64 protein-coding genes and 2 pseudogenes (1 of these 66 cut by a window edge) are annotated in these 53,536 nt (G+C 62.1%); 34 read left to right on the top strand and 32 right to left on the bottom strand.

The window, feature by feature from the left end; genetic code table 11:
* Positions 1–745: 745 nt before the first annotated feature.
* Together NKH99_RS20830 and NKH99_RS20835 are read left to right on the top strand one after the other, a co-directional pair.
* On the top strand, positions 746–1,492 hold the full coding sequence (locus NKH99_RS20830) for an AbiU2 domain-containing protein (protein ID WP_352474039.1): 747 nt from the start codon (positions 746–748) through the stop codon (positions 1,490–1,492).
* A 69-nt stretch (positions 1,493–1,561) separates the two neighbouring features.
* A pseudogene (locus NKH99_RS20835) lies at positions 1,562–1,767 on the top strand (type II toxin-antitoxin system HicB family antitoxin).
* 170 nt (positions 1,768–1,937) lie between these two features.
* On the opposite strand, the gene NKH99_RS20840 reads toward NKH99_RS20835, so the two are convergent.
* Both NKH99_RS20840 and NKH99_RS20845 read right to left on the bottom strand, forming a co-directional pair.
* Positions 1,938–2,309, bottom strand: coding sequence for an endonuclease domain-containing protein (locus tag NKH99_RS20840; RefSeq protein ID WP_352474038.1), 372 nt, complete (start codon positions 2,307–2,309; stop codon positions 1,938–1,940).
* Positions 2,310–2,540: 231 nt separating this feature from the next.
* Positions 2,541–3,560, bottom strand: a complete 1,020-nt coding sequence (locus NKH99_RS20845) for a glycoside hydrolase family 25 protein (protein WP_352836841.1) — start codon at positions 3,558–3,560, stop codon at positions 2,541–2,543.
* Positions 3,561–3,819: 259 nt separating this feature from the next.
* On the opposite strand from NKH99_RS20845, the gene NKH99_RS20850 reads away from it, so the two are divergent.
* Positions 3,820–4,734: a hypothetical protein gene (locus NKH99_RS20850; protein WP_353015282.1), complete on the top strand. Its 915-nt coding sequence runs from the start codon at positions 3,820–3,822 to the stop codon at positions 4,732–4,734.
* 13 nt (positions 4,735–4,747) lie between these two features.
* Here NKH99_RS20850 and NKH99_RS20855 read toward each other — a convergent pair whose 3' ends face one another.
* From NKH99_RS20855 to NKH99_RS20875, 5 genes are all read right to left on the bottom strand, one after another.
* Positions 4,748–4,960, bottom strand: coding sequence for a hypothetical protein (locus NKH99_RS20855; RefSeq protein ID WP_023717422.1), 213 nt, complete (start codon positions 4,958–4,960; stop codon positions 4,748–4,750).
* Between the two features lie 118 nt (positions 4,961–5,078).
* Positions 5,079–5,477, bottom strand: a complete 399-nt coding sequence (locus NKH99_RS20860; protein ID WP_352872454.1) for a GFA family protein — start codon at positions 5,475–5,477, stop codon at positions 5,079–5,081.
* Positions 5,478–5,673: 196 nt separating this feature from the next.
* Positions 5,674–6,630 carry an alpha/beta fold hydrolase gene (locus NKH99_RS20865; RefSeq protein WP_353015285.1) on the bottom strand — a complete coding sequence of 319 codons (957 nt, stop codon included), beginning with the start codon at positions 6,628–6,630 and terminating at the stop codon, positions 5,674–5,676.
* Positions 6,631–6,654: 24 nt separating this feature from the next.
* Entirely contained in the window at positions 6,655–7,140 is a 486-nt protein-coding gene (locus tag NKH99_RS20870; protein WP_352821337.1) for an SRPBCC family protein, read from the bottom strand.
* A gap of 121 nt (positions 7,141–7,261) precedes the next feature.
* On the bottom strand, positions 7,262–7,510 hold the full coding sequence (locus NKH99_RS20875) for a ParB N-terminal domain-containing protein (RefSeq protein ID WP_352481155.1): 249 nt from the start codon (positions 7,508–7,510) through the stop codon (positions 7,262–7,264).
* 156 nt (positions 7,511–7,666) lie between these two features.
* On the opposite strand from NKH99_RS20875, the gene NKH99_RS20880 reads away from it, so the two are divergent.
* From NKH99_RS20880 to NKH99_RS20900, 5 genes are read left to right on the top strand one after another with little or no spacing between them, the layout of a single operon-like run.
* Positions 7,667–9,307 (top strand): N,N-dimethylformamidase beta subunit family domain-containing protein, encoded by a 1,641-nt coding sequence (locus tag NKH99_RS20880; protein ID WP_353015288.1) that lies wholly within the window; start codon positions 7,667–7,669, stop codon positions 9,305–9,307.
* A gap of 1 nt (position 9,308) precedes the next feature.
* Positions 9,309–10,676, top strand: coding sequence for an aminotransferase family protein (locus NKH99_RS20885; protein ID WP_353015290.1), 1,368 nt, complete (start codon positions 9,309–9,311; stop codon positions 10,674–10,676).
* Positions 10,677–10,683: 7 nt separating this feature from the next.
* Positions 10,684–11,613: a 3,5-dioxohexanoate:acetyl-CoA acetone transferase gene (kce, locus tag NKH99_RS20890; RefSeq protein ID WP_353015292.1), complete on the top strand. Its 930-nt coding sequence runs from the start codon at positions 10,684–10,686 to the stop codon at positions 11,611–11,613.
* A gap of 9 nt (positions 11,614–11,622) precedes the next feature.
* On the top strand, positions 11,623–12,135 hold the full coding sequence (locus tag NKH99_RS20895; protein ID WP_023674747.1) for a GNAT family N-acetyltransferase: 513 nt from the start codon (positions 11,623–11,625) through the stop codon (positions 12,133–12,135).
* Positions 12,132–13,163, top strand: a complete 1,032-nt coding sequence (locus tag NKH99_RS20900) for a histone deacetylase family protein (protein ID WP_023674746.1) — start codon at positions 12,132–12,134, stop codon at positions 13,161–13,163. The genes NKH99_RS20895 and NKH99_RS20900 overlap by 4 nt, the downstream gene beginning before the upstream one ends.
* Before the next feature lie 24 nt (positions 13,164–13,187).
* On the opposite strand, the gene NKH99_RS20905 is transcribed toward NKH99_RS20900, so the two are convergent.
* Entirely contained in the window at positions 13,188–14,447 is a 1,260-nt protein-coding gene (locus NKH99_RS20905) for a cysteine desulfurase-like protein (RefSeq protein ID WP_353015295.1), read from the bottom strand.
* 47 nt (positions 14,448–14,494) lie between these two features.
* On the bottom strand, positions 14,495–15,562 hold the full coding sequence (locus tag NKH99_RS20910) for an aldo/keto reductase (protein ID WP_353015298.1): 1,068 nt from the start codon (positions 15,560–15,562) through the stop codon (positions 14,495–14,497).
* Between the two features lie 387 nt (positions 15,563–15,949).
* Between NKH99_RS20910 and NKH99_RS20915 the strand changes: the two genes are divergently transcribed.
* Entirely contained in the window at positions 15,950–16,114 is a 165-nt protein-coding gene (locus NKH99_RS20915; protein ID WP_023674744.1) for a hypothetical protein, read from the top strand.
* Between the two features lie 45 nt (positions 16,115–16,159).
* Here the strand turns inward: NKH99_RS20915 and NKH99_RS20920 are convergent, their stop codons facing one another.
* Positions 16,160–16,666 (bottom strand): DUF1993 domain-containing protein, encoded by a 507-nt coding sequence (locus NKH99_RS20920; protein ID WP_352766959.1) that lies wholly within the window; start codon positions 16,664–16,666, stop codon positions 16,160–16,162.
* A gap of 123 nt (positions 16,667–16,789) precedes the next feature.
* Here NKH99_RS20920 and NKH99_RS20925 point away from each other — a divergent pair, with 123 nt between their 5' ends.
* On the top strand, positions 16,790–17,827 hold the full coding sequence (locus NKH99_RS20925) for a DUF1176 domain-containing protein (protein ID WP_353015301.1): 1,038 nt from the start codon (positions 16,790–16,792) through the stop codon (positions 17,825–17,827).
* Here the strand turns inward: NKH99_RS20925 and NKH99_RS20930 are convergent.
* From NKH99_RS20930 to NKH99_RS20950, 6 genes and pseudogenes are all read right to left on the bottom strand, one after another.
* Positions 17,824–18,681 carry an alpha/beta hydrolase gene (locus NKH99_RS20930; protein ID WP_352501599.1) on the bottom strand — a complete coding sequence of 286 codons (858 nt, stop codon included), beginning with the start codon at positions 18,679–18,681 and terminating at the stop codon, positions 17,824–17,826. The two genes, NKH99_RS20925 and NKH99_RS20930, sit on opposite strands and share 4 nt — an antisense overlap.
* A gap of 92 nt (positions 18,682–18,773) precedes the next feature.
* A complete protein-coding gene (locus NKH99_RS20935; protein WP_353015304.1) occupies positions 18,774–20,384 on the bottom strand; it encodes an NTP transferase domain-containing protein in 1,611 nt (536 codons plus the stop codon).
* Positions 20,381–21,085 (bottom strand): XdhC family protein, encoded by a 705-nt coding sequence (locus tag NKH99_RS20940; RefSeq protein WP_352614091.1) that lies wholly within the window; start codon positions 21,083–21,085, stop codon positions 20,381–20,383. The genes NKH99_RS20935 and NKH99_RS20940 overlap by 4 nt, the downstream gene beginning before the upstream one ends.
* 6 nt (positions 21,086–21,091) lie before the next feature.
* A complete protein-coding gene (locus NKH99_RS20945) occupies positions 21,092–21,430 on the bottom strand; it encodes an XdhC family protein (RefSeq protein WP_352474017.1) in 339 nt (112 codons plus the stop codon).
* Between the two features lie 85 nt (positions 21,431–21,515).
* Positions 21,516–21,612: pseudogene (locus NKH99_RS32760) on the bottom strand (AAA family ATPase); the annotation flags it as partial.
* Between the two features lie 33 nt (positions 21,613–21,645).
* A complete protein-coding gene (locus NKH99_RS20950) occupies positions 21,646–22,140 on the bottom strand; it encodes a flavin reductase (RefSeq protein ID WP_353015311.1) in 495 nt (164 codons plus the stop codon).
* Positions 22,141–22,320: 180 nt separating this feature from the next.
* On the opposite strand from NKH99_RS20950, the gene NKH99_RS20955 reads away from it, so the two are divergent.
* Positions 22,321–23,394: a branched-chain amino acid ABC transporter substrate-binding protein gene (locus NKH99_RS20955; protein ID WP_353015314.1), complete on the top strand. Its 1,074-nt coding sequence runs from the start codon at positions 22,321–22,323 to the stop codon at positions 23,392–23,394.
* A gap of 14 nt (positions 23,395–23,408) precedes the next feature.
* On the top strand, positions 23,409–24,428 hold the full coding sequence (locus NKH99_RS20960) for a P1 family peptidase (RefSeq protein WP_353015407.1): 1,020 nt from the start codon (positions 23,409–23,411) through the stop codon (positions 24,426–24,428).
* Positions 24,429–24,474: 46 nt separating this feature from the next.
* On the opposite strand, the gene NKH99_RS20965 is transcribed toward NKH99_RS20960, so the two are convergent.
* Positions 24,475–24,729, bottom strand: coding sequence for a DUF2171 domain-containing protein (locus tag NKH99_RS20965; protein ID WP_023674734.1), 255 nt, complete (start codon positions 24,727–24,729; stop codon positions 24,475–24,477).
* A 249-nt stretch (positions 24,730–24,978) separates the two neighbouring features.
* On the opposite strand from NKH99_RS20965, the gene NKH99_RS20970 reads away from it, so the two are divergent.
* The 4 genes from NKH99_RS20970 to NKH99_RS20985 are packed head-to-tail and all read left to right on the top strand — an operon-like array spanning position 24,979 to position 28,155.
* Positions 24,979–25,704, top strand: a complete 726-nt coding sequence (locus tag NKH99_RS20970; protein ID WP_352501595.1) for a DUF2259 domain-containing protein — start codon at positions 24,979–24,981, stop codon at positions 25,702–25,704.
* A gap of 11 nt (positions 25,705–25,715) precedes the next feature.
* Entirely contained in the window at positions 25,716–26,216 is a 501-nt protein-coding gene (locus NKH99_RS20975; protein ID WP_352818127.1) for a hypothetical protein, read from the top strand.
* Between the two features lie 59 nt (positions 26,217–26,275).
* On the top strand, positions 26,276–27,583 hold the full coding sequence (gene purB / locus NKH99_RS20980) for an adenylosuccinate lyase (RefSeq protein WP_353015317.1): 1,308 nt from the start codon (positions 26,276–26,278) through the stop codon (positions 27,581–27,583).
* Positions 27,583–28,155, top strand: a complete 573-nt coding sequence (locus tag NKH99_RS20985; RefSeq protein ID WP_353015320.1) for an RBBP9/YdeN family alpha/beta hydrolase — start codon at positions 27,583–27,585, stop codon at positions 28,153–28,155. Before purB ends, NKH99_RS20985 begins: the two co-directional genes overlap by 1 nt.
* Position 28,156: 1 nt before the next feature.
* Here the strand turns inward: NKH99_RS20985 and NKH99_RS20990 are convergent, their stop codons facing one another.
* Positions 28,157–28,969, bottom strand: coding sequence for a VOC family protein (locus NKH99_RS20990; protein ID WP_352541428.1), 813 nt, complete (start codon positions 28,967–28,969; stop codon positions 28,157–28,159).
* Between the two features lie 271 nt (positions 28,970–29,240).
* Here NKH99_RS20990 and NKH99_RS20995 point away from each other — a divergent pair, with 271 nt between their 5' ends.
* Positions 29,241–29,789: an RBBP9/YdeN family alpha/beta hydrolase gene (locus tag NKH99_RS20995; protein WP_352474656.1), complete on the top strand. Its 549-nt coding sequence runs from the start codon at positions 29,241–29,243 to the stop codon at positions 29,787–29,789.
* 98 nt (positions 29,790–29,887) lie between these two features.
* On the opposite strand, the gene NKH99_RS21000 is transcribed toward NKH99_RS20995, so the two are convergent.
* Entirely contained in the window at positions 29,888–30,661 is a 774-nt protein-coding gene (locus tag NKH99_RS21000) for an HpcH/HpaI aldolase family protein (protein WP_352681914.1), read from the bottom strand.
* A gap of 120 nt (positions 30,662–30,781) precedes the next feature.
* Positions 30,782–31,102, bottom strand: a complete 321-nt coding sequence (locus NKH99_RS21005) for a DUF1476 domain-containing protein (protein WP_023674726.1) — start codon at positions 31,100–31,102, stop codon at positions 30,782–30,784.
* Between the two features lie 270 nt (positions 31,103–31,372).
* On the opposite strand from NKH99_RS21005, the gene purC reads away from it, so the two are divergent.
* From purC to NKH99_RS21020, 3 genes are read left to right on the top strand one after another with little or no spacing between them, the layout of a single operon-like run.
* Entirely contained in the window at positions 31,373–32,167 is a 795-nt protein-coding gene (gene purC / locus NKH99_RS21010) for a phosphoribosylaminoimidazolesuccinocarboxamide synthase (protein ID WP_023674725.1), read from the top strand.
* A 40-nt stretch (positions 32,168–32,207) separates the two neighbouring features.
* The gene (purS, locus tag NKH99_RS21015) at positions 32,208–32,450 is read left to right on the top strand and encodes a phosphoribosylformylglycinamidine synthase subunit PurS (RefSeq protein ID WP_352766801.1); all 243 of its coding nucleotides are present in this window, start codon (positions 32,208–32,210) and stop codon (positions 32,448–32,450) included.
* 18 nt (positions 32,451–32,468) lie between these two features.
* The gene (locus tag NKH99_RS21020; RefSeq protein ID WP_352766803.1) at positions 32,469–32,687 is read left to right on the top strand and encodes a hypothetical protein; all 219 of its coding nucleotides are present in this window, start codon (positions 32,469–32,471) and stop codon (positions 32,685–32,687) included.
* Here the strand turns inward: NKH99_RS21020 and NKH99_RS21025 are convergent.
* The gene (locus tag NKH99_RS21025; RefSeq protein WP_352766805.1) at positions 32,673–33,419 is read right to left on the bottom strand and encodes a hypothetical protein; all 747 of its coding nucleotides are present in this window, start codon (positions 33,417–33,419) and stop codon (positions 32,673–32,675) included. The two genes, NKH99_RS21020 and NKH99_RS21025, sit on opposite strands and share 15 nt — an antisense overlap.
* A gap of 119 nt (positions 33,420–33,538) precedes the next feature.
* Here NKH99_RS21025 and purQ point away from each other — a divergent pair, with 119 nt between their 5' ends.
* Genes purQ through NKH99_RS21045 form a run of 4 tightly spaced genes read left to right on the top strand, consistent with a single transcriptional unit; the run spans position 33,539 to position 35,963 of the window.
* On the top strand, positions 33,539–34,207 hold the full coding sequence (purQ, locus tag NKH99_RS21030; RefSeq protein ID WP_352836305.1) for a phosphoribosylformylglycinamidine synthase subunit PurQ: 669 nt from the start codon (positions 33,539–33,541) through the stop codon (positions 34,205–34,207).
* A gap of 31 nt (positions 34,208–34,238) precedes the next feature.
* Positions 34,239–34,904 (top strand): glutathione S-transferase family protein, encoded by a 666-nt coding sequence (locus NKH99_RS21035; RefSeq protein WP_352918653.1) that lies wholly within the window; start codon positions 34,239–34,241, stop codon positions 34,902–34,904.
* A gap of 2 nt (positions 34,905–34,906) precedes the next feature.
* Positions 34,907–35,317 carry a hypothetical protein gene (locus NKH99_RS21040; RefSeq protein ID WP_352745672.1) on the top strand — a complete coding sequence of 137 codons (411 nt, stop codon included), beginning with the start codon at positions 34,907–34,909 and terminating at the stop codon, positions 35,315–35,317.
* Between the two features lie 4 nt (positions 35,318–35,321).
* Positions 35,322–35,963 carry a Pr6Pr family membrane protein gene (locus NKH99_RS21045; protein ID WP_352745675.1) on the top strand — a complete coding sequence of 214 codons (642 nt, stop codon included), beginning with the start codon at positions 35,322–35,324 and terminating at the stop codon, positions 35,961–35,963.
* A gap of 14 nt (positions 35,964–35,977) precedes the next feature.
* On the opposite strand, the gene NKH99_RS21050 is transcribed toward NKH99_RS21045, so the two are convergent.
* Positions 35,978–36,229 carry a DUF1127 domain-containing protein gene (locus tag NKH99_RS21050; RefSeq protein WP_353015326.1) on the bottom strand — a complete coding sequence of 84 codons (252 nt, stop codon included), beginning with the start codon at positions 36,227–36,229 and terminating at the stop codon, positions 35,978–35,980.
* A gap of 93 nt (positions 36,230–36,322) precedes the next feature.
* Between NKH99_RS21050 and NKH99_RS21055 the strand changes: the two genes are divergently transcribed.
* From NKH99_RS21055 to NKH99_RS21070, 4 genes are all read left to right on the top strand, one after another.
* Complete coding sequence (locus NKH99_RS21055; RefSeq protein ID WP_353015329.1) at positions 36,323–37,735, top strand: aminotransferase-like domain-containing protein; 1,413 nt, start codon at positions 36,323–36,325, stop codon at positions 37,733–37,735.
* A gap of 148 nt (positions 37,736–37,883) precedes the next feature.
* Complete coding sequence (purL, locus tag NKH99_RS21060) at positions 37,884–40,121, top strand: phosphoribosylformylglycinamidine synthase subunit PurL (RefSeq protein ID WP_353015332.1); 2,238 nt, start codon at positions 37,884–37,886, stop codon at positions 40,119–40,121.
* Between the two features lie 86 nt (positions 40,122–40,207).
* A complete protein-coding gene (locus NKH99_RS21065; protein WP_023674714.1) occupies positions 40,208–40,441 on the top strand; it encodes a BolA/IbaG family iron-sulfur metabolism protein in 234 nt (77 codons plus the stop codon).
* Positions 40,442–40,461: 20 nt separating this feature from the next.
* Positions 40,462–41,196, top strand: a complete 735-nt coding sequence (locus NKH99_RS21070) for a class I SAM-dependent methyltransferase (protein ID WP_352541435.1) — start codon at positions 40,462–40,464, stop codon at positions 41,194–41,196.
* 2 nt (positions 41,197–41,198) lie between these two features.
* Here the strand turns inward: NKH99_RS21070 and NKH99_RS21075 are convergent, their stop codons facing one another.
* Positions 41,199–41,993 (bottom strand): phosphodiester glycosidase family protein, encoded by a 795-nt coding sequence (locus NKH99_RS21075; protein WP_353015335.1) that lies wholly within the window; start codon positions 41,991–41,993, stop codon positions 41,199–41,201.
* Between the two features lie 163 nt (positions 41,994–42,156).
* Here NKH99_RS21075 and grxD point away from each other — a divergent pair, with 163 nt between their 5' ends.
* Positions 42,157–42,492: a Grx4 family monothiol glutaredoxin gene (gene grxD, locus NKH99_RS21080; protein WP_023674712.1), complete on the top strand. Its 336-nt coding sequence runs from the start codon at positions 42,157–42,159 to the stop codon at positions 42,490–42,492.
* 207 nt (positions 42,493–42,699) lie between these two features.
* Positions 42,700–43,899, top strand: coding sequence for a multidrug effflux MFS transporter (locus NKH99_RS21085; RefSeq protein ID WP_502893744.1), 1,200 nt, complete (start codon positions 42,700–42,702; stop codon positions 43,897–43,899).
* An 18-nt stretch (positions 43,900–43,917) separates the two neighbouring features.
* On the opposite strand, the gene NKH99_RS21090 is transcribed toward NKH99_RS21085, so the two are convergent.
* From NKH99_RS21090 to rpsD, 4 genes are all read right to left on the bottom strand, one after another.
* Complete coding sequence (locus NKH99_RS21090; protein WP_352501584.1) at positions 43,918–44,325, bottom strand: UCP034077 family protein; 408 nt, start codon at positions 44,323–44,325, stop codon at positions 43,918–43,920.
* Positions 44,326–44,374: 49 nt separating this feature from the next.
* The gene (locus NKH99_RS21095; RefSeq protein ID WP_353015338.1) at positions 44,375–45,190 is read right to left on the bottom strand and encodes an inositol monophosphatase family protein; all 816 of its coding nucleotides are present in this window, start codon (positions 45,188–45,190) and stop codon (positions 44,375–44,377) included.
* Positions 45,180–46,067: a tRNA 2-thiocytidine(32) synthetase TtcA gene (gene ttcA, locus NKH99_RS21100; RefSeq protein WP_352738028.1), complete on the bottom strand. Its 888-nt coding sequence runs from the start codon at positions 46,065–46,067 to the stop codon at positions 45,180–45,182. The genes NKH99_RS21095 and ttcA overlap by 11 nt, the downstream gene beginning before the upstream one ends.
* Positions 46,068–46,219: 152 nt before the next feature.
* Entirely contained in the window at positions 46,220–46,837 is a 618-nt protein-coding gene (gene rpsD, locus NKH99_RS21105; protein ID WP_023717376.1) for a 30S ribosomal protein S4, read from the bottom strand.
* A gap of 379 nt (positions 46,838–47,216) precedes the next feature.
* Between rpsD and NKH99_RS21110 the strand changes: the two genes are divergently transcribed.
* Positions 47,217–47,429 carry a hypothetical protein gene (locus NKH99_RS21110; protein WP_353015341.1) on the top strand — a complete coding sequence of 71 codons (213 nt, stop codon included), beginning with the start codon at positions 47,217–47,219 and terminating at the stop codon, positions 47,427–47,429.
* Between the two features lie 90 nt (positions 47,430–47,519).
* On the opposite strand, the gene NKH99_RS21115 is transcribed toward NKH99_RS21110, so the two are convergent.
* From NKH99_RS21115 to NKH99_RS21130, 4 genes are all read right to left on the bottom strand, one after another.
* Positions 47,520–47,708 (bottom strand): DUF3008 family protein, encoded by a 189-nt coding sequence (locus NKH99_RS21115; RefSeq protein WP_023674705.1) that lies wholly within the window; start codon positions 47,706–47,708, stop codon positions 47,520–47,522.
* Between the two features lie 76 nt (positions 47,709–47,784).
* Positions 47,785–48,597, bottom strand: a complete 813-nt coding sequence (gene murI, locus NKH99_RS21120) for a glutamate racemase (RefSeq protein ID WP_352474637.1) — start codon at positions 48,595–48,597, stop codon at positions 47,785–47,787.
* Positions 48,598–48,754: 157 nt separating this feature from the next.
* Positions 48,755–49,399, bottom strand: coding sequence for a DUF805 domain-containing protein (locus tag NKH99_RS21125; RefSeq protein WP_353015344.1), 645 nt, complete (start codon positions 49,397–49,399; stop codon positions 48,755–48,757).
* Positions 49,400–49,479: 80 nt separating this feature from the next.
* Positions 49,480–50,346, bottom strand: a complete 867-nt coding sequence (locus tag NKH99_RS21130; RefSeq protein WP_353015347.1) for an RNA methyltransferase — start codon at positions 50,344–50,346, stop codon at positions 49,480–49,482.
* A 206-nt stretch (positions 50,347–50,552) separates the two neighbouring features.
* On the opposite strand from NKH99_RS21130, the gene NKH99_RS21135 reads away from it, so the two are divergent.
* The 3 genes from NKH99_RS21135 to NKH99_RS21145 are packed head-to-tail and all read left to right on the top strand — an operon-like array spanning position 50,553 to position 52,993.
* Positions 50,553–51,764: an NADP-dependent isocitrate dehydrogenase gene (locus NKH99_RS21135; protein ID WP_292659842.1), complete on the top strand. Its 1,212-nt coding sequence runs from the start codon at positions 50,553–50,555 to the stop codon at positions 51,762–51,764.
* Between the two features lie 11 nt (positions 51,765–51,775).
* Positions 51,776–52,396, top strand: coding sequence for a glutathione S-transferase family protein (locus NKH99_RS21140; RefSeq protein WP_352614106.1), 621 nt, complete (start codon positions 51,776–51,778; stop codon positions 52,394–52,396).
* 15 nt (positions 52,397–52,411) lie between these two features.
* Complete coding sequence (locus NKH99_RS21145; RefSeq protein ID WP_353015350.1) at positions 52,412–52,993, top strand: demethoxyubiquinone hydroxylase family protein; 582 nt, start codon at positions 52,412–52,414, stop codon at positions 52,991–52,993.
* A 134-nt stretch (positions 52,994–53,127) separates the two neighbouring features.
* On the opposite strand, the gene NKH99_RS21150 is transcribed toward NKH99_RS21145, so the two are convergent.
* A protein-coding gene (locus NKH99_RS21150) for a PhzF family phenazine biosynthesis protein (protein WP_353015353.1) crosses the window boundary here: on the bottom strand, positions 53,128–53,536 show its 3' portion. It continues 386 nt past the right edge of the window; the window shows 409 of its 795 coding nt (coding positions 387–795); the start codon falls outside the window, past its right edge; it ends in the stop codon at positions 53,128–53,130.

Raw genomic sequence — 53,536 nt, forward strand, 5'->3', positions numbered from 1 at the left:
AGAGAAGCGGCTACGTTTCATGTCCTGGTCCTCTCGATGGGCCAGAACGAACTTCAAACCGGATTAGATCAGAGGGGCAAGGTCAACAGCGCGGAGGGGTTATCAATCGCGTGTGTTGGCCGAGGAGCTTGCGATCGAAATCGATATCGCTGCCGCATTAGTTAACGCTGTGCCGCCGACAGGTCGTTTCTGGGTTGCGCCGTTGGAGTCTGATGTTGGCGGGGGTAAGGATGATTTCCAGCAAGCAGTTCCCCGCTATTGGTGAACGCAGAAGAGAATTCCTGATCCAGGCTTGCGACTTCCGGTTAATCAGGGACAGCGGCCCCATCCGTCAAACACGCGACGAGAACACTGATCATGCTCAAGGGGCTTCTACTCGTGGCCGAGAGCCACGAGTTCGCAAGGATTGGTCGCCTAGCATCGCCGGACGGGCGCGCCTGCGCTATGTTCGTCGCCTTCTGCTCCCGAGTGGTTCAGACGCGAATCCGAATCAACTTTCCTACGATGGAACGAGCTGGCTCCGGGCATTTTTCCGTCGGTTACCCTACGCGAGGTCTCATTTGTTCCGGCATACGCATTCCCGGTATGCCGACCTCCAAGATATTGTTCTCGCTAGATAAATATGCCGACCCCTGATTCCTTATGCGGGGCTACGAGCGGGTGTAGCTGAGTTCAGACCAGCAACCGATGATTCGCATTCTAACTTAGAGCTCCGACAAAATGTCGGAGCTCTTTGGATTTTCCGATGACACACCGCACTGCTGCCGAGGCTCTTGCTAACGAAATAACTGTGCTGGGCAACGATTATGGGCTTGCCTTCCACCATTGCTGCCAAGAGCTTTGGCGGGTTTCATCCTCATGGGACCGCTATGAGGCGCTATTTGGTAGCCAGGAGCGAGTTAACCTTCTGAATGACAGTAGCGGGAGCTTCTGGCATGCGATGCAGAGCGTATTGCTCGAACATGTCTTGTTGGGCATTTGCCGATTGAGCGACACGGCCGGAACCGGGCAGCGACGGAACCTCAGCATTTGGACCTTGGTTCACCTTGATCCATCAAGATATAAGGGCAGATTGAAACAACGCGCTGAAACAGCGGCCAAAAAAACGTCGTTTGCTAGAACTTGGAGAGACAAGCGAATTGCCCACAACGACTTAGAGCAATCGACGGGTGTTGCTAATAAGCTGGCCCCTGCAACCGGAAAGAGGATAACGAGGGCAATCCTTTCGATTCATGAGGTGCTTCGATGGATCAACGCCAAGCATTTTGATAGCGACATGGGTCTTTTGGAAATGGGAGACTACGACGCTATTGAGTTGATGACGTACATTGACGACGGCAGGAAATATCGAGCTTTGAGGGAGTCAGAATATAATTCTGGAACCCGGGTTAGGTATGAAAATAGCTATGATTGGATTCGCACAGGTACGGAGCCCAGCAAACGCTATACAGTCGATTTTGACCTAAAGCTACCAAAGGCAACTAGCCGATAGACTGCCATCGTCGTCCGACTCCAATATCACTTCCCCTTTGCAGTGCTAAATCAAGCTCAGGTGAGACCGATGCGTTACGCGGTGGTGATTGAAAAAGCTGGAAACAATTTTTCTGCTTACGTGCCGGATCTGCCAGGCTGCATCGCCACTTGTGCAGCGGTGCCTGAGGTTGAAGCCGAAATTCGTGACGCGATACGCTTTCATATTGAAGCCTGCGGGCCGATGGGCTGGATGTGCCCAAAGGGGTCAGCCTGGCGGAATATGTAGAGGCGTAGAAGGTGCGATCTCCCCTTCTCCCCTTGTGGGAGAAGGTGGCCTCGCGAAGCGAGGTCGGATGAGGGGTGCTCCAGCTTGGCACCGGCGGCGCTCCGTCCAACACCCCTCAACCGTCTCGGCGCTCCGCGCCGAGCCACCTTCTCCCACAGGGGGAGAAGGGACGAGCGCGCTACCGCCAAGGCTGCAAACTCTCGTCCCGTACGTAGGCGATGATGGTATCGCAGACGGCGTTCAGATCCCGCAGCACGTCATCGTTCCAGAAGCGCAGCACGCGAAAGCCCCTCGCCTTCAATTCGGCACCCCGCTCCCGATCATAGCCCGAATCCGCGTGCTGGCTGCCGTCGATCTCGACAATCAGCCTGCCCTCGGCGCAAACAAAATCGGCGATGAACCGGCCGACCGGGACCTGACGCCGGAATTTGATGCTGTCGAGCTTGCGTCCGCGCAGCTCATGCCACAGGCGGTCTTCCGCCTCGGTCGGCTCGCGTCGCATAGAGCGGGCGAAACGACGCTTGGTCGGCGCGACGGGCTGGTGCGGCATGGGACGAGGGTATCCAATCTGGGCATGACGTCCAAGGAATTTGAGACCAAGTGTGGAAAACCGAGCGCTATCCCTTCTCCCCTTGTGGGAGAAGGTGGCCTCGCGAAGCGAGGTCGGATGAGGGGTGCTCCAGCTTGGCACCGACGCACTCCGTCCAACACCCCTCAACCGTCTTGGCGCTGCGCGCCAATCCACCTTCTCCCACATGGGGAGAAGGAAGAAGCTGCCGCGCTACTCCGCCTCGGCCACCATCTGCCTTCCACCAACCCAGTCGCGCCACGCCCTCTCATCACCATGGAACACGTTGAGGTCGATGCGGCCTCTTACGCCGTGCGACAGGCCGGACCCGGAATATTGCCAGAACAGCCATTTGCGGCCGGGATAAACCTTTGATGGGTGCGCCGCCACGGCGCGCAGCCAGAATGGATAATCTGGGAAGGCGCCCCTGAGATTGTCACGGTAGAAGTCAGGCGCGGTGTAGATGATTGGGCGCTGGCCGTAGTAGCGCTCGAGCTTGTCCATGAACACCTGCATCTTCTCCAGCACCTTTTGCCGCGACGGGCGGCGCTTGCAGCTGGATTCGCCGTTCCACTCGACGTCGATCACCGGCGGCAGCGCGCCCTCGACCCTCGGCACATTGCGGATGAACCAGTCGGCCTGCTCGCCGGCGGTGCGGCACCAATAGAAGAAGTGGTACGCGCCGCGCTTGAGGCCGGCGGCTTCGGCACTACGCCAGTTCCTGGTAAACATCGGGTCGAGATGATCGCCGCCGTCGGTCGCCTTGATGTAGGCGAAGTTTGCGCCCTGGGCGCGCAGCTTTTGCCAGTTCACATTGCCCTGCCAGCGCGAAACGTCGACGCCGTGGACGGCAAGGCGCCTCGGCGAGGAGGATTTACCGAAATTGATCGGCTTGGCGTCGCGAAAACCATAGCGCGTGACCGGCTCGGCAAGCATCGCCGGTGCTGCGCGTGTCAGCCGCTTCGGCGGCGCCATCAGCGCGATCACCTCGGCCGGCGGATCGATGCTTTGGTCGGGTACGTCCATCGCGACCTGTTGTTCGTCCTGCTCCTGTTCCGCGAAGGCTGGCGCAGCATCAGTTTTCGCCACGGATGCCACCGGCGCGGGTGGCCGCACAACCGAGCTGGTGGTCTCACTGGACGGCACTTGCAGCGCATCGACGCCGGAGGTCGACGTGCAGCCGGCAAGGCACAGCGCTGCGATCGAGAAGATGACGACGCCTGATAACCGCATCTGGACCTGTACGCAAAACACAACAGACCGAAGGCAGGACAACGCCGCCGGACAAACCAAGCTGGATTCCTAACAAGAAACTACCAACAAAGTTTGAATCGAATTGTTAGGGCTTTGCATCGGGACGTTCGCCCGGACGGAGGTGCGCTATGCCCCAACGTTCGGCCACGTGGCTGCCTCGCAATCCCGCTTGACAACTCACTGCATGAGATTAGTCTCCACTAATCTTACGGTGTAAGGCCATACTTGGGAGGAAGTCATGCAGCCCGCCGCCTTGTCAGAATTGCAGCCGGTAGTCCCGCCGGAGCCATGCTCGCCCGCCATCGGGATCGACGAGATATCTGGCGATCTCAGCCGCGTCATCGAACGCGCCGAGGTCGATGCCTGGCTCGACCTCTATCGCGCCGCCCCGGCAGACTTTGCCGCAAGGCAAGGCCTTGCCATCGCCGAAGATGGCGATCTCGTCTGGACCACCTGCACGACGATCCCGTTCATCCATTTCAACTGCGTCAAGAATTTCGGTGTCGATAGCGCTGCCACCGAGAGCCGGCTCGACGCGCTTCTGGCGCATTATCGCGACGCCGGTATTCTGCGGCCCTGGTTCTACACCAATCCACATACCGAGCCCGCGACGCTCAGCTGCTGGCTCGAGGCGCGCGGCTTGCAACGTCAGGGCGGCTGGGAACGCATCTTTCGCGACGCCACGCCATTGCCACCGGAGCCGCTTTTCCCGACTGAGAACGTCTCGGTCGAGCGGGTGACACCGGCAACGGCAAGGGAATGGGCTGGGTTCATCGACAGCCGATATCGGTTACCGACCTCACCGTGGTTGCTGGCGCTGGCCGGCCGACGCGGCTGGCAGCATTACATGCTGCGGCGGGACGGCGCGGTGGCGGCGGTGCGCTCGATGTTCATCGGTGCCGACGGCATGGCCTGGAGCGGCATCGACGCGCCGGTTCCCGGCATCATGGCGCCGAGCTTCGACCTCGATGCAATGCTCGGCGAAGCGATGGTGCGCGACGGACTTGCGGCCGGTGCAAAACTGTTCGTGGCCGACATCGAGGCGCCGCGCGCCGAACGCGACGGGCCGGCCTATCGCAACTATGCGCGCCTCGGCTTCAGGCTCGCTTATTTCCGCAGCCATTACAGCTATTTGCCGGCAAATTCCGGCTGACCGCTTCAAGACCCTAGCCGCACAGCCACAGCTTGTGGCAGGTCGTGGCCATCAGGTGGGCCGGCGGTACAAAACGATCGTTGACCGCCACATCATCGTCCGCCCGGCGGACTTTTTCCTCGAGCAGCGTACGAAGTTCTGCCGGCTGCACGCGGTCGCGCTCCATCACCAGCTTGATCATCGGATCACTCAAGAGCTCGTCCAGGGTGTTGATGCTGTCGTTCATTCCGTCGCCTCCTCGACTGCCGCCCGCACGCAATAGATAGGCAGCAATGATGGCCCGCCAATGACGCTTTGCCGGCTATCTCGTGTCGCTTCGGATTAAATTTTGTCCAGATTTCACCTCAAGCCGGAGGTGGCGCGCCTTGATATTGCGGCAGGCCGTCGTCGATCTGCACCCAGGGCTGCTTCGAGGCGGTCCAGATATGCATCTCAGGCCTGAACAACGAGGGATCATCGAGCGAGCCGGTGGTGATGCCGATGATACCGGCGGAATCGCGCCGGGAAAACATCGTCGTGCCGCAGCGCGGGCAAAAGCCGCGCTTGAGATCGGGCGAGGAATTCACCGTCGCCAGCGGTCCGTCGACCGTCACATCATCGATGCGGAACAGCACGCGCGCATTGAAGGCGGCACCCAGCGCCTTCTGGCACAACCGGCAATGGCAGACGCGCTCATTGATCGGTGCCGCCTCGGCGCGGTAGCGCACCGCGCCGCACAAACACCCGCCCTGATATCTTGCCATCACCCGCGTCCCTGCCCTGTGAGGATAGGCGGCATACCTATCGATAGGCGTGGCAGCGTCAATTGAAAAGCTTTGATGGCGCCATCTATAGCTGTGATGCGGCCAATACACGATTGGCCGATGCGCCGGGCCAAGGCCCCATGGGCGAAATGCCGGCCATCTCGCGGAAGACGGCCGGCAGACAATTGACTGGGCGTCAGTTCGTTTCGTTGACGACCTCGTCCCAGGTCTTGACCTTGGTCTGGCCATTGAGGAACGGCAGCGTGGCAGCTGTCAGTTCCGGCGCGAAGAACACGTCGTAGTGGGTGCGGTTCGGCAGGATCGCCAGGCGGTTTTGCGACAGGTTCTCGCGCATCCAGCCGGCGTCCTTCAACCCGCCGCCAAGCATCTGGTAGAACTTGATCTCGTGCTCGGGCCGGTACATGTCGCTGTCGCCGAACACCAGCATGACCGGCATTTTCAGCTTCGGCACGTCGGCTGAATAATCGTAGTCCTTGCGCATATAGGCGCCCAGCTGGTCGAGCAGTTTCGGAAAATCCTCCGGATGCGGCGCGACCGCGACATAGGATTTGTACATCGGCGTGTCCTTCATCATGTCGGCCATCGCCGCGCCGACTTGTGCCTGCTGGCCACGCATTTCGGCGTAGAAGCCGTCCGCGGCGTAGCCGGTCGAGACCAGCACCAGGTGGCGCACCGTTTCGGGATGCTGCACGGCCATGCGGAAGGCGACGCCGCCACCCAGCGAATAACCCATGACGTCGACCTTGTCGTAGCCGAGTGCCTTGACGATCGCCGCCATGTCGTCGCCCATCGCCTCCAGGCTGAGCGGCCGGTCGCCGAGCGCGGTGCGGCCATGGCCCTGCAGGTCGACCCCGATCACGGTGCGGTTCTCGGTAAGCTTCGGCAGGATCGGCGCGAACATGTCGGTCGTGCCGAGACCGCCATGCAGCAGAAGCAGCGGCTCGCCCTTGCCGTAGACGGCGTAATAATAGTTCAGGCCGTTGATCGGCAGCAGGCCGGATTTTTCCGGCGTCGGCAGTGTTGCGGTTGCGGTCGTCATGGCGGGCTTGGCCTCCTCTGCGTTGATGGTGCCCGGTGCGGCAAATAGCGCGGCGGCCGAGGCGAGTATGGCGAAAAATACCGATCTGGACACGTCAGTCTCCCTCTCCCGTTTGCATCAAAGTCGCTTTGCGACCTCCTCAAGCTGTTCGGCGCACTGGCCCCAGCCCTCGTGAAAACCCATTTTCTCGTGCTGTTCACGGTCGGCGACCGACCAATGCGCGACGCGGGCAATGTAGCGGGTCTTGCCCTCGCCCTCGTCCTCGAAGGTCAGCACGACCGTCATGAACGGCTTTTCGGACGGCTCCCACGCCTTCGTATAGGCATCGGTGAAGACGAGCTTTTTGCCCGGTACGACTTCGAGGAAGACGCCTGGATTCGGGAACTCCTTGCCGTCGGGATCGGCCATGACGACAAGGGTGGAGCCCCCGGTCCGCACATCCATTTCGGCGCGCGGCGTCATCCACGGCTTCGGCGAGAACCATTGCGTCAACAGCTTTGGCTCGGTCCAGCAGCGATAGACGTTCTCGTGCGGCGCATCGATGATGCGGGCGAGAACCAGCTCGCGATCGGAGTTGGGGGCGATGTCGAGCTTGGTGGTCATGAAGTTTCCTCACACGTCGGTTTTGGCTTCCGTGTCTAGGACGAACCGACAAGACGCAAGCCGACACGGTCCGCGAAAAAATCCGCGGGACAGGAGATTCGAACGACGGAAATAAGTGGCTTCAGTGGCGCTTGGCTTGCACCAGATAGGCGTCGATCTCGGTCTCGCCGAGCCACTTGGCCGCTTCCAGCCGATGCAACCCTTCGACCAGGATATGGCGCTTGCCGTCATGGCGCACCTGGATCGGCGTCTTCATGCCGTTTTCCAGAATGTCCTCGGCCAGATGGCGGACGGTCTCGGGATGCAGCGTCTTCTTGCGCGCGGTCGGCACGTAAATGTCGTTGACCCTGACCTTTTGCACTCTCAGCATGTCGGCTCCCGTGGCGGACAAGGCCGCGTTTTGTGAGATAGTCTGTTTGTCCGGCAAGGCCAAGGGGAGCGCCGGGCAATGGCTGGCCCGATCGTTTCCAATTGACGCTTGGCCGGCGGATGGCCGAAATGGCGGCCTTCGACCTTAGCGGTGTGCATGAACCATCTGCCGACCGAGTTTCCCGATTTCGGACTGACGCCGGAGCAGCGACGCCAGGCGGTGCGCAGCCATTACTGGGAATGGCCGGGGATGGATGGCGGGCGCGGCGAAATCTGGTGCTACAGCGACCGTTTTTCCTATCGCCCCGGCGAGATGGTGGCGCTGCATGTCAGTTCGACGGCCGCCGGTTTCGGCATCGCAATCATCCGCGACGGCGGCGCGGAAACGACAATGTTCGAAAGGACCGGGATTGCGGCGCGCTGGCAAGATACTCCGGATCAATGTTCGGTCGAAGGCTGCGGCTGGCAAGCGTCGTTTGAGTTTCGCATCGGCGACGACTGGCCATCCGGCGCCTATCGCGTCACGCTTGAAGCGAACGGTCGCGACGGCAAGCCGATCCGCTGTCATCACCTTTTCATCGTCTCGCCGCAGCCCGGCAAGAAACCCGGCCGCGTACTGCAGGTCGCGGCCACCGGCACCTGGCTCGCCTACAACACATGGGGCGGTTCCAACCATTACGAAGGCATCACCGGGCCGGCCCGCGACCAGTATGCACGAATGGTGTCGACGCAGCGGCCTTGGTGCCGCGGCTTCGTCGTGCTGCCCAGGGATGCGCCGCGCGTGCCGCTCGAAGTCGCGGTGCCGCCGAAAACCGTGCCGCGCTATCCGCACATGGAATGGGCCTTTGCCACCGGCCATTCGAAGAAATACGCCTCAGCCGGCTGGGCAAGCTACGACAGCCATTTCTTCCGCTTCGCCGAGCGTGCCGGCTACGCCGTCGATCTCGCCAGCCAGCACGATCTGCATTTTTCGCCCGACATTCTCGACGGCTATGACTGCGTCGTCCTGGTCGGCCACGACGAATATTGGACCTGGGAAATGCGCGATGCGGTCGACACCTATGTCGAGCGCGGCGGTCATGCGGCGCGCTTTGCCGGCAATTTCATGTGGCAGACCAGGCTGGAGAACGAAGGCCGCCGGCAGGTCTGCTACAAATACCGCGCTCGCGCCGAGGACCCGGCCTATCGCGGCGGCGATATAAGGCGCGCCACCAATTCCTGGGAAGCGCCGGAAATCGGCCGGCCGGGTGCGGCGACCTTCGGCCTCAACGCGACAAGAGGCGTCTATGCCGGCTGGGGCGGCTGCGCGCCGCGCGGCGTGCGCGGCTTTCCGGTCTACCGCCCGGAGCATTGGGCCTTCGCCGGTACCGGCATCTACTATGGCGATCTGCTCGGCGCCGACAGCCACGTCTATGGCTACGAGGTCGACGGGCTCGATTTCGAGATCCGCGGCGGCCTGCCCTACCCCAAGCCCGACAGCGGTGCACCGGACGGGCTGCAAATGCTGGCCGTCGGCATGGCGAGCCAGGTCGAAGAAAGCGCCGACATTGCGTTCGAGGACCAGTTTCTCGGCAACGAGGACGGACGCTTCACCGCCGAAACGCTGTTCGGCGAGGCAAGCGATGCCAACCTTGACAAGGTCAAACGCGGCAACGGCATGATCGTCAATTTCCCGCGCGGCAAAGGCGAGGTGTTTCACGCCGGAAGCTGCGAATGGGTTGCCGGCCTGCTAAGGCAGGATGCGATGGTCGAGCGCGTCACCAGAAATGTCCTCGACCGCTATCTTGGAAAGCCATGACATGTTGAAGTCTCCTGGCCCGGAAACTCGCGAAGCCTCGCATCTGTTTTATCTGTCCAGCCTGCGCCGGCCGCTGATCGACCGCGCCGAAGGCATCTACATGTGGACGCAGGATGGCCGCCGCTTCATCGACGGATCGAGCGGCCCGATGGTCGCCAATATCGGCCACTCCAATCGCAACGTGCTCGACGCGATGAAACGGCAGATGGACCGCGCCACCTTCGCCTACCGCCTGCATTTCGAGAACGAACCGGCAGAGGAGCTCGCGCGGCAGCTGGCGGCCAAACTCCCCGAGGGCCTGGACCGCATCTTTTTCGTCTCCGGCGGCTCGGAAGCAACGGAATCCTGCGTCAAGCTGGCCCGGCAGTGGGCGGTCGCCACCGGCCAGCCCAGCCGTTGGAAGGTGATCTCGCGCTTTCCCTCCTATCATGGCGGCACGCTCGGCGCGCTCGCCGTTACCGGCGACGATGCGCTGTCCGAAACATTTGTGCCGATGATGCAGATGATGCCGACCGTGCCGGCGCCCATCGCCTGGCGCGACCGCGACAATCTTTCGATGGAACAGCGCGGCATCCGCTACGCCGACATGCTGGAGGAAAAGATCCTCGCCGAGGGACCGCAGAGCGTGCTCGCCTTCATCATGGAGCCAGTCGGCGGCGCTGCCACGGCAGCACTGGTGGCGCCGGACAGCTACTATCCGCGCATCCGCGAGATCTGCGATCGCTACGGCATCCTGCTCATCCATGACGAAGTGATGAGCGGTGCCGGCCGCACCGGAAAATTCCTCGGCGGCGACCACTGGAACTGCAAGCCCGACATCGTCGCGCTGTCGAAGGGGCTGGGCTCTGGCTACGCGCCGCTCGGCGCGCTGGCGGCACCGATGCGGCTGGTGCAGCCATTGCTCGCGTCGGGCGGCTTCCAGCACGGCCATACCTATGCCGGCAATCCGCTCGCCTGCGCCGCCGGGCTCGCCGTGCTCGGCGAGATGGACCGTCTCGGCCTGATCGCCAACGCGGCTGTCATGGGCGAGCTATTGATGGACGAGCTGAAGGGATTGGCGAAGCGGTTTCCGTTCATCGCCGACGTCCGCGGCAAGGGCCTGCTCACCGGTGCCGAGATGCTTGCGGATCCCGACACTCTGAGGCCGATCGAGCCGGCAAATAAGGCCACCCAGCGGCTGCTCGACCTCGCCTACGAGCGCGGCCTGATCATCTACGGACGCAAGGTCAAGGGCGGTGTCGACGGCGACAATTTCATGGTCGCGCCGCCGATGATCGTCACCGCCGCGCAGATCGGCGAGATCATATCCATCATCGGCGACTCGCTCGAGGTGCTGGCCAGCGAGCTCGACCTGCCGGTCGAAGGTTGAGGCGACCATGGCACCGCGCAAAGTCATTATCACCTGTGCCGTCACCGGGTCGGTGCACACGCCATCGATGTCGCCACATCTGCCAGTGACGCCGGACCAGATCGCCGCAGACGCGATCGCCGCCGCCGAAGCCGGCGCCGCGATCCTGCATCTTCACGCCCGCGACCCCAGCGACGGGCGGCCGACCGCCGACCCCGAGGTGTTCATGCAGTTCCTGCCGCGCATCAAGCAGGCGACCGATGCGGTGATCAACATCACCACTGGTGGCTCCTCGCTGATGACGCTCGACCAGCGGTTGGCCGCCCCGCTCAGGGCCGAGCCCGAAATGTGCTCGCTCAATATGGGCTCGATGAATTTCGCGCTGTTCCCGATGCTCGACCGGCCGCGCGAATGGCAGCACAAATGGGAGCCGAAGCTGCTCGAGGCTACCCGTGACACGATCTTCAAGAACACCTTTGCCGATATGGAGACGGTGCTGGAAAAGCTTGGGCGCGGCTGTGGCACGCGTTTCGAATTCGAGTGCTACGATGTCGGCCATCTCTATTCGCTTGCGCATTTCCGCGACCGCGGGCTGGTGTCGGGACCATTGTTCATCCAATTCGTGCTCGGCATATTGGGTGGTATCGGCGCCGATCCAGAAAACCTGATCCACATGAAGCGCATCGCCGACAAACTGTTCGGCGACAGCTACCAGTTTTCCGTGCTGGCGGCCGGACGCCACCAGATGCCGATGATCTCGATTGCGGCGGCGATGGGCGGCAATGTCCGCGTCGGGCTGGAGGACAGCCTCTACGACGGGCGCCAGCTCGCCAAGTCCAGTGCCGACCAGGTCCGCCGGATCCGCGGCGTGCTCGAAGGGCTGTCGCTGGACGTCGCAACGCCGGCCGAGGCACGGCAGATGCTGGCGCTCAAGGGCGGCGACCGCGTGGCGTTCTGAGATGCGGCCGTGACCAACCCACCGTCAAGAGACATTGTCATCCGCCCCGGCCGGGTCGAGGACGTCGAAACCATCCACGCCGCGCTCCTACGGCTCGGCGCGCATGTCGGCGCACATCAGGAGATCACCTCGACAGCTCAGGATCTCCGCACCTATGGCTTTGGCGAAAAGCCTGCCTTCTCGACCTTGATCGCCGAAGTCGGTGGCGAATTTGCCGGGCTTTGCCTGTATTTTCCGATCTTCTCGACATGGATGGGACGGCCCGGCGTCTATGTGCAGGACCTCTATGTCGAGGACCGTTTTCGTGGCCGCAGGATCGGCGAGCGCCTGCTGCGCCGGGTGGCGGCGCAGTGCCGGAAGGCAGGCGGCGTCTATCTCAGGCTGTCCGTCGACACCGACAACAAGACCGCCAAGGCTTTTTACGAACGGTTAGGCATTGGCTGGTCGAGCTACGAGCAGGTGCAGAAGATCGTCGGCGACGCCTTTTTCGCCTTTGCCGATGCACCGGAGGAGCCAACATGAAAGCCTTCTATGCCGAAGAACAGAAGCGCCACGACCCGAAGGCGTTCCTCTCAAGCGGCGCGCCGCAGCCCAATCCGGAAAAGCCGGAACGGGTCGAGCGATTGTTAGCCGGCACCAAGGCTGCCGGCTGCACGATCGAACGGCCGCGGGATCACGGGCTCGGCCCGATTGCGGCGGTGCATACGCCGGAATATCTCGATTTTCTCCAGCATATCTTCGCCCGCTGGCAGCGCATCGAGGGCGCCTCGGCCGAGGTCATCCCCAATATCCATCCGATCGCGCGGAACGGCTCCTATCCGGCCTCGGCGGTCGGCCAGGCCGGCTACCACATGGCCGACACCGCCTGCCCGATCTCCGGCGAGACGTGGCAGAGCGCGCTTTGGAGCGCCTGGAGCGCGGTTGAAACCGCCGAGGCGGTGATGTCGGGAGCGCCGGCCGCCTATGCGCTGTGCCGGCCGCCCGGCCATCACGCCTTTGCCGATGTCGCCGGCGGCTTCTGCTTCATCAACAATTCGGCCGTCGCTGCACAGGTTCTGCGCAAGCAGGCGGCGCGGGTGGCGATCCTCGATGTCGACCTGCACCACGGCAACGGCACGCAAGGCATCTTCTATGCCCGGCCGGACGTGCTCACCGTGTCGCTGCATGCCGACCCGGTGCGCTTCTACCCGTTTTTCTGGGGCTATGGCGACGAGCGCGGCGAAGGCGCCGGCCTCGGCTACAATCTCAACCTGCCGCTGCCGCGCAAATCCGGCGATGCAGCGTTCCTCGAAGCGCTGGAGGCATCGTTCCAGCGCATCAACACCTTCTCGCCCGATGCGCTTGTGGTGGCGCTGGGGCTAGATGCCTTCGAAGGCGATCCGTTCGGCGGGCTGTCGGTGAGCACGCCTGGTTTTTCGCGCATTGGCGAGGTGATCGCCGGGCTCGGCCTGCCAACGGTCATCGTCCAGGAAGGCGGCTATCTCTGCGACGAGCTCGGCGACAATCTCACCGCCTTCCTCACCGGTTTTGGCGGCGCCCACAAGCGATGATCCGCCCGCGAGGGCCGCTCAGGATCATTCCTGCCTCAGCATGGCGACAACGCGGTGCACGCTCTCCAGCGTCGCGTCGATTTCGGCTGAAGTGTTGTAATGAGCGATGCCGATGCGCACCACCCCCTGCTCGGCCGGAATGCCGAGCTGGTGGACGATCTCCCAGGCGTAGTTGTGGCCGGACCACAGGAAGATGTTTTCGGCATTCATCTGCCGCACGATCGTCTCCGGCACGATGCCTTCGACAGTGAACGACACCGTCGGCACACGCTCATTGATCCGCTTCGGATCGGTGATGCCGTGGATGGTCAGGCCGGCAATATCCGACAGACCGTCGATCAGCTGTTGCGCCAGCGGGTTCTCGTAAGCGATTGAAACTTCGAAGGCCTTGGCGATTTTCAGCCGACGCGATCCTTGCGCGCCGGCTGCCGCGCCCAACTCGGCAAAATAATCGACAGCCGCCGACAGGCCGGCCATCAATTCAATTTGCGGCGTGCCGAGCTCGAAGCGCTCCGGCAAGGCATTGGACGAGCAACGGCATTTATACGGCTTAAGCGCATCGATAACGTCCAGCCTGCCCCACAAAATTCCCATATGCGGGCCGAAGAACTTGTAAGCCGAGCAGATCAGGAAATCGCAGCCGAGGTTTTGGACGTCGATCAGGCCATGCGGCGCGAACTGGACGGCATCGACGTAGACCAACGCACCAGCCCGCCTGGCGATGCCGGTCAACGCCTTCACCCGGTTGATCGACCCGGTGAGATTGCTGGCGTAGTTGAGCGCGACGAGCCGCGTCCTCTCGGAAAGCAGCGCGGCGAGCGCCGCCTCTTCGATCTCCCAGCTCTGCTGGTCGAAGGGCAGCCAGCGCACGACAAGGCCAAGGTCTTCTGCCAGTTGCAGCCAAGGCGAGACGTTGCCCTCATGGTCCGTGCGGGTGAGGATGATCTCGTCCCCGAGCTTCATCGTGCGGCCGAGCGTTCGCGACATGTGGTAGGTCAATGTCGTCATGTTGGCACCGATGATAATTTCCTGCGGGCTCGCAGCGCCGAGAAAATCCGCCATCGCCAGATGGGCCTCGTCCACGATGTTTTGTGCGGCAACGGTGGTCTCGAAGAAGCCGCCGACGTTAGCATTGGTGGTCAGCAAGCAACGCGATACTGCGTCCGCCACCGCCTGCGGGACCTGCGTGCCGGCAGGATTGTCGAAATAGATGCGCCGGCGGCTCTTGTCGGTCAGCGACAAAGCCGGAAATTTCGCGCGCACCGCGTCGATCCGGAAGTCCATGGCTGTTCCCCCTCCTTATGACGATCGGACAACCACGTCCCGACGCATCAAGGGCACGGATTGCCAACGCGCTGGTGGATCGCATCAACGGCTTTCTGCATGTCCTCGGTCCAGACCACGTCGGCGGAAGAGAGCGCCATTTCGAGTTGCGAAATGGTGGTGGCGCCGATGATGTTCGAGGTGACCAAGGGCCGGTTCGAGACATAGGCATTGGCAAACAGCGCCGGCTCCATGCCGAATGTGCGCGCCAATCGGTTGTATTCGAGCTGCACCTCGGCAGCATTCGGAGTCTCGTAGCGCTGGCCGCGGTTGAACAACTGCGAGCGCGAGCTCTGCGGCCGCGCGCCATGATCGTATTTGCCGGTTAAATAGCCTTGCGCCAGCGGCGAATAGGCAAGCAGCGACACCTGCTCGCGCTCGCAGACTTCGGCTAGGTTCACCTCGAAGGTGCGGTTGACGAAATTATAGGCGTTCTGCACGGAGGCGACGCGCGGACCGAGGCCCTTGTCGGCTTCGCCAATGAAACGCATGACGCCCCAGGAATTCTCGTTCGACAGGCCGAAATGGCGGATCTTGCCGGCCTTCACCAGTTCATCGAACACGGCAAGCGTCTCGGCGATCGGCGTCTCGCCCTCCGGCACGCCGGCGGCATCGGAGCGTCGCGGCACGGCGCCGATCCGGTTCGGATTGGCGCCCCACGGCACGTCGCGTTCCGGCCAATGGATCTGATAGAGGTCGATGTAATCGGTGTTGAGCCTGGCCAGCGATTTCTCGACTGCGTCGAAGATATCGGCGCGCACCAGCTTCGACGGGCGGTCGCCGCGAAACCAGGTGTTGGCGGTGCGGCCGACCACTTTCGAGGCGATGATCACCTGGCCGCGATTGCGCTTCGCCTTCATCCAGTTGCCGATGATTGTCTCGGTACGGCCTTGTGTCTCCGCCTTGGGCGGGATCGGATAGAGCTCGGCGGTGTCGATGAAATTGACGCCGCGCGCAATCGCCAGATCCATCTGGGCGTAACCGTCCGCCTCGGTGTTCTGCTGGCCCCAGGTCATCGATCCGAGGCAGATTTGCGACACGAAAAGATCGGTCTGGCCGAGACGGCGTTTGTGCATGGAGTTTCTCCGGCGGGAATTTTTTTGCGCGGCTGCGCGAGGAGGACGCAATAGCATACAGGAAAGCGCCGCCCGCTTCCAAGCCCACGGATGGAAGGTCAGGCGACTTTCCCGGGACGCCGGCGGACAGGGTTTATCCCTGCGGCTAATAAAAAGCCGGACTGCATTTTCATGCAGTCCGGAAGTTCGCCAGGAATGGCGAGGAAAAAACCGGCCAAGTGCCGGCATAGACGCCTACGGTCAAAGCGCCGCAGAAGTTTCGCCGGACCAGCCGAATTATGTCAAAAAAGATCAGGGCAGCATGGCTGCCATGCGAATGCTGCACTGCACAATCGTCATGATCTGCTTATATTGACCGCCTTGGAGGTTCAATAAGGGGCTTGAATCATGGGATTCTTCACTGAAATGTTCGCTCGTCCGCGTCCGCGGGAACAGCTGCGCTATCGAGCGGCGCTGGCGCTGCTCCATTCGATGAGCAATGCCGATCGCGCCGATATCGGCGTCAAGCCGGCCGATTTCCCGCGCATCGCCCGGGAAATGTCCCTGCGCTAAACAACCGTGAGATATCCGCCGTGGCGGATATCTCCCGAGCGGATCTCAACGCGATCCGAGGAAGATCGACTTGCCCAATGGCACGCCGTTGTGGCGCAGGATGTCGTAGGCGGTGGTCAGGTGGAAATAGAAATTGGGCATGGCGGCATGCAGTAGATACTGCATCCCCGGCATCGAAACCTCGCGTCCTGCAAGCCGCAGTTCGACTATCCTGTCATCTGAACCATCGAATTCGGCCGCCGAAAATGTCGCGAGATAGTCGAGCGTCTTGGTAAGGCGGGCCTGCAGATCAGCGAAGTTCGCCTCATTGTCCTCGTATTTTGGCACCTCGCGTCCCGCAAGCCGTGACGGGGCGCCTTTGGCGTGATCGGTGGCAATCTGTACCTGCCTAGTCAGGGCAAACATGTCCGGCGCCAGCCTCGCCGTCAGATACACCTGCGGATCGATCTTGCGATCAGCCGCATTTTGCTCGGCAATGTTCAGCACATTGGCTAGTGCCTTCAGCCTCGCCGAAAATACCGGCACGGATGCTTCATACATTGATATGGTCACAAGAAATCTCCACGCGGCCCGACTGCCGAGGGCGAGAGGTAGCGCCTTCGCAGGCGATTGTTCAAGCGTCACCACGTCGCCGCAATCGATATGATAGGATTTTTCATCGAGTGGAGGTTCCCGATGAGACGCGCCCTTTTTGCAGCGACCGCTTTTGTGTCTCTTGCCATTGCCGGCCAATCGGCGCTCGCCGCAGACGCGCCTTATATCGACGACAGGTCGGATGCCGAAGCGGTCATCCGGTCACTTTATAGTGCCATCAGCCGGCACGAATTCGCGCGCGCCTGGGATTATTTCGGCGACACCAAGCCGGCCAAGGATTTCAATTCCTTCGTCAAAGGCTATGACAGCACGGACACGGTCGAAGTCAAAACCGGTGGCGTATCCGAAGACGGGGCTGCCGGCAGCATCTACTATAGCGTTCCGGTCGCCATCCGGGCGACGGCCAAGGACGGCAGCGAAAATGTCTTTGCCGGCTGCTATACGCTGCGCCAGATCAACGCCTCGATCCAGGAACCGCCATTTCGCTCGATCTTCATCGATAAGGGTGCGCTGAAACCCTCAAAGGCCGATTTCGAGGATGCCGTGCCGGCAAGCTGCGGCGAAGGACGGCCGCCGCCGAAGAAGGACGTAGCGCTTGAGCAAGCCAAAAAGGCGTTTGCCGCGACTTATGGCGACCAGTGTGACAAGGATCTTTTGGCGCAGGAGCCGGACATTTTCTCGATCCACTATAAGGGCAAGGATGCGTCTGCCAGTGATCCCGAAAGCGAAACGCGGCTTTTCCATTTCGCCTGCTCGGCCGCGGCCTACAACGAAAACTCGATCTATTACATGAGCGACGACGTGCTTGGCGTGAGACAATTGCAGTTCGCCGAACCTGAGATGGACATCCGCTACGAGAACAATGACAGCGACGGCAAATTGCTGGGCATGACCATAGTTGGCTTCCAGACCTCCGGCTGGGCAACTAATTCCGATTACGACGAAGAGACCAAGACGATCACCAGCTTCAACAAATGGCGTGGCATCGGCGATGCCTCTTCATCAGGGACCTATCTGTTTCGCAACGGCGATTTTTCCCTGGTCCAGTACGATGTCGACGCGTCTTATGACGGCAAGGAAAATCCGCAGACGGTCGTCGACTACAATACCGCGCCTTAGGGAGCCTTCGATAACATCCAGTTGAGCGTGCCGCGCCAGTCGGTCATGCGGATCGGCGTGCCGTGCGTGCCAGTCTCGAAGCGGACGAAGCGGGTCGGATAGGCTTTCGATTTGGCCAGAATCGATCGGAAGAAGGCTTCCTGTTTCTCGATTGGAAACACCGGGTCCTTGCTGCCCTGGCCGAAGAAGACCGGCACACGACGCTTGAAGGCGGGGCTTGAGAAGAAACTCTCGTCCCATAGCGAGCCGAGCAGCAGCAGCCCGTCGATGCGCCCGCCGGTGTCATGGCGGGCGGCCAGCTTCCAGCATATTGAGCCGCCCATCGAGCCGCAGGCGACGAAGATTTTTGCGCTCGGCGATTGTTCGGCATAGTGGTTGATCAGCGCGGCGATCTGGGTCGCACCGGTGTCGCCGAAATCGGAAAAATCCGGCGACAGATAGAGGCCGCCATTGCCGGCCATCAGGTTCTTGATGCGGTTGAAATTGCCGCCGAAGGTGAAGTCGTCAATGCCCTGCTTGCGGCTGCCGCCCTGCCCGTGCAGATAAAGCACGATGATGCTGGCGCCCCCGGTCTTGCCGACGGCAATATGGCGGACATCGCCTGCATCGGTCGGCAGCAAGAGATCGTGCTGCACCTTACGCACGCCGGTGTCGGAGTATTGCGCGTGTACACGACGCTCAGGCACTTCGTCACGAGCGTTGATGTCGCGCAGCTCACGATAATCGACAACCGTATAGGCGCCGTTGCTCTCGGACGAGAGCGTGCCCGGGTAGGCGAACAGATCGTCCTTGAAGGGTTTGAGTTCGAGAGCGTTGGCGTAGGCGGCACAAGAGAGCGACAAAAGAATCGCCATCAGCAGGGCCGGGAGGCCGGAGGAAGGCAAGCGGAACCGGAAGCAGGAACGAAAGGCCATCCCTCAGCCATGCGTTTTTCGGCTTCGGTTTGTCAATCCTGCAGCACGCCGCCGGCGCCTTCCAGCGCCTCGCGCGTGTCGACATCGACGGCTGCCCCTTCGCCGATCTCGACATCGATGACATCGAGCCCTTCGGCCTCGACCAGATGGCGGGCACCGGTATCGCCTTCGAGGTGAGCGATCGCGGCAAACAGCGAACGCGGCAGCAGCACGGGATTTCCGCGCCGCCCATCGTGCGAGGCCCGCACCACCGATCGGCCTTCGGACCTGCAGAACGCCTCGATCAGCCTGTCGAGGTCGGCCGAGGCGACGCCGGGCATATCGCCGAGGACAATCATGGCGCCGGCGGCGTCGCCGGAAATCTTGGCGATGCCGGCCTTCAGCGACGAAGACAGACCCTCGGCAAAATCCGGATTGTCGGCGAAGGTCATATCGAGGCCAGACAGTGCACTGCGCACGCGCTCGCTCTGGTGGCCGGTGACGACGATGGTGGCCGCGGCTTTCGAACCGACCGCGCGTTCGGCGGTGCGGCGGACCAGGGGCTTGCCATCGAACAGTGCCAAGAGCTTGTTCGGCCCGCCCATGCGGCTGGAGCGGCCGGCGGCCAGAAGCACGATCTCGATCTTTGGTTCGGCTTTGGCCGGCAACGGCTCGCGGGGTTGCGGCCGCGTCGGAATTTCCATCAACAGCCCGCCGACACCCATGCCGGCAATATCCCTGGCGGTCACGTCGAGACCGGCGATCAGCCGGTCGAGCACCCAGTCGAAGCCATTCTCCTTGGGACTGCGGGCGCAGCCCGGCGCACCGATGATGCGCTTGCCGCCGAGTGTGCCGAGCACCAGCAGATTGCCGGGATCGACCGGCATACCGGCGCGGATGACAGTGCCGCCTGCCTTTTCGATGGCAGCGGGAACGACGTCGCCGAAATCGGCCATCGCCGAGGCGCCGAAGATAACCACCATATCGTTGTCGCGGATCAGCGAGGCCGCAGCCTCGGCGACGGGGATAATTTCATGCGGGGTTCGACGCTCCGCCGTCAGCCTGCTGCCCGAACGCGCCAGGCGCGCTTCGGTGACGCGCAGCGTCTTGTCGAGCACGCTGGGTTTGATGCCGGGCAGCACCGTCTGGATGACGCCGACGCGCACCGGCTGATAGGCGTTGACCGCAAATACCTCGCCGCCGGCGCAGATCCTTGCCACGGCATCGACCAAAGCGGAGGCGACCGCGAATGGGATGATCTTCACCGTTGCTACCATCTGACCTTTTTCGACCGGCGCATGCTGCGCGAGCGTGGCGATGGTGATCGTCGGATCGACGGCGTTGATGGCGTTGATCATCGCCACGTCGACGGTGAACATGCCGGCAGCCTGCGCGTGGAGGTTGACCCTGCCTGTCGCGGCGGGCTTCGCCTCGATGTTGCGATGGATCATGGATGCGGCGATCTTTTCGGCGGCGACGTCCTCGCTGAGATCATCGGGCGCCAACACCGCCGCTACGACCTCGGAAATGCCAGCGGCCTTCAAAAGGGACACATCCCTGGCGCTTAGCCTGTGCGCCTTGCGGAAGCGGCGCTCTCCGACCGTGGTGGCGTGCGCAAGCACTGCCCCTTCGGCCGTATCGATCGCAACGGGACCAAATTTCACGCGACCGCGCCTTTGGATTCGAGGCCGCGGGAGCGAAAGGCGTGGATCGCTTGCGCCAACACCGCGACGGCGATCTCGGCCGGGCTGGCAGCCCCAATGTCGAGGCCGATCGGGGCATGAATGCGGGCGATCTGGTCGGCGGTCGCTCCCGAAGCCAGCAGGCGTTCCACACGTTTGGCGTGGGTCTTGCGGCTGCCGAGCGCGCCGACATAAAAGCAGCCGGCGTCGAGCGCCGCCTTCAGCGCGAAATCGTCGATCTTCGGATCGTGGGTGAGAGCAGCCAGCGCCGTATAGCTATCGAGCGGCTGAGGCGTCAGCACATCCTCTGGCCATTCGGCATGCAGCGCGATATCGGGAAAACGATCGGGCGTGGCAAAGGCCGTGCGCGGATCGATGATCTCGACAGGATAGCCGGCGATCCTGGCCATCGGTGCCAGCGCCTGGCTGATGTGGACGGCGCCGATCACCACCAGGCGCGGCTGCGGCAGATGTGCGTTGAGGAAGAAGGTCCGTCCCTCAGCTTCGACCAAACCGGAATTGCCCGTGCGAAATGCCTTGGCGATGGCCGCCCCGAGTTCGCCGGCTACCCGGTCGCCCTCGCGCACGACACGGTCGCGGCCGTCGCCGAGATCGGTGACCAGGATTGCCGCGCGGCGGGCGCGGCGTTCGGCGTTGAGTGTCTTCAGCGCATAGGGATCCATTCGAGATCAACCCAATCTTTCTACATAGACCTTGATGCGGCCGCCGCATGACAGGCCGACTTGCCAGGCGGTCTCGTCTGCGACGCCGAATTCGAGCATTTTGGCCTTGCCGCTATCGATAACATCGACCGCCTCGGCGACCACGGCGCCTTCGACGCAGCCGCCCGAGACGGAGCCGTGGAAATTGCCTTCGGCGTCGATGACCAGGTGGCTACCGACCGGGCGCGGCGCCGAGCCCCAGGTCTCGACCACGGTGGCAATGGCGACATCCTTGCCGTCCTTCATCCAGCCCTCCGCGATGATCAGCGGGTCGCGGGCCTCATCGAGATAGATACTGCGTTCCATGATTTTCTCCCTGGCAGACATGTGGTGATGCGACGCGCTTCACGCCAGCCTCGATCCACGGGCGCGCGTCGACCGAACGCATAAAAAACAGCACGGTTGCCAGCGACCGGTCCGCCACATAGTCCGCACCGGTCAACAGATCGATCGTCCGCGGCGCCGGACGCGGTTTTCAACTCGGTCATCCTGTCTTCGCGGACGCGGCCATCTGAAAGCCTCTACAAAGCGTGGTAACCGCGGTTGTGATAGATCAGCGGCCGCAAATTATCGCCGATGCGCAAACCTGTAACCTTGCCAAAAAGCACACGGTGGGTGGCCAGATCCTTGGAGTCGATCAGTTCGCAGTCGAAGACGGCGAGCGCACCCTTCAGCGTCGGCGCACCGGTCGAGATCACATCCCATTCGGCCAATGCGAAACGCTCCTCGACCGGCAGGCCGGTAATGCCGGAAAAGCCGATCGACAGCGGCTCCTGATCCGAAGCCAGCGTGTTCAGGGCAAATTTGCCGTTTTCCACGAACGGCTCGTTGTTGGGATTTTCACGATTGAGGCAAACCAAGATGGTTGGCGGCGTGTCCGACACCGAGCAGGCCGCGATCACCGTCGCGCCGCGCCTGCCGGCAGGGCCATCGGTGGTGACTACATGCACATGGCCAGCAAAATGGGCCATCGCGTCGCGGTAGGCCTGCGGCCCGATGTCATTCTTCTTCAGCACCGATGATTTTCCACTAGTCAGAACCAACCGTTATATATGGGGGGATATTGCAGGCCACAAGCGAAGTGCTTGACCTATATCCCGAATTCGCGTGTTGCGCCAAAGCTGGCCAGCCTTTAGGTCTTGACGGCATTGGCGCCGGCAGAACACGCGATCGGCGCGGAGGAATTCTTCGCTCCCATGCGACGTTCGACAACCACAATAGCGGTGCTGGCCTGGCTCTCGGTCGCCGGTAGTGCGAGCGCCGAGACGCTGCTGGTCGGCGTCGCGGCTCCTTTGTCGGGGCCGTCGGCGATCCTCGGCAAACAGATCGAGGCCGGCGCGACAATGGCGGCTGAAGCTGACGGTACCGAGATCAGGACGATCGATGACGCCTGCACGGCCGACGGTGGCGCCGCCGCCGCGCGGGAATTCACCGCGGCCAAGGTCAACGTCGTCGTCGGGTTTTTGTGCACCGACGCAATCGAGGCGGCTCTGCCGATCCTCAAGGATGCCGGCATACCGGTGATCACAGTCGGCGTTCGCACGGAAAGCCTGACCGACCGGCGCGCCAAGACCGGATGGCCGATCTATCGTCTCGGGCCGCGCGGCGACGACGAGCGCAATGCCGTCGCTGCCATCCTCACCCGCCTATGGCAGACCGAGCTGTTCGCCATAGTCGACGACGGCACGATCTATGGCCGCGAAATGGCCGAGACGTTTCGGGCAGCCGCCGAGCAAGCGGCGCTGAAGCCGGTTTTCGTCGACACGTTCCGGCCGCAGCTCGATAACCAGATTGGCCTGATCGGCCGACTTAGGAAAGCCGGCGCAACGCATGTCTTTGCCGGCGGCGACGGCGATGATGTCGCCATTATGGGCCGGGATGCTGGCCAGCTAAATACCGGCATGGTGTTTGCCGGCGGCGAAGCGTTGCGCGCGCCGCTCGGCGACATGCCTTATGCCGTCGGCACGCTGATGATCGCGCCGCCCGAATGGGCCGATGTCGCCGACCCCAAGGTGCTGCAGAGCTTTGCCGGACAAAACATCGTGCCGGAAGGTTACACGCTGCCCGCCTATGCCGCGGTCGAGATCGCCAAGTCGGCTTCAGCATTGACGCAAAGCTCCGGCGAGAGGCTGGCCAACGTGCTGACCGCGCATGATTTCACCACGGCGATCGGACCGATCCGCTTTGACGAAAAAGGTGACCTGACGCAAAATCCTTATCGAGCCTTCCGTTTCGACGGCGGCCGTTTCGTGCCGGCGGAGAGCCAATGATGTCCAGCACAGGGATGTTCCATACGGGTCCGCGCAATCTCATCACCGACGTCGCCGGCCTGCGTGTCGGCAATGCGGCGAATGCCAAGCTGAAATCCGGTGTGACCACCGTCATCTGCGACGAACCGGCCGTGGCCGGCGTGCAAATCCTGGGCGGTGCGCCGGGCACCCGCGAAACCGACCTGCTCGAGCCGCACAATTCGATCCACGCCATCCATGCCGTGGTGCTTTCGGGCGGGTCTGCTTTTGGCCTCGACGCCGCGTCGGGGGTGCAGGCAGCATTGCGTGAAAGGGGCATCGGCGTCGAGGTCGGCGGCTTTCGCGTGCCGATCGTGCCGGCGGCGATCCTGTTCGACCTGCGCAATGGCGGCGACAAGGATTGGGGCCGGTATCCGCCTTACCGTGACCTTGGCTACGAAGCCGCGCAGGCCGCCGCGATGGACTTTGCGCTCGGCACTGCCGGCGCAGGTAGCGGGGCTTTGAGCTCCGGCCTGAAGGGCGGGCTCGGCTCGGCCTCGACAGTGCTGGACAGCGGCGTCACCATCGGCGCGCTCGCCGCCGTCAACCCGACCGGCTCGGTGACGGTCGCAGGGACCCGCCATTTCTGGGCGGCGCCGTTCGAGATCGGCGACGAGTTCGGCGGGTTAGGCTATCCCCACCCGATGCCTGACGATGCCAGAAAGGTCCTGCTGAAGTTCCGTGACAAGCATGCGGCAGAACAGGCGGAAACCGGCGCCAACACGACCATCGCCGTGATCGCCACCGATGCGGTACTCACGAAGGCCGCCGCCAAACGTCTGGCGATATCGGCGCATGACGGCTTTGTCCGTGCCATTTGGCCGACACACACGCCCGCAGACGGCGATCTGGTCTTCGCGCTGGCAACGGGCAAGAGCGGCATTGAGCTCGCACCCAACGATGCCGTCGATCTCTACGCCGCGGCCGGCGCCACGATGGCACGCGCCATCAGCCGCGGCGTCTTTGCCGCGACGCCGGCCGAGGGCGATCTGTTCCCGGTCTGGTCGTCGCGCTGAACGCGCAACGCTCATTCGGGTGAGCCGTAATCAGACTGGATTATGATCAGGTGGGTTCGGATTTTTCTTCCTCGAACGTGACCGCAACATCCGAGTTTGCCGACAGCCGCACCTTCTGGCCCTCGACCTCGGCGACAAGGCTGAGAGGAATGAAGTGGTGATGGCCCCTGTGAGCGCCCTCGCCGCTGTCGCGCTTGGTCAGCTTTATGCGATCTCCGTCAACCTTGTCGACGGTACCGACATGGACGCCGTCGGCGCCGATCACTTCCATACGTTCGCGAATCTTGGCTGCATCAGTCATTGGGGGTCTCCCTTAGAGCGCCGCGCGTCCCTTTGAACGCGCAAAGGACGCTCTAAACATTTTGAATCAATGCACCGTGCCTTCCGAAAATCGATCCAGATTTTCGGAAGGCACGATGCGGTGAAGTTGCCGACAATAAACAAACGACGGCCGGATTGGATGCATCGACTTTGTGTTTCAGTCAGCACGATCTTTTGACGGCATCGTGATAGGAATTTGAGGGCGTCGACCGCCGGAATGGAAAGCCCCATGCGAAATCTTGCCCTGTTTGCAGTCTGCCTGCTTGCCCCGCTTGCGACTTTGGCCGCCGCCTTCGCAGGCGATGTCGCCGAGCTTGAGATCCTCGGCTTCAGCAGTGACGGCGGGGTCTTTGCCTTCGAGGAATACGGCGTCCAGGACGGATCGGGATTTCCCTATGCGACACGCTATTATATCGACACGGCCGACGACAGTTTCCTGAAGGGCTCGCCGATACGTGTCCGGCTCGACGACGAGAATGCCACGGTGGCCGCAGCGCGGCTGCAGGCCCGGCAAAGGGGCGAAGCGATCGTCAGTCAGGCGGAACTCACGGCAAATCGCGGCATCACCGCCGGCTTCAACCCGGTGACCGAGCTTTCTGCCGATCCCTTCCGCATGGTGGTCAATCCGCGCCCGATCTTCTCGCCGGTCGACGATCCGCTCGAGTTCCGGCTCGACCAGATCGGCATGAATGACACCGAACGCTGCCAGAGCCAGGGCGAGATCAACGGCTTTCGCCTGCTGCGCATCGAGGCGAAGGATGGCGGCCAGACGAGGATCATTCACGAGGACAAATCGATCCCGCAAAGCAGAGGCTGTCCGAATGGCTACCAGATCGGCGCGGTTCAGACATTTTCGCTGGATAGCCTCAGCGCCTATGCCGTGCTGATCGCGGTGCGCCAATACGGCTTCGAAGGGCCGGACTATCGCTGGATCGCGGTAACCGGTCGCCTGTGAAGTTCCCCGCCATGCGCTATCGCGCCCTGCATCGTCTCCGCCGCTCCTTGCCGCCGCTGCGCACGGCATTTGCCGGTGCCTTGTTGTGGGCCATGGCGATGGGCGCCAGCGCGCTGCTCAATCTGCTGTTGTACGATTGGGAGACCCCGGCGAAGGTCCGCTTCGTCTCGCTGCTTTATGCTGCCGGCGGCGCGCTGGCCTTCCCGGTTGGGCTGTTTCTGGCGCGGCTCGTCTCGCTCGGACGCCACTGGGAAATCGCCCTCGCCGCCGCCTTCGTCTGCCTTCTCGCCGCGACAATTACCTTCACCGGCGGCCTCTTTGGGCTGCAATACCGCTCCTACTATGTCCAATGGCATGCACCCGCGCTCACCATCACCTGGGTTTTCCAGTTCGTGTTCACGATGTTGACGGCGCTTTACCAGTTCGTCGTCCTCGGCATCCGGCTGTATTTTCCGCTCGGTTTCGTTGCACTCGCTGTCGCCAGTGTCTGGTTTGCGCGCCAGCAACGTTGAGCATTTTGCCTGCCTCTGTTAGGACGCGGGCAAATGCTCTCACAAGTCAGGACCGACTGATGATCCCTCGCTACTCCCGGCCGGAAATGGTGGCCATCTGGTCACCCGAAACCCGGTTCCGTATCTGGTTCGAGATCGAGGCCTACGCCTGCGACGCATTGGCCGAGCTCGGCGTCATCCCGAAGGAGGCCGCCAAGACCATCTGGGAGAAAGGCGGAGCGGCGAAGTTCGACGTCGACGCCATCGACGAGATCGAGCGCGTCACCAAGCATGACGTCATCGCCTTTCTCACCCATCTTGCTGAATTCGTCGGGCCGGATGCCCGCTTCATCCACCAGGGCATGACATCCTCCGACGTTCTCGACACCTGTTTTGCCGTGCAGCTCACCCGCGCCAGCGACATCCTGCTGGCCGACATTGACGGGCTGCTTGCGGCGCTCAAGCGCCGCGCCTTCGAGCACAAGGACACCATCACCATCGGCCGCAGCCACGGCATCCATGCCGAGCCGACCACCTTCGGCGTCAAGCTGGCGCAGGCCTATGCCGAATTCTCGCGTTGCCGCGAGCGGCTGGTGCACGCACGCGAGGACATCGCCACCTGCGCCATCTCGGGTGCGGTCGGCACCTTCGCCAATATCGACCCCTATGTCGAAGAATATGTGGCCAAGAAACTCGGACTGAAGCCCGAGCCGGTGTCGACGCAGGTGATTCCGCGCGACCGCCATGCGATGTTCTTCGCCACGCTCGGCGTCATCGCCTCGTCGATCGAGCGGCTGGCGATCGAGGTGCGCCATCTGCAGCGCACCGAGGTACTCGAAGCAGAAGAGTACTTTTCACCCGGCCAGAAGGGCTCGTCGGCGATGCCGCACAAGCGCAACCCGGTGCTGACCGAGAACCTCACCGGCCTTGCCCGCATGGTGCGCTCCTTCGCATTGCCGGCAATGGAGAATGTGGCGCTCTGGCACGAGCGCGACATCTCGCATTCCTCGGTCGAGCGCATGATCGGGCCCGACGCGACGGTGACGCTCGATTTCGCGCTCTCGCGGCTAACCAGCGTTGTCGACAAACTGCTCGTCTACCCCGACAACATGCTGAATAACATGAACAAATTCCGTGGCCTTGTGCATTCGCAGCGCGTGCTGCTGGCGCTGACGCAAGCCGGTGTTTCGCGCGAGGACGCCTACCGGCTGGTGCAGCGCAACGCCATGAAGGTGTGGGAGCAAGGCGCTGATTTTCTTGAGGAACTTTTGGCCGACAAGGACGTTGTCGCAGCCTTGCCCGAGGCCGAGATCCGCGAGAAATTCGACTTGGGCTATCATACCAAGCATGTCGATACGATCTTTAGCCGAGTGTTCGGAGAAGCCTGATGATTTCGTCGGCCGGAGATTTCGATTTCCTCGCCCTGCCCGGGCGCGGCAATTCCGGGCCGGATCATTGGATGTCGCATTGGTGCCGGGTGTTCCCCAATTCGAGCCGCGTGCTGCAGTCCGAGTGGGACCGGCCAAAGCCTGAAGACTGGATCGGCCAGGTGGATGCCGCGGTGGCCGCCACACCGCGCCGCGTCGTGCTGCTTGCGCATTCGCTGGCGGTGGCGACGGCAGTGAAGTGGGCTGCCGGCGCCAGTCAAAGCCAACTCGACAAGGTCGCGGCGGCATTCCTGGTTGCCGCGACCAATGTCGAGGATACCGATCCCTCATTCGACGCGGTGCGCCCGTTCGCGCCGATGCCGCTGAAGCGCCTGCCCTTCCCGACATTGGTGGTGGCGAGCCGCAGCGACCCACGCGTCACCTTCGACAAGGCGACCGCTTTTGCCGCAGCCTGGGGCGCGGACATCGCCGATGCCGGCGATCTTGGCCATATGGGAAACGAGGCCCGCCTCGGCTTATGGCCAGCGGGCCTGCTGATGCTTGGACGCCTGCTTGAGAAGGCGAACCTCTAGCCTACGCCTTACCGGGAACCGTCCTTATCACCGTGCCCCACGGATCCTCGCGGGTGGTCTCGCTTGCGGCATTGTCCGAACGCATCTCGACCCAGGCCAAGCCGGAGCGGGCGGGATCGCGGCGACCGGCGCCCGCGCTCTGCCACGCATTTGCGCCAATGTGATGATGATAGCCGCCGGACGACAGGAACACCGCCGCGCCACCGTACTTTGCCACTGTGTCGAAACCGAACTCCTGATGCCACCATGCTTCGGCTTCTTCCGGCCTGCCGACCCGCAAATGGACGTGGCCGATAATGCTGTTTTCCGGCGCGCCCTGCCAGCCGGCGTCACCGGCCGGCACTTCGGCAATGACCGACGGAATGTTCAGCCGCTCCGTCGCCATCGCGATCTTGTCGCCATTCCATTTCCAATCCTGGGGGCGGCGGTCGGCATAGATCTCGATGCCGTTGCCTTCCGGATCGGTCAGATAAAGAGCCTCGCTGACCAGATGGTCGGATGCGCCCTCGATGCCGATCTTACCGGCGATGGCGTGATTGATCCAGCGGCCGAGATCGGCCCGGCTGGGTAGCAGGAAGGCGGTGTGGAAAAGACCGGCGCTGCGCGGGTCATCGGGTTTCGCAGCCGGATCCGCTTCGATGTCGAGCAAAGGGCGATTGACTGCGCCGAGCGTAATCGTGCCGCCGGAGCGGGTCAGTTCCTGCAAACCGACGACTTTGCGATAGTAGGCAGCGAGATTTTCTGCATCGCGCGCCCGCAAGCCGACACGGGCAACGCTGACCGGGGTCGTCGCGGCAAAAGGCAGTTCGCTCATCAAAGTGCTCCGTTCAGCCGGCGCTCGACAAGCTTCCAACGAAGGAACCCGGCGCCATCAATCATTCTACGCCGTGTCCGTGCCAAAATCTCGGAACAGCCATTCTTTCTCAGCGACAGATCGTCGATCGCGATCGTTCACACAAGAGCGCAAGAAGCGAACATGGTGTTCACAATAGCGAGCAGAACCGGGCTGATGAGAGGCCGTTTGCGTGTCGCTGTTGAGTTCATACCCGGTTGCACCCGACAGCGCCTCTCGCTACATGCGCGCCATGAAAGTCAGGGAAGCAGATATTCTCATCGTGCCGGGCTACACCAATTCCGGCCCCGATCATTGGCAGAGCCGCTGGCAGTCGAAACTATCGACAGCGCGCCGCGTCGAACAGACGGAATGGTCGAAGCCGGTGCGCGAGGATTGGACGGCCGGTGTCGCCAAGGCGGTTAACGAGGCCGAGCGGCCGGTCGTCATTGTCGCTCACTCGCTTGGCGTCGCCGCGGTCATCCAGGCATTGCCTCGGTTCGAGCGACCGGTCGCCGGCGCTTTCTTCGTGGCGCCGCCCGATGTCGCCAACCCTGAGATAAAGCCGAGGCACCTGATGACCTTCGGCCCCTACCCGCGTGACCCGCTGCCATTTCCGTCGGTGGTGATCGCAAGCCGCAACGACCCGTTCTGCGCCTTCGGCGTCGCCGAGGACATTGCCGCGGCGTGGGGCTCGCTGTTCATCGACGCCGGCGATGCCGGTCATCTCAACGCGGATTCCGGCTTCGGCCCATGGCCCGAAGGTTCGATGACGTTCGCGAAATTCCTGACGGATCTCTAGAGCGGTTCATCGTTTCACGGAAACGGCGAACCACTCTATCTCTTTGTTTTGACGCAATTCCGGACGGAAAACCGTTTCACACTTTTCCTGGAATTGCTCTAGGAAGCGATCGAATCCCTGACGCTGCTCAGCAGGGTCTTTGCCCCAAGCGAAATCAGCGAATGCTCGGAACCCAACGCCAGCAGCCGGTAGCCCATCGACACCACGCGACCGGCAACGGCCGGTTCCATCACATAGATCGCCGCATGCTTGCCGGCCTTGCGGGTGCGCTCGGCGATCGAGGCGACGGTCTCCATCATGCTCTCCAGCGTCGAACTGACGGTGGTCCCCTTCGACCAGGCGATCGAGAAATCCGACGGGCCGAGGAAGATCCCGTCGATACCCGGCGTGTCGAGAATGCCGTCGAGTGCATCAAGCGCGGCGCGCGTTTCGACCATGGCGAACGCCATGGTGCGCTGGTTGCTGTCGCGCAGCCAGTCGGCATAATCGCCCTTGCCATGGCGCGGAAAAGCATAGGTGGGACCCCAGGAGCGCTCGCCGAGCGGCGGGTATTTCATGGCGGCGGCAAACAGCTTTGCGTCCGCCACTGAATTCACCATCGGCGCAATCACAGCCTCGGCGCCGAAGTCGAGCGCGCGGCTGGCCATGTCGAAGCGGCCGACCGGGATGCGCACCAAAGCCGGCTTGTTGGCGGCCAGCACCGGCACAAGCCCGCGCAGCACGCTGTCCTCGTGATGGCCCCCATGCTGCATGTCGAGCGTAACCGCGTCGAACCCTTGCCTGGCCAGTATCTCGACCGTCAAGGCATCCGGCACGCCGGACCATGCGGTGAACAGCGTCTCGTCGACCGCAAGGCGTGACTTCAGGGACATTGGCGATTTCCTCTTTGCTTGCAGCAATTCAGCCGGAAATGACCGCAAAGGCAAAGAAAAACCGCGCGGTTAGGCCGGGCGGTCGATTGGTCCAGCATTCGATCGGTACCGGCTGAAAAATCAGGTGTTCTTGATCTGCTCGATCGCCTGCGCCATCAATTCATCCATGGTGCGGCGGATCTGATGGTCCGACTGGTCGATGCCGGCCGCATCGAAATCCTTGCGTATCTTGCGGAAAACGTCGTGATCGCCGGCTTCCTCGATGTCGCTGACGACCACTTCCCTGGCATAAGCGTCGGCATCGGCGCCGGACTTGCCGAGCTTTTCGGCAGCCCACAGGCCGAGCGCTCTGTTGCGGCGTGCCGCAGCCTTGAACCGAAGTTCCTCGTCGAATGCGAATTTGCGCTCAAAGCCCTCTTCGCGGTCTTTCATGCTGCTCATGGCATCCCTCCGTGAAATCCGATTCGTTGTGCCAATATGTGTTGCCGGAGCACAAACCAAAAGGGCGCCGGCCGGTCAATATGCTACATTGCTTGCTGCGCTGCGGCATTTCGGTGCCCGAAAGCGGTTGATTGAAAGGATTTGGCGATTGAGCAAACAGTGCGATTGGGATAGACACCGGCATTGAACCCCACCGTCGCCGTCTTATTTTAGGCAGACGGACAGGAACTGGTCGCTTGCCGCCTGCCCGCAAATCCAGAGAAAAATCAGATGAAAAATCGCCGCCGCATTTATGAAGGCAAGGCCAAGATCCTTTATGAGGGACCGGAGCCTGGCACGCTGATCCAGTTCTTCAAGGACGACGCTACCGCTTTCAACAAGAAGAAGCATGAAATCGTCGATGGCAAAGGCGTGCTCAACAACCGCATTTCCGAGCACATCTTCAACCATCTCAACCGGATGGGCATTCCGACCCACTTCATCCGCCGGCTCAACATGCGCGAGCAGTTGATCAAGGAAGTCGAGATCATCCCGCTCGAAGTGGTGGTGCGCAACGTCGCCGCCGGCTCGCTGGCCAAGCGCCTGGGCATCGAGGAAGGCACCGTGCTGCCGCGCTCGATCATCGAATTCTATTACAAGGCCGATGCGCTCGACGATCCGATGGTCTCGGAAGAGCACATCACCGCCTTCGGCTGGGCGAGCCCACAGGAGATCGACGATGTCATGGCACTGGCCATTCGCGTCAACGACTTCCTTTCCGGCCTGTTCATGGGCGTCGGCATCCAGCTCGTCGATTTCAAAATCGAATGCGGCCGCCTATTCGAAGGCGATATGATGCGCATCGTCGTTGCCGATGAGATCTCGCCGGATTCCTGCCGGCTGTGGGACGTGGCGACACAGGATAAGCTCGACAAGGATCGTTTCCGCCGTGACATGGGTGGGCTGGTCGAAGCCTATCAGGAAGTTGCCCGCCGCCTCGGCATCATGAACGAGAACGAGCCGCCGCGCCCGGCCGGACCGGTGCTCGTCGCATCGACCGACGGCGTCAAAGGCAAGCCACATTGATGGCTTGCCAGCTCAACAGGTGAACAGGAGCATGTCCAGCGTGATCAAGGCCCGCATTACCGTAACCCTCAAGAACGGCGTGCTCGACCCACAAGGCAAGGCAATCGAGCATGCGCTGTCCGGAATGGGTTTCGGCGGCGTCGGCCAGGTGCGGCAAGGCAAGGTTTTTGATATCGAGCTTGCCGAGGGCGATAAGGCCAAGGCCGAGGCGGATCTGAAAGCCATGTGCGACAAGCTTCTGGCGAATACGGTGATTGAGAATTATAGTGTGGCCATTACCTGAGGTTGTCCCGGAGGGTAGATGACCGAGATCGATGGAAGCCTGATTTTTGAAGTCCTCAAATCCATTCAGTCGCGGCTGGACAGGATGGATTTGACACTTGGCGAAGTAAAGTCCGAGTTGGGTTCGATCCGTGGTCATCTCATCGCCACCGAGGGCGATGTGAAGAACATTTACGGTGTGCTGGCGCGGCAGGACGATCGCCTTGGGCATAGCGAACGCCGCTTAGAGCGCGCCTAAAACGAGAGCCAGTTTGTACAGCCCGTGAATTCCTGCGGCCAAAAAGAGGCCCGCCACTACCACTGCCGATAACTTCCATCGTCGAGCCTGGGTTGGCCGCCTCACACCGCCGTATTTAGCATGAATGTCCAGTATTTCGGCATGCAGCCCCGAGTCAGTTGGCAAATCGTTATGGTTTCGACGGAGAGCTATCGCTCGAAAGCACAGAATATCCATCATAATAAGCATCCAAGACCCAAAACCAAGCCAGATGCTCATCACGTAAATGCGAATAAAATTAGTATTGTGACTCTGTAGGCATGCGTCAGCTATGCTCAATCGCCGCCCGAAAAATCTGCGGCCTGTTGAACTTAGCCAAAACCCGTCGTCGTTCATCGCCATTGCCAGCAAGATGAGAATGAACGCAGATGTCCCAAGCAGAAGCTTGAGATATCCGGCCCTGTTCGCAGCGTCTCGAACACAAACCACGGCAAGGCACGCCATGAGGCCCAGAAGCACCAGGCAGATCGTCAATGCATAGGAAATCTGCGCCATGATCAGATTGGCAAAAGACGAGGAGCACCGCCCGAGATCGACTTTCAGAGAAAGCGCTTTCGAAAACGCCGTCGCAAAGGTTGCGTCAGCTTGAGAAAAGAACGCATAGATAAATGCGGAAACAAGCAGGACAATCGCACCGGAGACCCCGGCGGCCCAGTGTCGGTCTTCGAATTTCAGTTCCCAGCCGCTCTTCAAATGCGTTCGCCCGGTTTGCCCTCGTTAAATAGCCCAAAAGCCTTAACTGCCGCTTGACCCGTGAATACGCCGCCGATACGCCAAACTTGGATATGCCTCTTGATTCAATTGGACACGCCATGAAATCAGCCGTCGTCCTGCTCCCCGGCCTCAATCGCGACCGCGACATGATCGCGGCGCTGACCAAGATTTCCGGCACGCCGCCGGTCACCGTCTGGCAGACCGACACCGACATTCCCGATGTCGACCTGATCGCCATTCCCGGCGGCTTTTCCTTTGGCGATTATCTGCGCTGCGGCGCCATTGCCGCGCGCATGCCAGTAATGCGGGCTGTGGCCGAAAAGGCGGCCAAGGGCGTCACGGTCATCGGCGTCTGCAACGGCTTCCAGATCCTGGTCGAGGCCGGCCTGCTGCCGGGCGCATTGATGCGCAATACCTCGCTGAAATTCGTCTGCCGTCAGGTGAAGCTGCAGATCGCCAACGCCAACACGATGTTCACCCGCCGCTATCAGCCGGGCCAGATCATCCGCGCGCCGGTGGCGCACCATGACGGCAATTATTTTGCCGATGCCGAAACGCTGGCCCGCCTCGAAGGCGAAGGCCAGGTGGTGTTCCGCTATGCCGTAGGCACCAATCCCAACGGCTCGATCAACGACATTGCCGGTATCGTCAACGGCCGCGGCAATGTGCTCGGCCTGATGCCGCATCCCGAGAACCTGATCGAAGCGGCGCATGGCGGCAGCGACGGCCGGGCGCTGTTCGAAAGCGCGCTGGGCATCGCCGCTTGATGCCTTCAATTTTCCTCCTGGAGCGACGGTCATGAAACTCTATTCGCGGCCGTTGTCGCCCTATTCGTCGATCGTGCGGGCGTTGGCCTACATCAAGAACGTGCCGCTCAAGCTCATTGTACCGCCGCCGGGGTTTCCCATCCCCGAGGCATTTCGTGCCATCTCGCCGCTCAACAGGATTCCGGTGCTGATCACCGGTTCCGGCGAAACGATCGTCGAATCGGTAGTCATTGCCGAATATCTGGAGGAGCGTTTCCCCGAGCCGGCGCTGCTGCCCAAGGATACGAAAGACCGGGCGTTGGTGCGCATGTTCGCCCGCATCACCGACCTCGACGTGCTCGCCCCGACCATGAAGCTGTTCGAACTCTATTTCGTGCCGCAGCGCAATGAGGCGGAGATCAAGGCACAGTTCGCCCGATTGCATCACGGGCTTGCGGCAATCGAGGCCCGCATGGCGCATGGCCCGTTCGCGCTCGGCGACGACATCTCCTTTGCCGATGCGTGGTTGACGCCGACCCGGTTCGTCTTCAACAATTTCAGGACAACGATCGGCCGCCCCGATTTGCTTGACGCCTATCCGAAATTCGATGCCTATGAGCAAATCGCCTTGCAGCATCCGGCGCTGTCGCGCGTCTGGGGTGAGATGACAGACGGTCTGAAGATCTTTCTGTCCGAACTCGAGATGGGCGCCGCTTGAACATGAGACCGACGACCACGCGCCTCGCCCTCGCCGCTTCCGCCGGTCTTGTACTCGCCTCCTGCCAGTCAGGCCCGAAGAGCGCGCCGGCGCCGGCGGGCAAGAGCGCGTCACTGCTTGCCATGGAGCAGGTGGCAATAGCTGCCCACAAATGCTGGATCGCCAGCAAGGACCCTGCCTTCAAATCGTACCAGATGGCCAACGAGCTGAATTCGTTCAGCGGCACGCCGCGCTTCCTGCTGGTGCCGGCCAAACATTATGGTGGAAAGCCGTTGCTGGTCGTGCAGGCGCAAGGCAATTCGAGCCGCGTCGACGTGTTCGGCCCATTGATGGCGGAACCGCTCGGCGCCCGCATCGGCTCGGACATTGCCCGCTGGCAGGCGGGCAATCCGGGCTGCGGCGCTGCTGCCTAGCCCAATGGGTCGCGTGCTGCAGATCACCGGTCTGGTCGTCGGCCTGGCCGGGCTCGTCCTGCAACTCTGCATCACCGTCCCGGCATCAATGGAAGCCGGCCGCGGCTTTGCCGGCTCGCTGGTCTTCTATTTCAGCTTCTTCACCATCCTGACCAACATCGGCGCGGTGCTCGTCCATGCCTCGTTGCTGTCGTCGACGGGTTATGCCTGGTTTCCGGCCTTTGCCGCGCCACGGATGCGGGCGGGCGTAGCCGTCGCCATAACGCTGGTCCTCATCGTTTATGCAACGGTCCTGGCGCAGCTTTGGCAGCCGCAAGGGCTGTTCCTGCTCTGCGATGTGCTCCTGCACTATGTGACGCCGGTGTTGTTCGTGCTGTGGTGGCTTGTGGCAGGCGCCGACGGCTCGACGCGGTGGCGCGACATCTCCTGGTGGATGATCTATCCGATCGCCTATCTGGCCTACGCGCTGCTGCGGGCGCCGATTGCCGGTGAAGTGCCCTACCCGTTCCTCGATCTCGCCAAGAACGGCGCGACCAGCGTCGCCGTCTCGGCTCTGGCCATCACCGGGCTCTTTCTGATGCTGTGCATTGTGGCGGTGCTTGTGGACCATGGTGTCACGCGGATCAGGGCGGCGGACATCCGCTAAAGCGCTCGAACGCATCAGTCCCAGAACGGCCTCAGACCTTCACGATGGGCATCGCAGCGCGAAATGCCGATGTCCTTGAGCTGGGCGTCGGTCATCTCGAGCAGGACCAGCCGGCTGCGCCGGCGATCCATTAACCCGTCAATCCACCTCGCGAAGGATCTGAGCGTACGCACCACCCGACTGACATAGGTTGGCCTGCCCGGCGGGCGCGCCACCTGCACCTGCAATTCAACTGCGGCGTAGCGGATTGTCTCTATTGTACCCATTTTCTTTCTGCCAAGATTGCAATTGTGCCCTTTTGTATTGCCCGTTTCATATGTATTGACTCTCATTTCGGTGCAATGTAGAAAATTGCCACCATGACAACTTGGCTTCCAGACCTTACCGCCGGCACTGGACCGCTCTATCAGCGGCTTGCCGATTCCATCGAGACGGACATCGACCGCGGCTTGATCGGTGCAGGGGCAAAGCTGCCGCCGCAGCGCGATCTGGCATACGACATCGGCACGACCGTCGGCACGGTCGGCAGGGCCTATCAATTGCTGCGCGAGCGGGGATTGGTCAGCGGCGAGGTCGGCCGCGGAACCTATGTTATCGCTCAACAGTCGGAGAGCGCAAAGCCGGATTTCCTGGGGCTGGTCGAACAAGGCACGCGCTATATGGATGCGCCCGGCGACAAGCTGCGCTTCGATAGCACGGCCGCACCGGACGTCGGCCAGGGTGCCATCGTCGCCGACGTGTTGACACGCACGGCGCAAGACCATCCGCATGAGATTTCAAGCTATACTCGTGATTTCCCGGACCGCTGGTTCGAAGCCGGCAGGCGCTGGCTGTCGCGCAATTCCTATCGCCCGGCGACGGATGCAATCGTTCCCACGCTCGGCACCCACGCCGCGGTGATGGCAACCATTGCGGGGCTCACCGCCCCCGGCGACTATGTCGTCTTCGAGCACCTCACCTATTCGCAGATCTCGCGCAGTGCCGGCCTGATCGGTCGCCGGACCGCACTGGTGGCGACTGACGACGAGGGCATCGATCCCCAGGATTTCGAGCGCGTCTGTGCGCAAAAGCACCCGAAAATGATGTTTTTGATGCCGACGGCCAAGAACCCGACACTGACAACGCTGTCGGCATCGCGCCGCGAGGCAATCGCGCATGTCGCCCGTCAATATAACGTCGTCCTGATCGAGGACGATCTCTATGGCGGACTGACCGATGACCCAACGCCTTTAATGGCCGAATATGCTCCCGAACGGACCATCGTTGCCGGCGGCCTGTCGAAATCGGTTGCGGCGGGTGTTCGCGGCGGCTGGCTCGCTTGCCCGCCGGCCTATCGTCACCGCATCCGGGTTGCCCACAAGATGATGACGGGCGGCCTGCCCTTTCTGCTGGCGGAGGTGGGCAGCCGGCTGGTGCTGTCCGGTCAGGCCGCTGAGGTGCGCAAGCGCAGCATTGCCGAGATCGGTGCGCGCATCGCGATCGTGCGCGAGACACTCGACGGCTTCGATTTCAAGGCGCTGGATAACGTGCCATTCGTCTGGCTCACTTTGCCGGACCCATGGCTTTCCGGCACTTTCAAGCAGGCCTGCCTCGAACATGGCGTGCTCATCGACGACGAGGACGAGTTCAAGGCAGGGCGTTCCGAACAGGCCTTTCACGGCGTACGGTTTGGCATCTCGCAACCGCGGCAGCGGGACGATGTCGGGCACGGCGTCGCGGTAATCCGGCGGCTTCTGGACGAGGGCCGCGCCGGCTACGACAGCTTTTCCTGAACCGGCTTGAAACCGGCGGGTCGAGTGGCGATCTTTCGCTACTTGCGGTCAGCTGTTGCTTTCCATCGTTTTAGTCATCCAACGGGGTGTATCGGCTGCAACGCTTGCGATAAGACGGGACTCGATCTCAAGGACACAATTGCCGATCATGACCATTTCCAATTACGTGCCGATCACTCCTGAACTCATTGCCGCGCACGGGCTGAAGCCCGACGAGTACCAGCGCATCCTCGACCTGGTCGGGCGCGAACCGAGCTTTACCGAACTTGGTATTTTTTCGGCGATGTGGAACGAGCATTGTTCCTACAAATCCTCGAAGAAGTGGCTGCGCACGCTGCCGACCACCGGGCCGCAAGTCATCCAGGGCCCGGGCGAGAATGCCGGCGTGGTCGACATCGGCGACGGCGACTGCGTCGTCTTCAAGATGGAGAGCCATAACCACCCCTCCTATATCGAGCCCTATCAGGGGGCTGCGACCGGCGTCGGCGGCATCCTGCGCGATGTCTTCACCATGGGCGCGCGGCCGATCGCGGCGATGAACGCGCTGCGCTTCGGCGCGCCGGACCATCCCAAAACCAGGCACCTCGTTGCCGGCGTCGTTTCCGGCGTCGGCGGCTATGGCAATTCCTTCGGCGTGCCGACGGTCGGCGGCGAGGTCAATTTCGACGCCCGCTACAATGGCAACATCCTGGTCAATGCCTTTGCGGCGGGGCTTGCCAAGACTGATGCGATCTTCCTGTCGGAAGCCAAGGGTGTTGGCCTGCCGGTGGTCTATCTCGGCGCCAAGACCGGGCGCGACGGTGTCGGCGGCGCCACCATGGCCTCGGCCGAGTTCGACGATAAGATCGACGAGAAGCGGCCCACCGTGCAGGTTGGCGATCCGTTCACCGAAAAATGCCTGCTCGAAGCCTGCCTCGAACTGATGGCGTCCGGCGCCGTTATCGCCATCCAGGACATGGGTGCCGCCGGCCTCACCTGCTCGGCGGTCGAGATGGGCGCCAAGGGCGACCTCGGCATCGAGCTCGATCTCGACAAGGTGCCGGTGCGTGAAGAGCGCATGAGCGCCTATGAGATGATGCTTTCGGAGAGCCAGGAGCGCATGCTGATGGTGCTGCGCCCCGAAAAGGAAAAACAGGCCGAGGCGATCTTCCACAAATGGGGCCTCGACTTTGCCATCGTCGGCAAGACCACCGACGATCTGCGCTTTCGCGTGCTGCACCAGGGCGACGAGGTCGCCAACCTGCCGATCAAGGATCTCGGCGATCAAGCGCCGGAATATGACCGTCCCTGGGTCGAGCCGAAGAAGCCGGCGCCGCTGGCCGGCGATGCACCGCAAGCCGATGTGGCCGACGCACTGCTCAAGCTGCTGAGCGGACCGGACCTTTCCTCGCGCCGCTGGGTCTGGGAGCAGTACGACACGCTGATCCAGGGTAATTCCCTGCAGCTTCCCGGCGGCGACGCCGGTGTCGTGCGCGTCGATGGCCACCCGACCAAGGCGCTCGCCTTCTCCTCCGACGTGACGCCGCGCTATTGCGAGGCCGACCCTTACGAGGGCGGCAAGCAGGCGGTTGCCGAATGCTGGCGCAATCTTACCGCCACCGGCGCTCTGCCGCTCGCGGCCACCGACAACCTCAATTTCGGCAATCCGGAACGGCCGGAGATCATGGGCCAGCTGGTTGGTGCTGTGAAAGGCATCGGCGATGCCTGCCGGGCGCTTGGCTTTCCGATCGTCTCCGGCAACGTCTCCCTCTATAATGAGACCAACGGACAGGGCATCCTGCCGACACCGACCATCGGCGGCGTCGGTCTGATTGCCGACTGGTCGAAAATGGTGCGCATCGGCTTTGCCGCCGAAGACCAGATGATCGTGCTGGTCGGCGCGCCGACGATATGGGGCTCGCATCTTGGCCAGTCGGTCTATATGCGCGACATCTTTGGCCGCGCCGACGGCCCGCCGCCGCCGGTCGATCTCGGCCACGAGAAGCGGGTCGGCGATCATGTGCGGGCACTGATCGCCTCCGGTGTCGTTACCGCGGCGCATGACGTTTCCGATGGCGGCATCGCGGTAGCGCTGGCCGAGATGGCGATGGCCTCCGGCATCGGTGCGACCATCCCCGGCCTGATCGGCACAGATCCAATCCCCGTCTGGTTCGGCGAGGACCAGGGCCGTTATCTGCTGACGCTGTCGATCGACCCGCAGAGCGAGCAATGGGACGCCATTCGCGAACAGCAAAACAAGCTCGGCGTTTTTGCGCCGTGGATCGGCTCGACCGGCGGCAGCGACCTGAAGCTGGGCGAGGCGCGTGCGATACCGGTCAGCGAATTGACCGCCGCCCACGAATCCTGGTTCCCCCGCTTCATGGCAAATGAGGTCGTGGACCCGTGAAGTGATCGAGCGGGCCCCTTTCCCTGTGGTTCATCCGCCATTTCGACCATATCTATGAGCTCACGACCTGAACAAGGAATCCTCATATGGCAATGGACGCCCACGACATCGAACGGCTGATCAAGGAAGGCATTCCCGACGCCAAGGTGACGATTCGCGACCTGGCCGGCGACGGCGACCATTATGCGGCTGAGGTTGTGGCCGAAAGCTTTCGCGGAAAAAGCCGGGTCCAGCAGCACCAGATGGTCTATGACGCGCTGAAGGGCAATATGGGCGGCGTGTTGCACGCGCTTGCCCTGCAGACCAGCGTGCCGGACTAATTCTACGCAAGCGGGAAGTCATGGCCAAAGGCGACAGCGATCCGGTTGCAGTCAGTGCCTATGCTTCCTTCGCCGAGCGCTATGACGCGCTGGCGCCGATCAAGCCGCACAACGCCCTTTATGAACGGCCAGCCTCGCTGGAGTTGCTGGGCGACGTGACGGGTCTGAACATACTGGACGCCGGTTGCGGCTCCGGTATCTGCTCGGAAAAGCTGGCTGGCTCAGGTGCGCGGGTAAGTGCCTTCGACATTACGCCGGAAATGCTGGCTCTGGCACGTCAGCGATGCGCTGGGCTCGATGTCGATATCCGGCTTGGCAACCTCGAAAGGGCTCTCGACTGGCTCGCGGATGGCAGTTTCGACCGAATACTTTGCTCGCTGGCGCTCGACTATGTCGAAAAACTGGAGCCGGTATTCGCTGAGTTTCATCGCGTGGCCTGCCCGGGCGGCTGGCTGGTGTTCTCTATGGGCCATCCAATGCGCGATTGGCAGGACACGCGCACGCGCGGGACGAAAACCTATTTTGAAACGAATCGCTGGGGCATGTATTGGGGAGGTTTTGGGGAGCCCAAGCCCTATGTCGAATCCTATCGCAGGCCGCTCGGCGATATCCTCAACGGGCTTGCCGACACAGGCTGGACGCTCGATCGTTTCGTCGAGCCGGTTCCCGCGCCCGAGATGGAAATGGTCGACTCCAGGCATTTTGCCGAACTGAGTTTGGCGCCGGCATTCATATGCGTACGTGCGCATAAATAAAGTCACCTTTTCGCCGACACGGCGATGATCGGCCCGACCGGATAGCTTCCACCCACAATCATCCGCTCGCCGTTCGACAGCGCCGAAACGACCCCGTCGAAGAAAAGCGCGTTGGGACAATTGAGCGCATCTCGAAACAGTCGCGCGAAGCTGCCGAGGCTGACCTCAGAGCACGAGATCGCCAGCACGACAGTGTTTTCGTCACGCACGCCGATGCCATTGCGGATATAGCGCGATGTGCCGTTTTGCTCGAAGCGGGGATGAAGCCGGCCGTCGATCACCAGCATCGGGCCGGATTGCGTGGCAAACATCACGTCCAGTCTGGTCGCAGCATAGGCGCTTGTCTCCATGACCGCCGCCTTGCCGTCCTTCCGGACCAGGAAGACGCCATTCGGTTTCAGGAAGAAATTCCCTTCGCTGTCGGCGACGTTGATCGGCGCCTTCTCCCGGCCGTCTTCGACGAGAAGGCCGACCGGAGTCAGGTCTTGGTGATACATGCCGGCATTCATGGCGAGCAGCACCGGCCGGCCATGATCCGCCATCGCCTTGTCGAATTTGTCCAGTGAACCGAAAGCCTTGCCGTCAAGGCCTGCATGGAACACACCGATGTCATAGTGGCGCAGATCGATTTCGCAGACGACATAGGCGACCGCCTCGAAGCTCGCGTCGCGGCACGGCGCCGGTAATTCACCGCCGACGACGAGAGATGGCTGTCTCGGCGACCTGGCCCACCAGATCAAGGACAGTGCGGCGAACAGAACGGCGAGGAGGAACCCGGCGAGATATCGTCTTTTCATCGCGCCTCGGGAAAGATGGTGGCCAACGCTCTTGGCCCAAGATCAGACGTTCCTTTGCGCCATTTGCATGGCAAGGCGGCAAACATCTTGTTTCGCGCAACCCATGGGTTTATTTGAAGGGTAATGTTCGAGCCTGACTCCCACAGGCATGAAAGGGTATTCCATGAGCGGCATCAACGACTACATCGACAATGAAGTGAAGGGCAACGACGTCGTTCTCTTCATGAAGGGCACGCCCGGCTTCCCGCAATGCGGATTTTCCGGCCAGGTCGTGCAGATCCTCGACTATATCGGCGCCGACTATAAGGGCGTCGACGTGCTGACGTCGGCCGAACTGCGGCAAGGCATCAAGGACTATTCCAACTGGCCGACCATCCCGCAGCTCTACGTCAAGGGCGAGTTCGTCGGCGGCTGCGACATCATCCGCGAGATGTTCCAGGCGGGCGAATTGCAGACCTTCCTCGTCGAAAAGGGCGTCAGCGTCAAAGGCGCCGCCTGACTTCTGTTTCTGCGTATGACCTTCCGCCTGCGATTTTCGGGGGTCATGCGCTAAGCGCCGGGGCAGCCCCCACCTTGGCAAAAAGTTCTGCCCGCTATCGGGCAATCAACGAATGGATGCGTCGGCCAGCCGGCGCATTTTCGTTTGAGGATCGGACTGGCCTTGGATCAGCAAGCACAAGCGCAGCAAAAGGCAAGCACCTTGCCCATTCCGCGCTGGGAATTCATTGCGCTGTGCGCGGCGCTGATGGCGCTCAATTCGCTGGCAATCGACATTATTTTGCCGGCGCTGCAGCAGATCGGCGCTTCGCTTGGCATCGAAAATGAAAACCACCGGCAATATGTTGTCACCGCCTATATCCTTGGCTTTGGCGGCGGACAGCTGTTCTTCGGGCCGATCTCGGACCGCTTCGGGCGCCGCGCGCCGCTTGTCGCAGGGCTGGTGATCTACGTCCTGGCGGCCGGCGCTGCGGCAATCGCCCCGTCATTCGCCACGCTTCTGCTATGCCGGGCGGTGCAAGGCATCGGCGCGGCGGCGACGCGCGTCATTGCCGTCTCGATCGTGCGCGATACGTTCGACGGAAGGCGCATGGCCGAAGTCATGTCCTTGATCTTCATGGTGTTCATGGCCATTCCGGTGGTGGCGCCCGGTATCGGCCAGTTCATCATGCTGTTTGCGACCTGGCATGTGATCTTCGTCACCATGGCAGCCGGCGCGCTGATCGTGTCCGCCTGGTCGCTGCTGCGCCTGCCCGAGACACTACACCCCGAATATCGCCGGCCGCTGACGCTGTCCTCCATCATCGGCGGCTTCCGCATCGTTCTCACCAACCGCATCGCGCTCTGCTACGCCTTTGCCAGCACCTTCATCTTCGGCGCCATGTTCGGCTTCATCGCCTCGGCCCAGCAAATCTATGTCAGCGTGTTCAATGTCGGCGAGATGTTCCCCGTCATCTTCGCGGGGGTTGCCGGCGTACTTGCTTTTTCGAACTACCTCAACTCGCGCCTCGTCGGCCGCATCGGCATGCGCCGTCTGTCGCAAAGCGCGCTGCTGCTGTTTCTGGCCATCAGCCTTGCCTGGCTGGTCGTTTCCATCGAAATAAAGATGCCGCTCTGGCTCTTCATTACCTTCTTTGCCTGCGCCATGGTCCCGTTCGGCGCGCTCGGCGCGAACTTCAACGCGCTCGCCATGGAGCCGCTGGGGCACCTGGCCGGCACTGCGTCGTCGATCCTTGGGTTCATGCAGACATTTCTTGGCGGCATTCTCGGTACGCTGATCGGCCAAGCCTTCAACGGCACGGTGACGCCGCTGGCCGCCGGGTTCTGCAGCGTGTCGGTGGCGGCGCTGCTGATGATCCTGCTGGCCGAGCGCGGCAGACTGTTCCAGCCGCATAACCCGCCGGTTTAATGCACATTGCGCGTGCGCCTAGGATGCACCCTCACTGACCGCGGTGAAGCGGGGGAACAGCGTACGTCCTGCGATTGCTCCACCCATACTGTCCGAAACGGGCAGTGGAAGAGCCTTGTCGAGCGCCTCGAGGACGGAAGCCACGAAGGCCCGATTGAGCGGACCATCGTCCCCTAGATGGGAGTAAGTGGCGCGCGGCTTGCCGATAAGCGTGCCGTTTCGGCGAATTGAGAACTGCAGCGTCAGGGTCATGCCCGCGGTTCCGGGCGGCGGCTTCCAACAGGCGAAGATCGCGGAGAACATCTCGTCTATGGTGTCGACGGAGTCGGGACTGCGACATGCGCGTTCCCCAGCGCTTGCTTCATTGACACCGGCAACCAAGGCAAGGGCAAAGGCCGTTGCAACAATTGCGGACCGAGGTTTCATTCGAGGTCTCCGGTTTCGCACAGGATTGGACAACTTTGGCAGCGAAGAGTTATTCCGCCCAGAGCTCGCGGCGCAGCTCCCGCCAGCTCTCCCGGTCTGGCGCGACCAGCAGGCCACCTCCGACATGCGACGGCAGATAGGCGCTGCCGTCGAAGCGCGCGGCATGGCCGCCCGCCTCCGCATGGATCAGGTGATCCCAGGGCATCAGCTTGTTGTAGACGACGAAATGGCCGTGGCCGCTGGCCAGCAGGCGGTATTCGTGGGCGGCGCAGCGATAATTGAACTGCGATAGCGACTTGGTCTGGTTGCGCGCCAAACGTGAGCGGTCCGGCTCGGGCACGTAGTGCCATGAGACCGCACCGGTCATTTCCGACATCGGCGCCGGTTTGGCGACATGGACCTTTTCCAGATTGCCATGGGCATGGCGGATATGGCTGCTGGCGCCACTAACGCCGATCAGCCAATCCTTGCCGACGGGATCGTGAATGATGCCGGCGACCGTCTCGCCCTTGATCACGACGCCAAGCATGACGCCGAAAAGCGGCACGCCGGAGGCGAAGTTGAAGGTGCCGTCGACCGGGTCGATGACGAAGGCGAGTTCGGCATCGCCGAGACCGTCGAGCAGCGTCGGGTCGTCGGAGCAGGCCTCCTCGCCGACGATCATTGCGTGGGGATAACGCTGGCGCAGCCTGGCGGTGATGAGCCGTTCGGCATTGACGTCGGCCTCGGTGACGAGATCGGCGGCCGAGGTCTTGCGACGGACGTCGCCCTCGCTCAACCGGCGAAAGCGCGGCATGATCTCGGCGACGGCGGCTTCCGACAGAAGGTCTGCAAGCCAGTCGATCGCGCTATCGTCAAATGTCATCGGGACGCCTGGTGGTGAGGGTTTCGTTGAGGGCGGCGAAATCGAACAGCTTCCTGTCGAGCAGATGCGAACGCCGCACATTGGTCATGGCGCGGATCATCGTGTCCTTGCGGCCGGGCATGCGCTTCTCGATGTCGTCGAGCATCGCCTTCATGGCGTTGCGCTGCAGGCCTTCCTGGCTACCGCACAGATCGCACGGAATGATCGGGAATTTCATGGCGCCGGCGAATTTCTCGAGATCCGCTTCCGCACAATAGGCGAGCGGCCGCAGCACCATGACATCGCCTTCGTCATTGAGCAGCTTCGGCGGCATGGCGGCGAGGCGTCCGCCATGGAACAGGTTCATGAAGAAGGTTTCCAGTATGTCCTCGCGGTGATGACCGAGCACCAGCGCCGAGCAGCCCTCCTCGCGGGCAATGCGATAGAGATGGCCGCGCCGTAGCCGCGAGCACAGCGAGCAATAGGTGCTGCCCTCGGCCAGCTTGTCGGTGACCACCGAATAGGTGTCCTGATATTCGATGCGATGCGGAATGGCATGGCTGTCGAGATAGTCGGGCAATATGTGCTTGGGAAAGTTCGGCTGGCCCTGGTCGAGATTGCAGGCCAACAGCTCGACCGGCAGCAGCCCGCGCCATTTGAGATCGAGCAGCACGGCAAGCAGGCCGTAGGAATCCTTGCCGCCCGACAGAGCGATCAGCCAACGGTCGCCGGGCCTCACCATGGCGAAATCGTCGATCGCCTGGCGGGCAAGCCGCAACAGCCGCTTGCGCAGCTTGTTGAACTCGACGGAGGACGGCACATCGGCAAACAGCGGATGAAAGCCGCCTTCGGTGTCGGCGACCGGTTCGAGTGTTTCGGCGTCTGGCAGCATATTCATGGCGCGTCCGCCCCAAGATCCTGTTGCCGCCCGCAGTAGCGCATCGGACCGAAAACCGAAATCGATTTCGGAATCACGCCGCGGAAAAGGAACGAAAAAAGAAAGGCCGCCTCGACGGGCGGCCTTCGATTGTATCGCGACGAACGCGCCGATCAGCGCGAATAGAACTCGACGACCAGGTTCGGTTCCATCTGCACGGCAAACGGAACGTCCGCCAGGCCGGGGATGCGCGTGAAGGCCGCGGTCATCTTGTTGTGATCGGCCTCGATGTAATCGGGCACGTCGCGCTCGGCCAGGCCCACCGATTCCAGCACGATGACCAGCTGCTTCGACTTCTCGCGCACTTCGATGACATCGCCCGGCTTGCAGCGGTACGAGCCGATGTTGACGCGCTTGCCGTTGACGTTGACGTGGCCGTGATTGACGAACTGGCGCGCCGCAAAGATGGTCGGCACGAACTTGGCGCGGTAGACGACCGCGTCGAGGCGCGATTCGAGCAGGCCGATCAGGTTCTCCGAGGTGTCGCCCTTGCGGCGGTCCGCCTCTTCATAGACCTTGCGGAACTGCTTTTCCGACACGTCGCCATAGTGGCCCTTCAGCTTCTGCTTGGCGCGCAGCTGCAGGCCGAAATCGGAAAGCTTGCCCTTGCGGCGCTGGCCATGCTGGCCGGGGCCGTATTCACGCTTGTTGACCGGGGACTTCGGGCGGCCCCAGATGTTTTCGCCAAGACGGCGGTCGATCTTGTACTTCGCGGATTCGCGCTTGCTCATCGCATTCCCTTTCAAAACAACACACCCGGAACCTCATGGTCCGGGTGAAGGAAACGCGCCCTCCTCTGGCCTCAGTTTTCGAGACCTGACAGGGTTTTCCACGCAACGCGACGGAAAACCCACGGGACACGTCATTTCAAACAAGACATAGGGAAAGTAAACCGGCTTCCCAAACGTCTTGCACACATAAAGAAAACCACCGGGCATTGCGGCCCGGTGTTGGTGGGCTGGTTAAACGGAGATTTAACCGCTGTCAAGCTTCCGGCTGGCGCGAATCGCCGAACCGGATAGTGTTACGGTTGTAGAACGTGCCGGATGTGGCGGGAGGTTGCGCCAGCGGCATCAGGAAGGGACTGAAATCAGAGGAGCTGGAATTCGCATGAAGAAGTTCTTCCTTACGTTGGTAGGCGCCGCGGTGATGGCCGGCACGATGGCGATCGCGCCCGAGCCGGCGCAGGCCCGGCATTGGCATGGGCACAGGCATCACCAGGTCTGCCGCATCGTGGTCAAGAAGAAGGTGGTGTGGCGCCACGGTCATCGCAAGGTGATCCGCTACAAAGTGCGGCGCTGCGGGTGGGGCTGGAACTGGTAATTTTCGTCCTCGCCCGTTGAGACTTCATGGCCCGCGGCTCAGCCGCGGGCCTTTTATTGACCGGCATCCGCCGTCAGAATGGCCAGTCGATCAGTGTTTCGACTTCTTTTCCGGCAGGCCCTTGCGCTTGGTCTCGGCGAATTCCTCGAGCTGTTTTTCGCTCATGGATTTATACATTCCCTTCGACGCGCCTTTGAGCGCGCCCTTCTTGGTCTCGCCGCGCTTGGCTGACAATGCCGCGCCGGCCGCTTTCTGCTGGGCTTTTGAGGTGGCTGGCATGATGGTTTCTCCCGTTTCCAATGAGAGGAAAACGCATTGTCCGGTGTGATGTTCCCAAAGCGAAAATTGCCTGCGATCAGGATATCGCCAGGCCAAATCCCTGCATCAGCCGGCGCGTCGGAAAATCGGCGCTGTTCGAGGTGAAGAATGCAAGGTCGGCGCCTTCCGGCAGTGCCTCTCTGCGATAGCGGGCCTCGGTATCGGCAAGCAGCGACAGCGCCCGGCGTGCGATCGCCTCGGCCGGGTCGAGCCAGTCGACCGGCCACGGTGCTGTCTTGCGCATGCGGTTGGCCAAAAACGGATAATGGGTGCAGGCAAGCACGACGATGTCGGTGCGCAGCCCGTCATGCTCGACGAAGCACGGCGCGATCTCGGCGCGCACGGCGTCCTCGTCGACAAAACCATCGCGCATATAGGCTTCGGCCAATGCAGCCAGCCTGTCGCTGCCGACCAGGCGGACGTGGCATTTCTGCGCCCATTTGCTGATCAGGTCGCGCGTGTACTGGCGCTTGACGGTGCCGGGCGTCGCCAGCACCGAAACCAGGCCCGAGCGCGTGCGTTCCGCCGCCGGCTTAATGGCCGGCACGGTGCCGACGAAAGGGTGGCCGGGAAACCGCTCGCGCAAGGCATCGATGACCAGTGTCGAGGCGGTGTTGCAGGCGATGACCGAAATGGCCGGCGAAAACCGGTCGAGCAGCCTGGCGAACAACTCCAGGATATGTGTTCTCAGCGCCGGTTCCTCCCAGCCGCCGAAGGGGAACGCCGCGTCGTCGGCGACATAGATGAAGCGGCGGTCAGGCATCAGCACGCGCGCCTCACGCAGCACGGTGAGGCCGCCAATGCCGGAATCGAACATCAGGATCGGACGGGCGCTCGATGGATCGGTCATTGTCATTGAGTCACTAAGGGCTGGGAATCACTAAGGGCTGGGAATCACAAACGAGATCACGAGGGAAGGCCCGGCCCATGCTTTCTGCTTCGGCCAATGATGCTTTATCCCGGCCGCTTCTATGTGGAACCATCATGGCCTTGATGCGGCGAGCCGGTCACACAAGGCCGCGCTTGCCGAAGCCGCCGGGCCGCGGCCGGCCGTTCGCCGGAGATGCAGGTTGAGATGCAGGGTGGTTCGACGGCACCGGCGCGGCCCGCGTGGCGTAGGCTGGAGCCAGGGCCGTCGCGCCGGCGGCTGACGCTGAATGGAGCGCGGCGGCGCCGCGCAGCGGCCCGGGCGGGTCGAAATCGTCGAAACTCAGGGATGACGCCATATCCGCAGAGCCACCGCCCGCCTGCTTGCCCGCCAAGATGACGGCCCACAGCCCGACAAGAGCTAATCCCAGCAGGTTAAGGCCGGAATGCGAATCTTCGCCGTCGAATTTTACGACAAGAACAGTGCCGGCCTGCAGGATCGCAAACAGCGTCGAGAACACGATATACGACCAAAGGATCCAACCCGACCCTTGCGCGTCGCGGCTTCGACGCCAGGCGAAATTCGCGCGGAACAGAACGATCACCAGCGAGGTAACGAGAACAGCCGCGGCCAGCCCTTCCCTGGAAGGACCGGGTTTCGAATTGGCCAAACCCTCGAAGCCGACGGTCCCCACGACGCACAGCACAAAGGTCACGATTTCCGCAACCAGCAAGGCCGCGGAATAGAAGAAAAAGCGAAGACGCCCGATATTTGAATTGAACATCGAAAGGATCCATCGTTTTCCAGACAATGGATCACACCAAATAACATTCGGTTACTGATGAGGTATGGGCAGTTCCGAGGCTAGTCTTTGTCTTTCGCCCTCGCAGCGCGTGCCGCGGCCGCCGGGAGCCGCCTTGGATCGTCGCCAGGCGATCCGTCGCCGCGCGGCATGGCCGGCGAGAACCTGTCTAGCGATGATATTATGCCGCGCAGCACCTTGAGCTCCGGCTCGGCAAAGCCGGGGCGGGTCAGCACAGCGCGCAAATTGTCGACCATCTTCGGCTTCTTCGCTGCCGGGCGGAAATAGCCGCGCGCCTCCAGTGCACCTTCCAGATACGCAAACAGGCCGTGCAATTCTTCCTTGGCAGCCGGCGGCATTTCGGGGCCGGAGAAGTTGGTCCTGGTCTCGTCTTCCAGGCCGGACTTCATCCATTCATAGGACATCAGCAGGGCCGCCTGGGCAATGTTGAGCGAGGAGAAGGCTGGATCGACGGGGAAGGTGACGATCTCGTCGGCAAGGCCGACCTCGTCATTATAGAGGCCGAAGCGCTCGCGGCCGAACAGGATGCCGGTGCGCTGGCCGGCCCGCTGCCGCGCGCGCATTGCCCTGCCCGCCTCGACCGGACCGCGCACCGGCTTGAAATTGTCGCGCGCGCGCGCCGTGGTGGCGAAGACGAAGTTCAAATCGGCAACCGCCGAGGCGAGGTCATCGAACACCTTGACGGCATCGATGACGTGGTCGGCGCGGCTTGCGGCGGCACGCGCCTTCTCGCTCGGCCAGCCGTCGCGCGGATTGACGAGCCGCAGCTCGGAAAGGCCGAAATTGGCCATGGCGCGCGCAACCATGCCGATATTCTCGCCGAGCTGCGGCTCGACCAGGATGATCGCCGGACCGGACGCTGGAGTTCCGGAGGCAAGAGGGGTGGCGGGATCCTGGGTAGCGGCCATGGTTGTCAGTGAACTGCTGTTTGCGGCATTTCGCAGTCCCCTGCCACATTTGGCGGCGAAAATGAAGCTTTCGCAAGGAATGCCGGCACTACGGCGCGGTTCGCCGTTTGCGCGGCCAAAAAGCCTTTGATATACGGGCCGCATCCCAGGGCCGGCAGCCGTGCGGGCAAGGCCGTTCCGTTCCCCAAAAGCGAGGCATTCTTTCCATGGCGAAGATCAAGGTGGCGAACCCGGTCGTCGAACTCGACGGCGACGAGATGACCCGCATCATCTGGCAGTTCATCAAGGACAAGCTGATCCACCCTTATCTCGACCTCAAGCTCGAATATTACGACCTCGGCATCGAGCACCGCGACGCCACCAACGACCAGGTGACCATCGATTCGGCCAATGCCATCAAGAAATACGGCGTCGGCGTGAAATGCGCGACGATCACGCCCGACGAGCAGCGCGTCGAGGAATTCAAGCTGAAGAAGATGTGGAAGTCGCCGAACGGCACCATCCGCAACATCCTCGGCGGCACCATCTTTCGCGAGCCGATCATCATGAAGAACGTGCCGCGGCTGGTGCCCGGCTGGACCAAGCCGATCATCGTCGGCCGCCACGCCTTCGGCGACCAGTACCGCGCCACCGACTTCCGCTTCCCCGGCAAGGGCAAGCTGACGATCAAATTCGTCGGCGAGGACGGCCAGGTGATCGAGCACGACGTCTTCGACGCACCCGGCGCCGGCGTCGCCATGGCCATGTACAATCTCGACGAATCGATCCGCGAATTCGCCCGCGCCTCCCTGAACTACGGCCTGCTGCGTAATTACCCCGTCTACCTCTCGACCAAGAACACCATCCTCAAAGCCTATGACGGCCGCTTCAAGGACATCTTCCAGGAGGTCTACGAGGCGGAGTTCGAAGCAGAATTCAAAGCGAAGAAACTCTGGTACGAGCACCGGCTGATCGACGACATGGTGGCCTCCAGCCTGAAATGGTCGGGTGGCTATGTCTGGGCCTGCAAGAATTATGACGGCGACGTGCAGTCCGACACGGTGGCGCAAGGCTTCGGCTCGCTCGGCCTGATGACCTCGGTGCTGATGACGCCGGACGGCAAGACCGTCGAGGCGGAAGCCGCGCACGGCACCGTCACCCGCCACTATCGCCAGCACCAGAAGGGCGAGGAGACCTCGACCAATTCGATCGCCTCGATCTTTGCCTGGACGCGCGGCCTCGCGCACCGCGCCAAGCTCGACGACAATGCCGAACTGAGGCGCTTTGCCGAGACGCTGGAAAGGGTCTGCATCCAGACGGTCGAGTCCGGCTTCATGACCAAGGACCTGTCGCTGCTGATCGGCCCCGACCAGCCATGGCTTTCGACCACCGGCTTCCTCGACAAGATCGACGAGAATTTGCAGAAAGCGATGGCCTGAGCCCAACCGGCATGGGCAAGCCCGTCGTCTACGGCGCGGACTACAGCGTCTATGTGCGCATCGTGCGGCTGGTGCTGGAGGAAAAGGGCGTCGGCTACGAGCTCGTGCCCGTCGACATCTTTGCCGCGGACGGCATTCCCGGCTGGTATTTCGAGCACCAGCCGTTCGGCCGCATCCCGGCCTTCGAGCATGACGGCTTTCGCCTCTACGAGACCGGCGCAATTGCCCGCTATGTCGACGAAGCCTTTGGCGGCCCGGCGCTGCAACCGGTCGAAGCCCGGCCTCGAGCACGCATGAACCAGATCACCGGCCTGCTCGACGCCTATGCCTACAGGACCATGGTCTGGGATGTCGCTGTCGAGCGGCTGGAAACAACGCCGCCCGACGAAGCAGTGATCGCCAACGGGTTGCGGCAAGCAAGAACGGCATTGCAGGCGCTCTCCTCGCTGAAAGCCGAAGGGCCTTGGCTGTTGGGAACGGACCTGACGCTGGCCGACCTGCACGCCGCACCGATCATCGGCTATTTCGTCAAGGTCGCCGAGGGACAAGCCCTGCTGGCCGAGTTTGCCGAGATCCAGAATTGGTGGACCCGCATTGCGGCGCGTGCGAGCGTTGCCGGCAGGCTGACTTAACTCTCGAGCGCATTCATGGCCAAGCTCTCTCACCAGGACGCACTGACGGTGGCCAGAATAGTCAGAGTCAACCACGCCGGCGAGTACGGCGCGATCAGAATCTATTCGGCACAGATTCTTGTCGCGAAGCGTTTCTGGCCGGACTGCGTGCCGTCTTTGTCGGAGATGCTTGGGCACGAGCGCACCCACTGCGCGTCTTTCCATGCAGCCATGCCACTGCGAAATTCCCGACCGTGTCGCGTGATGCAATTCTGGAGCTGGGGCGGCTGGCTGCTGGGTTTCCTCACTGCCCTGCTCGGCCCGCAAGGCGTCTGGGCCTGCACCGCAGCTGTCGAAGCGGCGGTGCACCGCCATCTCGATGATCAGCTGTTCTTTCTCACCGGACGCGATCACGAGTTGCACGGCATCATCCTGTCCATCCGCGAAGAAGAGCTTACCCATCTCCGTCACGCCGAAGAGCAGCTGACCTCGCCTGGACCGTTGCTGAACCGCCTGCGCGCAGCGATCTCCGTTACCACCGACTGCCTGATTTGGCTGTCGACCTGGGGGGACTCGACGCGAATGACGCGTGCCCTGAAGGCATCAAGGCATCTCTGATGAGCGCTATGCCGTTCTAGCGCCGCCTCTTTGGGGCCACTGCCCTGCGCCATCGGGCCGCCGCCCGGCCCAAACGCCATACCGTGATCTGGACACCTGGCTCAGGCGAAGCAGCCACCGAATTGGCAAGCCGCTCAATCGGGAAGGTAGATCTCCGCCTTCATGAAGGTCTTCGCACGGCCTGTGATCAGCACGCGATCTCCGGCCAGTTTGCATAGCAAATGCCCGCCGCGCTGCGAGCATTGGAATGCCGACAGATGCGTCTTGCCGAGTTTTTCAGCCCAGTAAGGTACCAGCGTCGCATGAATGGAGCCGGTAACCGGATCCTCGGGAATGCCCGCCCCGGGCACGAAGTAACGGGAGACGAAATCGTGGGCTCGCCCAGGCGCGGTAATAACCAGGCCGAGAGGATGAAAACGTTCGATCCTGAGCAGATCGGGAACGAAAGATCGCACGGTTGTCTCGTCGGCAAGCTCGACAAACAGGTTCTCGAAATTGCGGAAGCTCGCAACCGGCCGCTGAGGCAATATCGCTTGCAGCGCC

The organism is Mesorhizobium sp. M0854 (assembly GCF_040319815.1).
Taxonomy (GTDB): Bacteria; Pseudomonadota; Alphaproteobacteria; order Rhizobiales; family Rhizobiaceae; genus Mesorhizobium.

Coding starts and splice junctions, on each gene's coding strand:
- NKH99_RS20830 (WP_352474039.1), top strand. CDS start 746: ATGACACACCGCACTGCTGCCGAGGCTCTTGCTAACGAAATAACTGTG.
- NKH99_RS20840 (WP_352474038.1), bottom strand. CDS start 2,309: ATGCCGCACCAGCCCGTCGCGCCGACCAAGCGTCGTTTCGCCCGCTCT.
- NKH99_RS20845 (WP_352836841.1), bottom strand. CDS start 3,560: ATGCGGTTATCAGGCGTCGTCATCTTCTCGATCGCAGCGCTGTGCCTT.
- NKH99_RS20850 (WP_353015282.1), top strand. CDS start 3,820: ATGCAGCCCGCCGCCTTGTCAGAATTGCAGCCGGTAGTCCCGCCGGAG.
- NKH99_RS20855 (WP_023717422.1), bottom strand. CDS start 4,960: ATGAACGACAGCATCAACACCCTGGACGAGCTCTTGAGTGATCCGATG.
- NKH99_RS20860 (WP_352872454.1), bottom strand. CDS start 5,477: ATGGCAAGATATCAGGGCGGGTGTTTGTGCGGCGCGGTGCGCTACCGC.
- NKH99_RS20870 (WP_352821337.1), bottom strand. CDS start 7,140: ATGACCACCAAGCTCGACATCGCCCCCAACTCCGATCGCGAGCTGGTT.
- NKH99_RS20875 (WP_352481155.1), bottom strand. CDS start 7,510: ATGCTGAGAGTGCAAAAGGTCAGGGTCAACGACATTTACGTGCCGACC.
- NKH99_RS20880 (WP_353015288.1), top strand. CDS start 7,667: ATGAACCATCTGCCGACCGAGTTTCCCGATTTCGGACTGACGCCGGAG.
- NKH99_RS20885 (WP_353015290.1), top strand. CDS start 9,309: ATGTTGAAGTCTCCTGGCCCGGAAACTCGCGAAGCCTCGCATCTGTTT.
- kce (WP_353015292.1), top strand. CDS start 10,684: ATGGCACCGCGCAAAGTCATTATCACCTGTGCCGTCACCGGGTCGGTG.
- NKH99_RS20900 (WP_023674746.1), top strand. CDS start 12,132: ATGAAAGCCTTCTATGCCGAAGAACAGAAGCGCCACGACCCGAAGGCG.
- NKH99_RS20905 (WP_353015295.1), bottom strand. CDS start 14,447: ATGGACTTCCGGATCGACGCGGTGCGCGCGAAATTTCCGGCTTTGTCG.
- NKH99_RS20910 (WP_353015298.1), bottom strand. CDS start 15,562: ATGCACAAACGCCGTCTCGGCCAGACCGATCTTTTCGTGTCGCAAATC.
- NKH99_RS20915 (WP_023674744.1), top strand. CDS start 15,950: ATGGGATTCTTCACTGAAATGTTCGCTCGTCCGCGTCCGCGGGAACAG.
- NKH99_RS20925 (WP_353015301.1), top strand. CDS start 16,790: ATGAGACGCGCCCTTTTTGCAGCGACCGCTTTTGTGTCTCTTGCCATT.
- NKH99_RS20930 (WP_352501599.1), bottom strand. CDS start 18,681: ATGGCGATTCTTTTGTCGCTCTCTTGTGCCGCCTACGCCAACGCTCTC.
- NKH99_RS20940 (WP_352614091.1), bottom strand. CDS start 21,085: ATGGATCCCTATGCGCTGAAGACACTCAACGCCGAACGCCGCGCCCGC.
- NKH99_RS20945 (WP_352474017.1), bottom strand. CDS start 21,430: ATGGAACGCAGTATCTATCTCGATGAGGCCCGCGACCCGCTGATCATC.
- NKH99_RS20955 (WP_353015314.1), top strand. CDS start 22,321: ATGCGACGTTCGACAACCACAATAGCGGTGCTGGCCTGGCTCTCGGTC.
- NKH99_RS20960 (WP_353015407.1), top strand. CDS start 23,409: ATGTTCCATACGGGTCCGCGCAATCTCATCACCGACGTCGCCGGCCTG.
- NKH99_RS20965 (WP_023674734.1), bottom strand. CDS start 24,729: ATGACTGATGCAGCCAAGATTCGCGAACGTATGGAAGTGATCGGCGCC.
- NKH99_RS20970 (WP_352501595.1), top strand. CDS start 24,979: ATGCGAAATCTTGCCCTGTTTGCAGTCTGCCTGCTTGCCCCGCTTGCG.
- NKH99_RS20975 (WP_352818127.1), top strand. CDS start 25,716: ATGCGCTATCGCGCCCTGCATCGTCTCCGCCGCTCCTTGCCGCCGCTG.
- purB (WP_353015317.1), top strand. CDS start 26,276: ATGATCCCTCGCTACTCCCGGCCGGAAATGGTGGCCATCTGGTCACCC.
- NKH99_RS20985 (WP_353015320.1), top strand. CDS start 27,583: ATGATTTCGTCGGCCGGAGATTTCGATTTCCTCGCCCTGCCCGGGCGC.
- NKH99_RS20990 (WP_352541428.1), bottom strand. CDS start 28,969: ATGAGCGAACTGCCTTTTGCCGCGACGACCCCGGTCAGCGTTGCCCGT.
- NKH99_RS20995 (WP_352474656.1), top strand. CDS start 29,241: ATGAAAGTCAGGGAAGCAGATATTCTCATCGTGCCGGGCTACACCAAT.
- NKH99_RS21000 (WP_352681914.1), bottom strand. CDS start 30,661: ATGTCCCTGAAGTCACGCCTTGCGGTCGACGAGACGCTGTTCACCGCA.
- NKH99_RS21005 (WP_023674726.1), bottom strand. CDS start 31,102: ATGAGCAGCATGAAAGACCGCGAAGAGGGCTTTGAGCGCAAATTCGCA.
- purC (WP_023674725.1), top strand. CDS start 31,373: ATGAAAAATCGCCGCCGCATTTATGAAGGCAAGGCCAAGATCCTTTAT.
- NKH99_RS21020 (WP_352766803.1), top strand. CDS start 32,469: ATGACCGAGATCGATGGAAGCCTGATTTTTGAAGTCCTCAAATCCATT.
- purQ (WP_352836305.1), top strand. CDS start 33,539: ATGAAATCAGCCGTCGTCCTGCTCCCCGGCCTCAATCGCGACCGCGAC.
- NKH99_RS21035 (WP_352918653.1), top strand. CDS start 34,239: ATGAAACTCTATTCGCGGCCGTTGTCGCCCTATTCGTCGATCGTGCGG.
- NKH99_RS21040 (WP_352745672.1), top strand. CDS start 34,907: ATGAGACCGACGACCACGCGCCTCGCCCTCGCCGCTTCCGCCGGTCTT.
- NKH99_RS21045 (WP_352745675.1), top strand. CDS start 35,322: ATGGGTCGCGTGCTGCAGATCACCGGTCTGGTCGTCGGCCTGGCCGGG.
- NKH99_RS21050 (WP_353015326.1), bottom strand. CDS start 36,229: ATGGGTACAATAGAGACAATCCGCTACGCCGCAGTTGAATTGCAGGTG.
- NKH99_RS21055 (WP_353015329.1), top strand. CDS start 36,323: ATGACAACTTGGCTTCCAGACCTTACCGCCGGCACTGGACCGCTCTAT.
- purL (WP_353015332.1), top strand. CDS start 37,884: ATGACCATTTCCAATTACGTGCCGATCACTCCTGAACTCATTGCCGCG.
- NKH99_RS21065 (WP_023674714.1), top strand. CDS start 40,208: ATGGCAATGGACGCCCACGACATCGAACGGCTGATCAAGGAAGGCATT.
- NKH99_RS21070 (WP_352541435.1), top strand. CDS start 40,462: ATGGCCAAAGGCGACAGCGATCCGGTTGCAGTCAGTGCCTATGCTTCC.
- NKH99_RS21075 (WP_353015335.1), bottom strand. CDS start 41,993: ATGAAAAGACGATATCTCGCCGGGTTCCTCCTCGCCGTTCTGTTCGCC.
- grxD (WP_023674712.1), top strand. CDS start 42,157: ATGAGCGGCATCAACGACTACATCGACAATGAAGTGAAGGGCAACGAC.
- NKH99_RS21090 (WP_352501584.1), bottom strand. CDS start 44,325: ATGAAACCTCGGTCCGCAATTGTTGCAACGGCCTTTGCCCTTGCCTTG.
- NKH99_RS21095 (WP_353015338.1), bottom strand. CDS start 45,190: ATGACATTTGACGATAGCGCGATCGACTGGCTTGCAGACCTTCTGTCG.
- ttcA (WP_352738028.1), bottom strand. CDS start 46,067: ATGAATATGCTGCCAGACGCCGAAACACTCGAACCGGTCGCCGACACC.
- rpsD (WP_023717376.1), bottom strand. CDS start 46,837: ATGAGCAAGCGCGAATCCGCGAAGTACAAGATCGACCGCCGTCTTGGC.
- NKH99_RS21110 (WP_353015341.1), top strand. CDS start 47,217: ATGAAGAAGTTCTTCCTTACGTTGGTAGGCGCCGCGGTGATGGCCGGC.
- NKH99_RS21115 (WP_023674705.1), bottom strand. CDS start 47,708: ATGCCAGCCACCTCAAAAGCCCAGCAGAAAGCGGCCGGCGCGGCATTG.
- murI (WP_352474637.1), bottom strand. CDS start 48,597: ATGACCGATCCATCGAGCGCCCGTCCGATCCTGATGTTCGATTCCGGC.
- NKH99_RS21125 (WP_353015344.1), bottom strand. CDS start 49,399: ATGTTCAATTCAAATATCGGGCGTCTTCGCTTTTTCTTCTATTCCGCG.
- NKH99_RS21130 (WP_353015347.1), bottom strand. CDS start 50,346: ATGGCCGCTACCCAGGATCCCGCCACCCCTCTTGCCTCCGGAACTCCA.
- NKH99_RS21135 (WP_292659842.1), top strand. CDS start 50,553: ATGGCGAAGATCAAGGTGGCGAACCCGGTCGTCGAACTCGACGGCGAC.
- NKH99_RS21140 (WP_352614106.1), top strand. CDS start 51,776: ATGGGCAAGCCCGTCGTCTACGGCGCGGACTACAGCGTCTATGTGCGC.
- NKH99_RS21145 (WP_353015350.1), top strand. CDS start 52,412: ATGGCCAAGCTCTCTCACCAGGACGCACTGACGGTGGCCAGAATAGTC.